Annotated in this window: 22 protein-coding genes (2 of these 22 running past the window's edge); 14 read left to right on the top strand and 8 right to left on the bottom strand. The window is 65.1% G+C overall.

Going from position 1 to position 57,671, the window contains the following annotated elements; genetic code table 11:
• The 5 genes from BH95_RS09265 to BH95_RS09245 form a co-directional block, all read left to right on the top strand.
• On the top strand, positions 1-7,748 hold the 3' portion of the coding sequence (locus BH95_RS09265) for a non-ribosomal peptide synthetase (RefSeq protein WP_099052201.1). The gene continues 22,345 nt to the left of window position 1, outside the view; only the last 7,748 of its 30,093 coding nucleotides appear in the window; its start codon lies off the left edge, out of view; the stop codon is at positions 7,746-7,748.
• A gap of 145 nt (positions 7,749-7,893) precedes the next feature.
• Positions 7,894-21,828: a non-ribosomal peptide synthetase gene (locus BH95_RS09260; protein ID WP_037181639.1), complete on the top strand. Its 13,935-nt coding sequence runs from the start codon at positions 7,894-7,896 to the stop codon at positions 21,826-21,828.
• A 263-nt stretch (positions 21,829-22,091) separates the two neighbouring features.
• Positions 22,092-27,911 (top strand): non-ribosomal peptide synthetase, encoded by a 5,820-nt coding sequence (locus BH95_RS09255; RefSeq protein WP_244164869.1) that lies wholly within the window; start codon positions 22,092-22,094, stop codon positions 27,909-27,911.
• 337 nt (positions 27,912-28,248) lie between these two features.
• A complete protein-coding gene (locus tag BH95_RS09250; RefSeq protein WP_244164868.1) occupies positions 28,249-31,587 on the top strand; it encodes an amino acid adenylation domain-containing protein in 3,339 nt (1,112 codons plus the stop codon).
• Positions 31,588-31,737: 150 nt separating this feature from the next.
• Positions 31,738-45,582, top strand: coding sequence for a non-ribosomal peptide synthetase (locus tag BH95_RS09245; RefSeq protein WP_052059979.1), 13,845 nt, complete (start codon positions 31,738-31,740; stop codon positions 45,580-45,582).
• A gap of 7 nt (positions 45,583-45,589) precedes the next feature.
• On the opposite strand, the gene BH95_RS09240 is transcribed toward BH95_RS09245, so the two are convergent.
• The 8 genes from BH95_RS09240 to BH95_RS09205 form a co-directional block, all read right to left on the bottom strand.
• Positions 45,590-46,510 carry a lipase family alpha/beta hydrolase gene (locus tag BH95_RS09240; protein WP_020111169.1) on the bottom strand — a complete coding sequence of 307 codons (921 nt, stop codon included), beginning with the start codon at positions 46,508-46,510 and terminating at the stop codon, positions 45,590-45,592.
• Positions 46,511-46,764: 254 nt separating this feature from the next.
• Entirely contained in the window at positions 46,765-47,661 is an 897-nt protein-coding gene (locus BH95_RS09235) for a glycosyltransferase (protein ID WP_052059978.1), read from the bottom strand.
• 24 nt (positions 47,662-47,685) lie between these two features.
• The gene (locus tag BH95_RS09230; protein WP_027498700.1) at positions 47,686-48,534 is read right to left on the bottom strand and encodes an ABC transporter permease; all 849 of its coding nucleotides are present in this window, start codon (positions 48,532-48,534) and stop codon (positions 47,686-47,688) included.
• Between the two features lie 2 nt (positions 48,535-48,536).
• Positions 48,537-49,382, bottom strand: a complete 846-nt coding sequence (locus tag BH95_RS09225; RefSeq protein WP_027498699.1) for an ABC transporter permease — start codon at positions 49,380-49,382, stop codon at positions 48,537-48,539.
• Positions 49,379-50,350, bottom strand: coding sequence for a daunorubicin resistance protein DrrA family ABC transporter ATP-binding protein (locus BH95_RS09220; protein WP_020111164.1), 972 nt, complete (start codon positions 50,348-50,350; stop codon positions 49,379-49,381). The genes BH95_RS09225 and BH95_RS09220 overlap by 4 nt, the downstream gene beginning before the upstream one ends.
• 132 nt (positions 50,351-50,482) lie before the next feature.
• A complete protein-coding gene (locus BH95_RS09215) occupies positions 50,483-51,436 on the bottom strand; it encodes an AurF N-oxygenase family protein (RefSeq protein WP_020111163.1) in 954 nt (317 codons plus the stop codon).
• Positions 51,433-52,329 (bottom strand): prephenate dehydrogenase dimerization domain-containing protein, encoded by an 897-nt coding sequence (locus BH95_RS09210; protein WP_020111162.1) that lies wholly within the window; start codon positions 52,327-52,329, stop codon positions 51,433-51,435. The genes BH95_RS09215 and BH95_RS09210 overlap by 4 nt, the downstream gene beginning before the upstream one ends.
• A 10-nt stretch (positions 52,330-52,339) precedes the next feature.
• Positions 52,340-52,825: a hotdog fold domain-containing protein gene (locus tag BH95_RS09205; protein ID WP_037181634.1), complete on the bottom strand. Its 486-nt coding sequence runs from the start codon at positions 52,823-52,825 to the stop codon at positions 52,340-52,342.
• A 472-nt stretch (positions 52,826-53,297) separates the two neighbouring features.
• On the opposite strand from BH95_RS09205, the gene rpsJ reads away from it, so the two are divergent.
• The 9 genes in view from rpsJ to rplP are tightly spaced (at most 38 nt apart) and all read left to right on the top strand, a layout consistent with a single transcriptional unit that may run on beyond the window.
• Positions 53,298-53,603: a 30S ribosomal protein S10 gene (gene rpsJ / locus BH95_RS09200; protein ID WP_003938093.1), complete on the top strand. Its 306-nt coding sequence runs from the start codon at positions 53,298-53,300 to the stop codon at positions 53,601-53,603.
• 14 nt (positions 53,604-53,617) lie between these two features.
• The gene (rplC, locus tag BH95_RS09195) at positions 53,618-54,283 is read left to right on the top strand and encodes a 50S ribosomal protein L3 (protein WP_026347512.1); all 666 of its coding nucleotides are present in this window, start codon (positions 53,618-53,620) and stop codon (positions 54,281-54,283) included.
• Positions 54,280-54,951 carry a 50S ribosomal protein L4 gene (gene rplD / locus BH95_RS09190; RefSeq protein WP_019663545.1) on the top strand — a complete coding sequence of 224 codons (672 nt, stop codon included), beginning with the start codon at positions 54,280-54,282 and terminating at the stop codon, positions 54,949-54,951. The genes rplC and rplD overlap by 4 nt, the downstream gene beginning before the upstream one ends.
• Entirely contained in the window at positions 54,948-55,253 is a 306-nt protein-coding gene (gene rplW, locus BH95_RS09185; protein WP_019663546.1) for a 50S ribosomal protein L23, read from the top strand. Before rplD ends, rplW begins: the two co-directional genes overlap by 4 nt.
• Positions 55,254-55,291: 38 nt before the next feature.
• Positions 55,292-56,128 carry a 50S ribosomal protein L2 gene (rplB, locus tag BH95_RS09180; RefSeq protein WP_019663547.1) on the top strand — a complete coding sequence of 279 codons (837 nt, stop codon included), beginning with the start codon at positions 55,292-55,294 and terminating at the stop codon, positions 56,126-56,128.
• Between the two features lie 13 nt (positions 56,129-56,141).
• Complete coding sequence (rpsS, locus tag BH95_RS09175) at positions 56,142-56,423, top strand: 30S ribosomal protein S19 (protein WP_008718309.1); 282 nt, start codon at positions 56,142-56,144, stop codon at positions 56,421-56,423.
• Complete coding sequence (gene rplV, locus BH95_RS09170; RefSeq protein ID WP_019663548.1) at positions 56,420-56,839, top strand: 50S ribosomal protein L22; 420 nt, start codon at positions 56,420-56,422, stop codon at positions 56,837-56,839. The genes rpsS and rplV overlap by 4 nt, the downstream gene beginning before the upstream one ends.
• Entirely contained in the window at positions 56,839-57,642 is an 804-nt protein-coding gene (gene rpsC / locus BH95_RS09165) for a 30S ribosomal protein S3 (protein WP_019663549.1), read from the top strand. Before rplV ends, rpsC begins: the two co-directional genes overlap by 1 nt.
• 2 nt (positions 57,643-57,644) lie before the next feature.
• Positions 57,645-57,671, top strand: the start of a protein-coding gene (gene rplP, locus BH95_RS09160) for a 50S ribosomal protein L16 (protein WP_019663550.1). The gene runs 390 nt beyond the window's last position; only the first 27 of its 417 coding nucleotides appear in the window; it begins with the start codon at positions 57,645-57,647; its stop codon lies off the right edge, out of view.

The raw sequence follows: 57,671 nt of genomic DNA, 5'->3' as shown, positions 1-57,671 counted from the left end.
AGGTGAGCCCCGAGTCGCACGTTCTGGTGTTCGTCGTGCATCACATTGCTGCAGACGGGTTCTCGATGGGCCCTCTGACGCGCGACGTGATGACGGCCTACGCGGCACGCACTGCCGGCGATCGACCGCAGTGGCAACCGATGGACGTGCAGTACGCGGATTACACGCTGTGGCAACGCAGCGTTCTGGGCAGTGAGGACGACGCGTCGTCGCTCGTGTCGGCGCAGATCGACTACTGGAGGTCTCAGCTGTCCGGGTTGCCGGATCAGATCGACCTACCGTTCGACCACGCTCGACCCGACGTGGCGAGTTACCGCGGGCGAACCACACAGTTCTCCGTCTCACCGTCTCTGCACCGCAGTCTCGAAGAGCTTGCGCGGGAACACGATTCGACCGTGTTCATGGTCGTGCACGCAGCGTTGGCCGTGCTGATGGCGCGGTTGTCCGCGTCGGAGGACGTGGCGATCGGTACGCCCGTCGCAGGACGCGGTGATGCGCGCTTGGACGACTTGATCGGCATGTTCGTGAACACGCTGGTACTGCGCACCGAGGTGTCGCCTGCAGTTGCGTTCGACGCGGTGCTGGCACAGGCACGTGAAGTCGATCTGCAGGCGTTCGGCAACGCCGACGTTCCCTTCGAGCGCTTGGTGGAGATCCTGGACCCGCAGCGGTCGCAGGCTCGTCATCCGCTCGTGCAGGTGGTGCTCGCATTCCAGAACCTCGGTCGCACGGCCCTGGAACTGCCGAACCTGTCCGCGGAGGCGGTGCAGTTCGATGCGGAGATCGCGAAGTTCGACCTGCAGTTCACCTTCGAGGAGCAGACCGGCGGCGGTTACACCTGCTACGTCTCGTACTCGACCGATCTGTTCGACGAGTCGACGGTCGTGTCGATGGGGGAGCAGTTCCTCGCTGTTCTCGGTGGTGTCGTGACCGATTCGTCTCGGGCGGTCGGTGACATCGAGATCGTCGATGCGCTGACGCGTGATCGTGTTCTCACTCAGTGGAGTTCGTCGGGTTCGGACGTGTCGGTGAGCGAGGCGACGCTGATCGATCGGTTCGAGGCAGCTGTGTCCGCGCATCCGGGTGGTGTAGCCGTCCGTTTCGGAGACGAGTCGGTGACGTACGCGGAACTCGACGGCCGGGCCGATCGTGTCGCGCGAGCTCTGATCGAGGTCGGAGCACGTCCGGATGCGCTCGTTGCGGTGGCGCTCCCGCGGTCGGTCGAATTGATCGTGGGCTTGTTGGCGGTGCTGAAGGCCGGCGCAGGCTACCTGCCGATCGACCCGTCGTACCCGTCCGAGCGGATCGCGTTCATGGTCGACGATGCGAGTCCGGTTGCGGTCCTCACCGATTCGGCTGTGCTGGAGGGCGAGTCGATGGCACCGGTGCGCGCCGGTTCCCTCCCGGTCGTGGACTTGTCTCGACTCGAAGGCGAGGGGCGCATCGGTGTCAGCGGAGAGAGTGACGGCCGTGAGGATGCGGACAGGGTGTCCGATGCGGATCGACGCGCTCCGTTGCGTCCCGAGCACTTGGCGTACGTCATCTACACGTCGGGTTCGACGGGTCGTCCCAAGGGTGTGCTGATTCCGCATCGTACGGTCGTCCGACTTCTCGACAACACGGACGCATCGTACGGTTTCGGGCCGGACGACGTGTGGACGATGTTCCACTCCTACGCGTTCGACTTCTCGGTGTGGGAGCTGTGGGGTCCGTTGGCTTTCGGCGGCACGCTGGTGATGGTGGACTACTTCACGTCCCGGTCACCGGAAGCGTTCCGCGAGCTTCTCGCCGCCGAACGTGTCACGGTGTTGAATCAGACGCCGTCGGCGTTCTACCAACTTGCCGAACTCGACCGGGTGCAGGCCGCGGATGCGGGTGAGCTGTCTCTGCGGTACGTGATCTTCGGTGGTGAGGCTCTCGAGCCTCGTCGTCTCGCTGGATGGTTCGACCGCCACGGCGACGGCAGCACGGCGGGGCCGCGACTGGTGAACATGTACGGCATCACCGAGACGACGGTCCACGTGTCCTACCGCCCGTTGACGGCGGAGTCCATCGGCTCGGCGTCGGTGATCGGTGCACCCATCACAGGGTTGGGTGTCTACGTGCTCGACACTCGGTTGAACCCGGTGCCCGTGGGAGTGGCGGGCGAGCTGTACGTCTCCGGTGGGCAGTTGGCTCGTGGCTACCTCGGACGCGCCGACCTGTCGTCGGTGCGGTTCGTGGCCAATCCCTTCGGCGAGGGTCGGCTCTACCGCACAGGCGACGTTGCTCGATGGACGCGGCGTGAGGACGGTAGCGGCGAGCTGGTGTACCTCGGCCGTGCGGACGATCAGGTCAAGGTGCGAGGATTCCGCATCGAGCTCGGCGAGATCGAGGCTGCCGTCTCGGCTCAGAACGGCGTGACAGCGGCGGCGGTCGTGGTGCGTGAGGACTCGCCGGGTGCGGTTCGTCTCGTTGCCTACGTGGTGGGTTCTGCCGACCTGGACGCGGTGCGAGCGGGAACGGCGCAGTCCGTTCCGGAGTACATGGTTCCCTCCGCGTTCGTGCAGATGGACGAGATTCCGTTGACGGTCAACGGCAAGCTCGATCGGCGTGCTCTGCCGGAGCCCGCGGCGGTGGCCACGGCGTTCCGTGCGCCGTCGACACCGATCGAGGAGATCGTCGCGGGAGTGTTCGCAGACGTGCTCGGTGTCGCGCGCGTCGGTGTCGACGACGACTTCTTCTCGCTCGGCGGAAACTCGTTGCTCGCAACGCAGGTGGTGTCTCGGCTCGGTAGTGCCTTGGATGCGTCGGTGCCGGTGCGGCTGTTGTTCGAAGCCTCGTCGGTCGGCGACCTGGCTGCACGCGTCGAGTCCGCCGTCGGAGGTGGGCGCACCGAACTGGTCGCCCGCGAACGGCCGGCGAACGTGCCGTTGTCCTTGGCGCAGCAGCGCATGTGGTTCCTCAACCGCTTCGACAGTGCGTCGACGGCGTACAACATCCCGATGGCACTTCGCCTGTCGGGCCGCCTCGACGAGGACGCGTTCTCCGCGGCCATCGGTGACCTCGTGGCACGCCACGAGACGCTCCGAACGGTCTACCCGGAAACGGACGGTGGTGCCGTACAGCGGGTGCTCTCGTCCGAGCGTGCCGGGATCTCGTTGCACATCGAGGATGCCGATCCGGCGTCGGTGACCGAGAAGGTGATGGCGCTGGCCGCCACCCGATTCGACGTCACGACCGAAGTTCCGGTACGCGTCACCCTGTTCCGGGTCGGTGCCGACGAGTACGTCGTGGCGATGGTGGTTCACCACATCTCCGCCGACGGTTCGTCGATGGTTCCGATGACGACCGACCTGATGACCGCGTACGCGGCGAGGACGACGGGCACCGAACCGCAGTGGACACCACTGCCGGTCCAATACGCCGATTACGCGCTGTGGCAACGCGAGGTTCTCGGCCGAGAAGACGATCCGACGTCGGTCGGCGCGCAACAGTTGGACTACTGGAAGACTGCACTCGCAGACCTGCCGGACCAGCTGACCCTGCCGATCGACAAGCCGCGTCCTGCAGACCAGAGTTTCCGGGGCGGCCGCGTCGAGTTCACGGTTCCGGCCGGTACACACGCCGCACTGCAGGAGCTCGCTCGCGCACACAATGCGACCGTGTTCATGGCCGTGCACGCGGCGTTCTCGGTACTCCTCGCGCGCCTGTCGGGCATGAACGACATCGCCGTCGGTACGCCCATCGCAGGACGCGGAGAAGCGGCGCTGGACAATCTCGTCGGCATGTTCGTCAACACTCTGGTCTTCCGACTCGACGTGGACGGCGGCCGGGACTTCGTGGACCTGCTCGCGCAGGCACGCGAGACGGATCTACGGGCGTTCGCCAACGCTGATGTTCCGTTCGAACGCCTCGTGGAGGTCCTCAACCCCACGCGGTCGACGGCACGGCACCCGCTGTTCCAGGTCGGTTTCTCGTTCCAGAACGTGGCGCAGACGGCCCTCGAGCTCGGTGATCTGACGGTGTCGGCGGTGGACGCGGACTCGGGTAACTCGCAGTTCGATCTGCACCTGATCCTGGCGGACAAGTACGACGACTCGGGTGCGCCTGCGGGCTTCGAGGCGCTGATGACCTACGCGACTGATCTCTTCGAGCCAGAGACGGTCGACGCCGTCGTCGCACGCTTCGTTCGCGTCCTGGAGGAGGTCGTGGCGCGGCCGGACGTTCCGGTCGGAGACATCGACATCACCTCGCCCGGCGAACGCGTCGAGCTGGTGTCGACGTGGAACGACACCGCTCGCGACCTCGGGGCGGACCGAACTCTCGTCGATCTGTACGACGCGCAGGTACGGCGCAGCCCGGACGCGACCGCGGTCGTGTTCGACGGTGTCTCGCTCACCTACGCCGAGTTCGACGCTCGCGTCGAGCGCGTCGCGCGGTCGCTCATCGAGCGCGGCGTCGGACCCGAAAGTCTGGTGGGACTTGCCATTCGACGGTCCACCGACCTCGTGGTCGCGATGTACGCGATCGCCAAGGCCGGGGGTGCGTACGTTCCTCTCGATCCAGATCAGCCGATCGAACGCACCGAGTACATCCTGTCCGTGGCGGCACCGGTCTGCGTGATCACCACGGCTCGCGAGAACGTCGTCATCGACGGCTCCGTCGATCTGGCGGATCTCGAGAAGGACGCGGATGCAGGCCGGACGACGGACGCGCGCGCGCTTCGCAGTGACAACCGCGCGCTTCGCGCCGACAACACGGCGTACGTGATCTTCACCTCCGGGTCGACCGGTAAGCCGAAGGGCGTCGCGGTTTCGCACGGCGCCATCGTCAACCAGTTGGTGTGGAAACACGCGGAATTCGGGATGAACTCGTCGGATTCGGTGCTGCTGAAAACCGTTGCGACGTTCGACCTCTCGGTGTGGGAGTTCTGGTCCGCCCTCACCGTCGGTGCATCCATGGTGATCGCCTCGGCCGACGGTCACCGTGATCCGGACTACCTGCTGGGTCTGCTCCGTGACCACGAGGTGACGACACTGCACGTGGTGCCGTCGATGTTGTCGATGCTGACCACGGTGTCCGACGGTGCACTGCCACCGACGCTGCGGCGAGTCCTGGCGATCGGTGAAGCACTGCCCGCGGCGACCGCGTCGGCGCTGAAGAAGGCGAGTTCCGCGGAGCTGTACAACCTGTACGGGCCCACCGAGGCGGCGGTGTCGATCACCTCGCACCGCGTCGTCGACGGTGACACCACGACGGTTCCGATCGGAAAACCGGAGTGGAACAGTCGGGTTCACGTTCTCGATGCGCGTCTGCAGCCCGTTCCCGTCGGCGTCAGCGGTGAGCTCTACCTGGCGGGATCTCAGCTGGCGCGTGGCTACCACGGTCGGGTCGATCTGACAGCCGATCGATTCGTCGCAAATCCGTATGCGAGCTCGGAACGTATGTACCGAACGGGCGACATCGTGCGGTGGACGCGCTCGGGTGAGCTGGAGTACATCGAGCGTGCGGACTTCCAGGTCAAGGTTCGCGGATACCGCATCGAACTCGGTGAAATCGAATCTGCCTTGCGCGGACTCGATTCCGTTCGCGACACCGCCGTGACCGTCTACAACGACGGACGCACCGGTGACCAGCTGGTGGCGTACGTCGTGCCGAACCTCGCCGGGGGCGAAGACGGCACAGATGCCGAGACGATTCGGATCGAGCTGACCCGAATCCTCCCGTCGTACATGGTTCCGTCGGTGTACGTGATGCTGGATGCGTTGCCGCTGAACGCCAACGGCAAGCTCGATCGCGCAGCACTGCCGGAGCCGGAGACGACCGTCGGGGAGTTCAGGGCCCCGACCAATCCCATCGAGGAAGTCGTCGCACGAACGCTGTCCGACGTGCTCGGTCTCGCTCGTGTCGGGTTGGACGACGACTTCTTCGCACTGGGCGGAAACTCCCTGATCGCGACGCAGGTGGTGTCCAGACTGGGCGCAGCCCTCGATACCCGCATTCCGGTGCGGACGATCTTCGAAGCGTCGTCGGTGGAGGCGCTGGCCGCACGGGTTCAGCCACTCGTCGGTGGCGGGGCGCGGGTTCCGCTCGCTCCGCGCATCCGGCCGGACGCGGTTCCGCTGTCGCTTGCGCAGCAACGGATGTGGACCATCAATCAGGTGGACACCTCGTCGGCTGCGTACAACATCCCGGCAGCCGTGCGGTTCACCGGTGCGCTGAACACGGCAGCGTTCGCAGCCGCCATGGCCGATGTGATCGAACGTCACGAAGTGCTCCGGACGCGGTACCCGGACAGTGAGGACGGACCGATCCAGCTGATCGGCTCGGTGTCGGACGCTCTGCCGGATCTGACGCCGATTCCCGTCACGGAGAGCGACGTCTTCGGCCGCGTCGGCGCGATCCTCGGTGAAGGCTTCGACGTGACGAGCGAGGTGCCGGTTCGTGCGGCTCTCTTCGCCTTGTCCGACACCGATCACGTGTTCGCGCTCGTTGCGCATCACATCACGGCAGACGGGTTCTCGATGCGCCCGCTCATCCGCGACGTGATGCTCGCGTACACCTCTCGTGCCGCGGGGGATGCTCCGCAGTGGGCACCGTTGCCGGTGCAGTACGCGGACTTCAGCCTGTGGCAGCGCGAGGTGCTCGGTAGTGAGGACGACCCGGACAGTGCACTCGGTGGGCAGCTCGCGTTCTGGACTCGTGAGTTGGCCGGGCTTCCGGACTTGTTGCCCTTGCCGACCGATCATCCGCGACCGGCGAGGCAGTCGACGATCGGTGAGGCGTACGAGTTCACGCTCGGTGCCGATATCGCGGGGCGTATCGAGAAGACCGCTCGCGAGCACAACGCGACCGTCTTCATGGTGGTCCACAGTGCGTTGGCGGTGCTGCTGGCCAGGCTCAGCGGCACCGACGACATCGCTGTCGGAACGCCGACGGCGGGCCGAGGCGAGGAAGCCCTCGACGATCTGGTCGGCATGTTCGTCAACACCTTGGTGTTGCGTTCGTCCGTGCAGGGAGGGTCGACGTTCTCCGAGTTGTTGGCGGACACGCGTGACCGCGACCTGGCGGCCTTCGGCAACGCCGACGTGCCGTTCGAGCGGCTCGTCGAGCAGATGGGTAGAACGCGATCCAGTGCGTATTCGCCGCTTTTCCAGGTGATGCTGACGTTCCAGAACGCTGTCAGCGGCACGTTCGAGCTTCCCGGGCTCGAGGTGTCGACCCTGGCGGCAGACGAGGATCAAGCCAAGTTCGACCTGCAGTTGACTGCGATCGAGCAGTTCGACGAGTTCGGTGCGCTCACCGACGTCCGGGCGCTGCTGAACTACGCGACCTCGATCTTCACGAGATCGACCGTCGAGAAGATCGCGGACAGGTTCCGGCGCATCCTCGACACGGTCACCCAGGATCCGTCCGTGACGCTTCGATCGATCGACATCCTGACGGAGTCGGAACGTGCGGCGCTGACACCGAAACGGGCTCCGCGGACAGTGGACGACCTTCCGTCGCTGGTGTCGGAGGCTGCGTCGGTGAGCCCTGCGGCGACGGTTCTGGCGCACGAGGGGCGTGAGATCTCGTTCGAGGAGTTGTCGGACAAGCTCGCGTCGGTGTCCAAGGCGATGGGTGCGACCCTCAAGCCCGAGGCGTTGGTCACCGTTGCTCTGTCGCAGTTGGTGCCTGGAATCCTCCCTGCGCTCGGTGCTCAGGGGTACGCGGAAGCGGTAGCGACGATGATTTCCGCGGCCGAGGACGTAGTCGGCCCCTGACCCACGACGACAGCTGACCCACGACGTCAGCTGACGTCCCCACCGAGTAATTCCTCGGCGGGAGAGGGGGACGTCGGCTGCTGTCGTGGGAGTAGGGATAATCGACCGGGTATTCGACGCGTGTCGTGATCAGGAGGAGAAGTAGATGGTGTCTGGTGGATCCGGTTCGCACTCGACGGCGATCGAAGATCTACCTGGGCTCGTCGACCGTGTCGTCGCGGCCGAGCCCGACAGGACCGTCGACATCGGCGGCAATGTCGTGTCCTACGGTGCCGTCCAACTGGAGCTGACGAATCTGGATGCTGCCATGGGCGGGGTTCTCGGCGCCGACGCCCTCGTTCCGCTTGCGCTGTCGACGCTCGCTCCGGGAGCCGTCGAGTCGGCCGACGGTGGTCTGGAGTCCGTCGTCGCCGCAATCGTGAGCGACGTGCGTTCGGTTCTCGGCTCGGACTCCCTACAGACGGGTGTGGGGGAACACGTCACCTTGGCCACCCGTTTCCGCGATCGCGCGGACCGCACTCCGGACGCCGTTGCCCTCGAATTCGACGGCCGGACCCTGACGTACGGCGAATTCTCCTCTCACGTCGATCGCTTGGCTCGCCGACTCGTCGAACTGGGGGTCGGCCCCGATGTTCGAGTCGGCCTGTCCATCTCCCGCTCCGTGGACCTTGTGGTCGCGATGTACGCGATCGTCGAGGCGGGCGGCGCCTACGTCCCCATCGATCCGGGTCACCCTGCGGAGAGAATCGCCTACGTCGTCGGCATCGCCGAGCCGCTGCTCGTGCTCACCTCGTCGGGGGAGCACGTGGCGCTGCCGGACGGCATCCCGGTTCTGTCGGTGGACACCGAGCCGCTCGACGACTACTCGTCCGACCCGTTGACCGACGCCGAGCGGCCGTTCGGCCCGGCACGTCCGAGCAACACCGCCTACGTCATCTTCACCTCCGGCTCCACGGGACGACCCAAAGGTGTCGCCGTCTCGCACGAAGCAATCGTGGCGAACCTCGATTGGCGACAGGCAGCGTACCCGTTGTCCGACGCCGACGTCGTTCTGCAGAAGACACCGTTCACGTTCGACGTATCGGTGTGGGAGTTCTTCTGGCCGCTGCAGGCAGGGGCACGGTTGGTGATCGCGGCGCCGGACGGTCATCGCGACCCCGCCTACATCGCCGACACGATGCGTGCGCACGGGGTGACCACGACTCACTTCGTGCCCTCGATGTTGACGGTCTTTCTCGGCCAGTTCGACGGTTCGGACGAGCGAGACAGCCTGCCGGCACTGAAGCAGGTGTTCGCGTCCGGCGAGGCACTTCCGGCCAGCTCCGCTCGCCGGTTCCACGAGCTGTTCGACGCGGAACTGCACAACCTCTACGGTCCGACCGAGGCCGCCGTCGACGTGACCTTCCACCGGACCGACAGTGCCGACGCGGTGTCCGTTCCGATCGGATCGGCGGTGCCGCGCACCGAACTGCACGTACTCGACGAAGGCTTGAACCCGACGCCGCCCGGGGTACCGGGTGAGCTCTATCTGTCGGGTGTGCAATTGGCGCGTGGGTACCTGGGCCGCCCGGATCTGACGGCCGACCGCTTCGTCGCGAACGTGAACTCCTCGTCCGGCGAGCGGATGTACCGCACCGGCGACCTCGTGCGGTGGAACAACGACGGGGTGCTGGATTACCTCGGACGCACCGACTTCCAGGTCAAACTTCGCGGTCTGCGTATCGAGCTCGGCGAGATCGAGGCAGCGCTGCTCACGCTGGGCGAGGTTCGCCAGGCCGTGGTGGTCGTCGTCTCCGACGAGTCCGACAACGGAGTCGACGACAGATTGGTGGCGTACGTCGTCACCTCGACGGGCACGGCGGATTCCGAGCAGTTGGCGGCCGGAATTCGCGGCACGTTGCCGGACTACATGGTGCCGGCCGTGTTCGTCGCGCTCGACGAGTTTCCGCTGAACGCCAGCGGAAAGCTCGATCGTAAGGCACTTCCCGTGCCCGGCTCCGCGGACCTGGCGACCGAGTACCGCGCCCCCGAGAACGACGTCGAGCGCGCGATCGTCGCCGTGTTCGAGGACGTTCTCGGTGTCGACCGAGTAGGCGTCGACGACGATTTCTTCGCTCTGGGCGGCAACTCCCTGAGCGCGACGCGCGCGGTCGCTCGCGTCAACGCGGACTCGAAGGTCAAGGTCGACGTCCGCGGTTTCTTCGACACTCCGACGGCTGCGGGACTCGCCGCGTCGGTGGAGAGTGCCCTGGCGTCGGGAACATCGGCCACCTCCGTGCCCCTGACTCGACGTGAACGCCCCGACGTCGTCCCCCTGTCGATGGCACAGCAGCGCATGTGGTTTCTCAATCGACTGGACCCGACGTCGGCCGTCGACAACATCCCCGTCGCGATCCGGTTGTCCGGCGAATTGGACAAGGATGCGCTGACCACGGCAGTCGAGGACGTGGTCCAACGCCACGAGGTGCTTCGAACGCTGTACCCCGACACCGACGGTGTGGGCCGTCAGGTCGTCGCGGACATGGGTGACCGCACTCCGGAACTCGAGACCGTCGTCGTGAGTGAGCAGACCGTTCTGGACCGAGTCGTCGAGCTGGTGTCGGCAGGCTTCGACGTGACGTCCGAGGTTCCCGTCCGGTTGACACTGTTGGAACTGGAGTCGAGCGAACACGTACTCGTCGTGGTCGCGCATCACATTGCAGCAGACGGTTTTTCGATGGTTCCGCTCACCCGGGACATCGTGTCCGCATACGTGGCACGCACAGCAGGGGCGGCGCCGGAATGGGCGCCACTCGAGGTGCAGTACGCCGATTATTCGCTGTGGCAGCGAGAGGTACTCGGATCGGACGACGATCCGAACTCGCTCATCGCCGAACAGGAACGATTCTGGATCGGCGCACTCGCCGATAGTCCGGTCCAACTCGATCTGCCCTCGGACCGACGTCGACCGGCCGTGGCGTCGGGCCGCGGCGCGAACTACTCGGCCTTCGTCGACGCCGAGATGCGGCGCAGGGTCGAGACTTTGGCCTCGGGCCGAGGCGCTACCCCGTTCATGGTGGTGCACGCCGCACTCTCGGTGTTGCTGGCGAAGCTGTCGGGCACGTCGGACATCGTGGTCGGGACCCCGGTGGCGGGACGAGGGGAGCAGGTACTCGACGAGTTGGTCGGCATGTTCGTCAACACGTTGGTGTTGCGAGCCGACGTTCAGGACCGCCGGAGCTTCACCGAGTTGTTGAATTCCGTCCGAGACACCGATCTCGACGCCTTCGCGCACGCGGACGTACCGTTCGAGCGACTCGTCGAGGTTCTGGACCCGGCTCGGTCGCAGGCCCGTCATCCGCTCTTCCAGGTCCTCCTGGTGTTCCAGAACGTCGGTTCGACCGATCTTCGGCTCCCCGGTCTCACGGTGTCAGGCGTGGAGTTCGACACCGCTGTCGCGAAGACGGACCTGCAGGTGACCGTGTCCGATCGTGGGGACGGGTGGTCGCTCGATCTGACCTACGCCACCGATCTCTTCGACGAACCAACGGTCGCGGACATGGCGCGACGGTTCCTCCTCGTGCTGGACTCGGCCGTTTCGACGCCCGATCTGCCGGTGGCGTCCGTGGACATCGTCGACGAGTCCGAGCGGACTCGGGTGCTGCACGAGTGGAATGCGACCGACCACGTCGTCGCCGACGTCACCCTGCTGGACGGGTTCCATCGGGCAGTAGCGGAGTCTCCGCACGGGCAGGCACTGCAGTTCGGTGACGAATCGCTGACGTACGCCGAGTTCGCCTCCCGTGTCGCTCGGCTCGCGCGGTACCTGCTCGGACGGGGCGTCGGTCCGGAAGTATTGGTCGCGGTTGCGATTCCACGCTCGCTCGACATGATGGTCGCGGTGTACGCGGCACTCGAGGCCGGCGGTGGGTACGTACCGATCGACCCGAGCCAGCCGGCCGAACGGAACCGGTACATTCTCGAGACCTCGCGTGCCTCCGTCGTACTGACGACGTCCGACGCCGATGTGGCCGGTGGAGTCGCCGAGACCGTTCGCCTCGACGGACTGAGTCTGTCCGAGTTGTCGGGCGCCCCGCTGTCCGACGTCGATCGCCGAGCGCCCCGAGGCGACAACGTCGCCTACGTCGTGTTCACCTCCGGTTCGACCGGCAGGCCGAAGGGCGTCGCCGTATCGCATTCGGCCGCAGCGAACCAGACAGCGTGGTTCGCGGCCGAATACGGGATCAGCAGTCAGGACTCGGTGCTTCAGAAGACGCCGTTCACCTTCGACGTCTCGGTGTGGGAGTTGTTCGTACCGCTCGCATCCGGGGCGCGACTCGTCGTCGCGATTCCGGACGGTCACCGTGATCCGGCCTATCTGGTGGATGTGGTCGAATCGGAGGGAATCACCGCGCTGTCCTTCGTGCCGTCGATGGTCGGTGCGTTCCTGGGAGAGTCGGTCGGCCGCGACCTCTCGGCTCTCCGCCTGATCCAACTGGCCGGGGAGGCCTTGCCGACCTCGACGGTGACCGCACTGTCGAAAGTGACCGACGCTTCGGTGCACAACCTCTACGGCCCAACGGAATTCACTGTTCACGCGACGGCCCGTTCGGTCTCCGGCGCGGAAGCTCCAGCTGACGCATCCGTACCCATCGGCACCCCGGTGTGGAACACGGCTGCGTACGTACTCGACGGCAGTCTTCATCCGGTACCGGTAGGTGTCGCAGGTGAGCTGTATCTGTCCGGACGGCAGATCGCGCGCGGGTACTACGGTCGACCCGATCTGACCGCCGACCGGTTCCTCGCCGATCCGTTCGGCGGCGGGAGGATGTATCGCACCGGCGACCTCGTGCGCTGGAACCAACGAGGCGACCTCGAGTACATCGGCCGAACCGATTTCCAGGTGAAGCTGCGAGGACTGCGTATCGAACTGGGCGAGATCGACGCTGTCGCCCGTACCGTTCCCGGCGTCGCGGATGCAGTTGCCGTCGTGCGCAACGACCGGATAGCGCTCTACGTCGCGTCGCCGGCGAGCGACCGTGTGGACGCGGCCGAACTGCGAGAGACGCTACGACGTGAACTGCCGTCGTACATGGTGCCGGCCGCGATCGTCGAACTCGACGAGTTCCCGGTCAATTCCGCCGGAAAGCTGGATCGTGGAGCACTACCCGAACCGCAGGTGGAAGCGGCAGAATTCCGCGCGCCGTCGACCCCCGTCGAGGAGATCGTCGCGAGCGTGTTCGGTGAGGTGCTGGGGGCCGAACGGGTAGGAGTCGACGACGATTTCTTCGCGCTCGGCGGAAACTCGTTGATCGCCACACGAGTCGTGTCACGGCTGGGTGCTGCGCTGAACACGACGGTTCCGGTTCGACTGATGTTCGAAACCTCGACCGTCGCAGCCCTGGCGACACGAATCGAGAGCGAGGCAAGCGGTGGGGCACGGGTACCTCTCGTCCCGCGTCCGCGGCCCGATCGTGTGCCACTGTCCCTCGCGCAGCAGCGCATGTGGTTTCTCAACCGACTGGACACGGAGTCGGCGGTCAACAACATCCCGGTCGCGATCCGGTTGTCCGGCCTGCTGGACAGACATGCACTGCACGTCGCGGTCGCCGACGTACTGGCCCGCCACGAATCTCTGCGGACGGTGTACCCAGAGGTGGACGGGGTGGGCAGCCAGGAAGTCGTGCCGACCCGCGCTGTCATCCCCGACCTCGCCCCCATCCCGATAGACGCCGACGAGCTTCCGGCAGCGATCGAGGAGACCGTGCTCGCCGGTTTCGACGTCACCGGGCGAGCGCCGTTCCGCGCGAGCCTGTTCGAGGTGTCGTCGACCGAGCACGTTCTGGTGTTCGTCGTCCATCACATCGCCGCGGACGGGTACTCGCTCGGTCCGCTGACGCGAGACGTCGTCCGGGCCTACACCGCACGCGCGGCAGGGCTGGACACCGATTGGGAACCACTTGCCGTCCAGTACGCCGACTACACGCTCTGGCAGCGGGAAGTGCTCGGCTCCGAGGACGATCCGAATTCGATCATCTCCGCGCAGAAGGATTACTGGCAGAGCGCGCTCGCCGGGCTCCCTGCTCAGTTGGATCTGCCGTTCGACCGTCGCCGTCCGGCCGTGGCGAGCAATCGCGGTCGAACCCACCGATTCGAGGTCTCCGGCGAGCTTCGCGCGTCCGTGGAACGGACCGCGCAGGAGCACCGAGCCACTCCGTTCATGGTGGTGCACGCTGCGTTGTCCGTCCTGCTCGCACGACTGTCGGCAACGTCGGACATCGCCATCGGTGCGCCCATCGCCGGCCGCGGCGACGCAGCGCTGGACGACATGATCGGTATGTTCGTCAACACCCTCGTCCTGAGAACGGACGTGGATACCGCGGCATCCTTCGAGGACCTGCTCGACACGGTGCGCCGCACGGATCTCGCGGCATTCGCCAACGCCGATTTACCGTTCGAACGCCTCGTGGAGATACTCGATCCGGCTCGGTCCGCGGCGCGTCACCCACTCTTCCAGGTAGCGCTCTTCTTCCAGAATCTCGGCCGATCCTCGTTGGAGCTGCCGAATCTGTCCGTGTCGGCAGTCGACTTCGACGCCGGGATCGCCAAGTTCGATCTGCAGGTCGCGGTCAGTGAGCCGGTCGACGGCAATGGATGGTCCGTCGAATTCGCTTACGCAACCGACCTTTTCGATCCGGCGTCCGTCGAGACGCTCGAACGGCGATTCCTCCGCGTTCTCGAGCAGATCACCGACGAGCCGACGGTGATCGTCGGCGATATCGAACTGGTCGCTGCGGACGAGGCGGAGCTGCTCGTTGCCGGATGGAACGAGACCGGACGAACCGTCGACGATGCGATGCTGCTCGACCGGTTCGCCGACGCCGCGCGCGAGACACCGAACGCCGTCGCGGTGGTGTACGAGGACGACTCTCTGACGTACGGCGAATTCGCCGCGAGGGTGGACGAACTCGCGCGCGTGCTGGTGGACGCAGGCGCGGGGCCCGACGCTTTGGTCGCCATCGCGATGCGCCGATCGATCGACCTGGTCGTCGGAATGTATGCGGTGCTGCGTGCGGGCGCAGGCTTCGTCCCCATCGACCCCGATCACCCGGTGGAGCGAATCGACTACATACTCGGTGCCGCACAACCGGTCTGCGTCCTCGTGCGCGGTCGGGACCTGTTCACACCTCCCGGGGCCGTCCGAGTGATCGACGTGGACTCCGCGCCGGCCGAGTTCCGGGGCGGCAAGGACGTGGTCCTGCCGCGTTCTCGTGTGTCTGCCGAGTCCGTCGCATACGTGATCTTCACGTCCGGGTCCACCGGCCGTCCCAAGGGCGTAGCGGTGAGTCACCGCGCGATCGTGAACCAGATGGAATGGATGCAGTCCGAGTACTCGCTCGACGCGTCGGACGTGTATCTGCAGAAGACCGCGACGACGTTCGACGTCTCGCTCTGGGGATTCTTCCTTCCGCTGAGAGTGGGCGCACAACTGGTGCTCGCCACCCCCGATGGTCATCGCGACCCCCGCTACCTCGCCGAGGTGATCTCGCAGCGACACGTGACGGTCACGGACTTCGTTCCCACGATGCTGTCGGTGTTCGCATCGGCGGTAGGACGGGCGGCGCTTCGGTCCGTGCAACAGATCTTCGTCATCGGTGAAGCTCTTCCAGGAGAAGCGGTCCGTGACTTCGCGCGAGTCTCGGACGCGCGGGTGCACAACCTGTACGGCCCCACCGAGGCGGCCGTGTCGATCACGTACGCGGACGTGACCGACACCGCGATCGGCTCGGCTGTCACCATCGGGCGACCCGAGTGGAATTCCGCTGTCTACGTGCTCGATTCACGACTCCGGCCGGTCCCGGTCGGAGTTCCGGGCGAGCTCTACCTTGCCGGCGTCCAGCTTGCGCGTGGCTACCACGGTCGAGTCGACCTGACGGTCGATCGATTCGTGGCCAATCCGTTCGTGTCCCGCTCGTCCTCGGCGAGCAGCCGGATGTATCGGACGGGCGACCTCGTGGTGTGGCAATCCGACGGCACGCTCGAGTACATCGGTCGCACCGATTTCCAGGTCAAGTTCCGTGGGCAACGTATCGAGTTGGGTGAAATCGAGGCCGCGCTCGCTGCCCACCCGCGGGTGGGCTTGTCCGCCGCTGCGGTGGTGCAGACGAACACCGGTGACCAACTCGTCGGATACGTCGTTCCTGCGTCCGCCGAAGACACCGACATCGACATCGACGAACTGCGCGATTCGCTTGCCGAGGCGCTGCCTCGCTACATGATTCCCGGTGCGATCCTCACGCTCGACGAGTTCCCGTTGAACACCTCCGGCAAGCTGGACCGGAAGGCGCTTCCCGCCCCGACGGTCCATGCCACGCAGTTCCGAGCACCTCGCACACCGATCGAGGAGATCGTCGCAGACGTCTTCGCGGACGTACTCGGTCTCGAACGGGTGGGTCTCGACGACGACTTCTTCGAATTGGGCGGCAACTCGCTCGTTGCGACTCAGCTCGTGTCCAGACTCGGAGTCGCCCTCGACAGTCGAGTTCCGGTGCGCATGGTCTTCGATGCGTCTTCGGTCGAATCCCTTGCGGCACGCGTGGAGTCGGGCTCCGGCGCCCGCCCCGCTCTGACCCCTCGCCCGCGACCGGACCGCATTCCGCTGTCGCCTGCGCAACAGCGTATGTGGTTCCTGAACCGTCTGGAGCCCGAGTCGGCGGTGAACAACATCCCGGCGGCGGTGCGATTGAGCGGTGCACTCGACGTCGATGTGTTGCGTGCAGCGATCGACGATGTCGTCGCTCGCCACGAAAGTCTGCGCACGGTGTACCCGGAATCTTCCGGAACCGGAATCCAGGTGGTCCTTCCTGCCACGGCTGTTCGACCGGACTTCCGGGTGGAGCAGGTGTCCGAGGCCGACGTGGTCTCTGCGGTGACCACGATCGTGTCCGAAGGATTCGACGTCACCCGGTCGGTGCCGGTTCGAATTCGTCTGCTGGACCTCGGCGATGACGAGTACGTGCTGGTCGTCGTCGCCTATCACATTGCGGCCGACGGTTTCTCGATGATGCCGTTGATCCGAGACGTGGTGACGGCCTACGTGGCGCGCGGAGCAGGCGACGAGCCGGGATGGTCGCCCCTGCCGGTGCAGTACGCGGACTACACGTTGTGGCAGCGCGAAGTACTGGGGTCCTCGGACGATCCGACGTCACCCATGGCCGCCCAGGAACGATACTGGCTCGAACGGTTGCGTGATGCTCCGGACGAGCCGGCACTACCGGTCGATCGTTCCCGTCCCGCCGTGGCCAGTGGGCGGGGTGCCGCCCACCGCTTCACCATCGACGCGAAGACGGTGGCAGCCATCGATACCGTGGCAACCCGTGCCGGCGTGACTCCGTTCATGGTGGTGCACGGTGCGCTGGCCGTGTTGTTGTCGCGGGTGTCCGGTGAATCCGACGTGGTGGTGGGCACTCCGATCGCCGGTCGCGGTGAAGCCGAGCTCGACGACGTGATCGGAATGTTCGTCAACACATTGGTGCTTCGAACGCCGGTGGCAGGAACCTCGACGTTCGTCGAGCTGTTGAAGGTCGTCCGCGAAACGGACCTGTCCGCCTTTGCGCACGCGGACGTTCCCTTCGAGCGTGTCGTCGAGGTTCTCGATCCACCGCGTGTCGGTGGACGACACCCGTTGACCCAGGTGCTGCTCACGTTCCAGAACTTCGCATCCACCTCGTTCTCGCTACCCGGTCTGAAGGCGTCGTCGATCGACTTCGACGCCGCGGTGGCCAAGATGGACCTTCAGGTAACTGTCGGGGAGCCCACTGCAGGCCTCGACGGCGCACCGGTCCGTGAGGCCGAAATCGTCTACGCCACCGACTTGTTCGACGCGTCGACGATCGAACTACTCACCGCGCAGTTCGTCACGGTGCTCGGTGCGGTCGCGGCTGATCCTTCGGTCGTCGTCGGTGATATCGACCTCGTCGACGACGCGGAGCGAAGCCGATTGCTGGTGGAGCTGAACTCGACCGATCACGATCTGGATCCGTCGGCGACGCTGGTCTCGATGTTCGAGTCACGCGTGTCGATCTCGCCGAATGCAGTGGCGTTGACCTACGAAGGCGAGTCCGTCGCATACGGAGAACTCGACTCGCGTGCCAACCGCCTCGCGCGGTACCTCGTCGAGCGCGGCGTCGGTCCGGGCGGAACGGTGGCAGTAGCGGTCGGCCGGTCGATCGAGCTCATGGTCGGCATCTACGCGGTGCTGAAGGCAGGGGCCGCGTACGTTCCGGTCGATCCGTCGCAGCCGACCGAGCGAATCTCCTACATCCTCGACACTGCGGCCACCGCGCTGACCCTGACGACGACGCGTGATCGCGGAGAACTCGCGGGCGACGACGTGGTCGTGCTGGACGACGTGGACACGACCGTCCACCCCGACCGTCCCCTCACCGACGCCGAGCGCACGGGAGCACTCACGCCTCGGGATCCCGCGTACGTTCTGTTCACCTCCGGTTCCACCGGAAAGCCCAAGGGCGTCGTCGTCGAGCACCGTTCGATCGTCAACCGTCTGGTGTGGATGCAGGACGAGTACGAGCTGACGGTGGACGACACCGTGGTGCAGAAGACGCCGACGACGTTCGACGTGTCCGTGTGGGAACTGTTCTGGCCGTTGCAGATCGGCGCTCGACTGGTGATCGCACGGCCGGACGGGCACCGTGATCCGAAGTACGTCGCAGAGCTGATCGCCGCGGAACGCGTGAGCGTGGCGCACTTCGTTCCGTCGATGCTCGGGGTGTTCGCCGCCGAGCCGTCTGCGGCGTCGGACAGGTCTCTGCGGATCGTGTTCTCGTCAGGTGAAGCCTTGCCGACGTCGACGGCGCGTGCTCTCGCCGAGGTTCTTCCGTCCACCCGATTGGTGAACCTGTACGGACCGACGGAAGCGGCTGTCGACGTCACCTTCCACGAGGTCTCCGAAGCTGATATCGCCGCCGTCCCGATCGGTCGACCGGTCTACAACACGCAGGTGTACGTTCTCGACGCGCGACTGAACGCGGTCGGCGTCGGCGCGGTCGGCGAGTTGTATCTCGGTGGCGTGCAACTGGCGCGCGGATACTCGTCCCGCCCCGATCTCACCGCGGACCGATTCGTCGCGAACCCGTTCGGCGTCGACGGCGCGCGGCTCTACCGCACCGGCGACCTCGTGCGGTGGAACTCCGCCGGCGAGATCGAGTACATCGGACGGTCGGACTTCCAGGTCAAACTGCGCGGATTGCGCATCGAACTCGGAGAGATCGAATCCTCTGTGCTGCAATCGGATTCGGCTGGACAGGCGGTCGTTCTGGTCCGTGGTGACCGGCTGGTCGCCTACGTCGTTCCCGCAGCAGGTCGAGTCGTCGACGTGGACGCGATCCGGCGCACCGTCGCGGAGTCGTTGCCCGAGTACATGGTGCCCGCGGCGTTCGTCGTGCTCGACGAGTTCCCCCTCGGCTCAGCGGGCAAGCTCGACCGCAAGGCGCTGCCGGACCCGGCGCCCCAGCTGTCGGAGTTCCGTGAACCGACGTCCGAGGCTCAGGTCACGGTTGCCAGTGTCTTCACCGAGGTCCTGGGGCTCGAACGGGTCGGTCTCGACGACAACTTCTTCGACCTCGGCGGCAACTCGCTCATCGCTACCCAGGTCGTGTCCCGCGTCGGCGCGGCGCTCGATGCGTCGATTCCGGTCAGAACACTGTTCGATTTCTCGACGGTCGAGTCCTTCGCCGCCGCAGTCGAGAGTCTGGCCGGCACGGGTAGCCGGGCACCTCTGGTCGCGACCGAGCGTCCGGCGAGGCTGCCGCTGTCGCTGGCGCAGCAGCGGATGTGGGTGCTGAGCACCATCGACCCGGAGTCGAGCGCGTACAACATCCCCCTCGCGGTGCGTTTGACCGGCGAGCTGAACCGGGATGCGCTCGCCGCGGCGATCGGCGATGTCGTCGCTCGCCACGAAACGCTGCGTACGACCTACCCGTCGGACACCGACGGTCCGGAGCAGAAGATCCTGTCATCGCAGGAGGTCGTGTTCGACCTGCGTCCCACAGTCGTCGACGGTGAAGAAGAGGCGTTCGAGGCAGTCGCCCAGCTGGTTCTCGGAGGATTCGACGTCGCGGCGACGGTACCGGTTCGTGTGGGGTTGGTTCAGCTGAGCCCGACCGAGCACGTGCTTGCCCTCGTCGTCCATCACATCTCCGCCGACGGCGCCTCGATTGCGCCGCTCGCCCGGGATGTCATGGTGGCCTACTCGGCCCGGACGCAGGGCACCCCACCGATGTGGACTGCGCTCCCCGTGCAGTACGCGGACTTCGCACTGTGGCAACGCCAGGTGCTCGGCGACACGACCGTTGGGGGATCGCCGGCGTCGACACAGCTCGACTACTGGAAGCAGACCCTCTCGGGAATTCCGGAGGCTGTCGATCTACCGACCGACCGTCCGCGTCCGCCGACCCAGTCGATGCGAGGGCACTCGACGCCGTTCCATGTCGACCCCGCGGCGCAAGCAGGATTGATCGACTTCGCGCGCGATCGTGGCACCTCGCTGTTCATGGTCGTGCACGCTGGTCTGGCTGTTCTTCTCGGCCGTCTCAGCGGCAGCAGCGACATCGTCGTCGGAACCCCGGTGGCGGGACGCGGAGCCGCCGAACTCGACGATCTCGTGGGCATGTTCGTCAACACCCTCGCGCTGCGCACCCACGTCGACTTCGGTGGAACGTTCTCCGGTCTGGTCGACGACGTGCGGACGGTCGACCTCGGTGCATTCAGCAACGCCGACCTGCCGTTCGAGGAGATCGTCGACGCCGTCGTCCCCGCACGGTCTCAGGCACGCCACCCGATCTTCCAGGTTGCCTTGTCGTTCCAAAATCTCGAACGGGTGAAGTTGGAACTGCCGGGGCTCTCGGTGGAAGGCCTGGAAGCGGGGGAGCTCGGCGCGAAGTTCGACCTGCAGTTCACCGTCGAGTCCAGGATGGACGACGCCGGCGAACCTGCCGGACTGTTCGGATCGCTGCTGTACGCCACCGACCTGTTCGACGAGCAGACTGCGGCGTCGTTCGCAGACCGGCTGACGCGCATCCTCGAGGCTGTCGCGTCGGATCCGTTCGTGATCGTCGGTGATATCGAGATCATGTCCGACGAGGAAAGAGCTCGAACCGACGCGCAGACGACCTCGGCTGGGGCGAACGACGCCACGGCCGTCGCCGTCGAACGGTCGCTGCCGCAGGTGATCGGATCCGTGGTCGAGCTCGATCCGGAGGCTCCCGCGGTCGTGGACAACGGTGACGAGATGTCCTACATCGACATCGAAGGACGGTCGTCCGCGCTGGCGCGTGTCCTGGTCGACCGCGGTGTCGGGCCCGGTGATCGCGTGGTCGTCGACGTCGCGATGTCGGTGGACTGGGTAGTGACCGTGCTTGCGGTCGTGTTCGCGGGTGCCGCCGTGGTGGTGTCGGAGGCGGACACACCCGCTTCGGTACTCGGCACGAGCGCGGATGCGACGTGGGTGATCGGCACCTCGGCGTCGGACATGGCAGTGTCCCAGAAGAGTGACGGTGCGCAGCTCGTTGCGCTCGACGATCCCGCGGTGTCCGAGGCCGTGCAGTCCGCATCGCGTCGACCGATTGCGTACTCTGCGCGCACTCGACTGCTCGCCGTCGACGACGCGGCTGTCGTCGTGGTCGACGATCGAGCGACCGAGCCGTTCGTGATCGCCCAGAGTGAGTTGGTGGCGTCGTTGCTCGCCGCGGATGCACGACTGTCGATGACGTTCGAGTCACGGGTGCTCGCGGATGTCGCTGCGGGACCGCTCTGGCATCTGTCCACGCTGCTGTCGTCCGCTCTCGTCGGAGCGGCGTGGGTGGTACCTGCGGCCGACGTCTCGCTGAGCGATGCGGTCCTGGACGACTGGGTCACGCATGCGTTCGTCACCGCGGATCGAGTCGAGGAGCTGGCCGAGGAAGAGTCCGAGGACCTCCAGTTCGTCGTTCTCGTCGACGCACCGACAGAGAACGAAACCTCGGCCCGTGCGATCGGAGAGGCTCGGGTGACTGCGGGCGAACAAGCTTTCGGGCGCCACTAGGGAGCGGTCTCGGCCCGGCCGGGCGGACCTTACCGCGCAGTAACGTCGTCCGCTCGGCAATCGATGAACGGTGGGGTACGCAATCTGCGGTGCCGAGTGCATCGAACCACCTGTAGTTCGCATACCGGTGTGGATGTAACCGAGCTTCGGCCCCAGGGCCGAGCGTCGATCGAAGGGGCGAAACGGAACGTGTACGTGCAGTCAGCAAAAATGGACATCGTGTACTGCATGGACTGCACCGGCTACCGCACGGACCGCGACGCATGAGCGACGACCGACCCTCGGATGTCGACCGTGCACGGTCGACGCGCAGACCCAGGCCTCCACGACCCCGCAGGGTACGGAACACGTCTCCGCTGCTGCCTCAGTTGCTCGCGGCGGCCGTCGAACTGGACCCGTCGCACACCGCGTTGGTAGCAGGAGACATCGAGCTGTCCTACGCCGAGCTCGATCGTCGATCGTCCCGGATCGCACGCGTGCTGATCTCGTCCGGAATCGGGCCGGAATCGGTCGTCGCGATCGGGATTACTCGATCGATCGAATCGGTGCTGTCGGTGTGGTCCGTCGCCAAGACCGGAGCCGCGTTCCTACCCGTCGACCCCACGTATCCAGCGGACCGAGTGCAGCACATGATCTCGGACTCCGGCGCGCGAGTCGGCCTGACCACCAGCAAATTTCGGGACTCTCTGCCCGACGAGTGTGTGTGGACGGTCCTCGACGACGCAAGATTCCAGACCGAACTGGACTGCGTCTCCGACGAGCGAATCTCGGTGTCGGATCGGACCGCAGTTCTCCGTAGCGACAATCCGGCGTACCTGATCTACACGTCGGGCTCGACGGGTCTGCCCAAGGGCGTCGTCGTGACCCATCGTGGACTCGCCGACCTCACGGCAGCTCAGAAGGCCGATTACGGGCTCACCAGCCAGGCACGCACACTGCACTTCGCATCACCGAGCTTCGACGCGTCGGTGCTGGAACTGTCGATGGCCGTTGCCGCCGGTTCCACGATGGTCGTGGCACCGACCGACATCTACGGTGGAGCGGAACTGGGTGCCTTCCTACGGCGGAACCGCATCACCCACGCGTTCGTCACACCCGCAGCCCTGGCGTCGGTGGAACCGGTCGACCTGGACGACTTGGTGGCCGTCGTGGTCGGCGGTGAAAGTTGTCCACCCGAACTCGTCGAGGCGTGGGCGCCCGGCCGCTCCTTCTTCAACGCGTACGGGCCGACCGAATCCACCGTCGCCAGCACCATCTCGCCGGCACTGAGGCCCGGAGATCCCGTGGTCATCGGTAAGGCGATCGTCGGTACAACAGCGCACGTTCTGGATCGCCGGCTGCGCCCCGTTCCTACCGGCGTCGCCGGTGAGCTGTATCTGGACGGCGCCGGTCTGGCGCGCGGGTACGAGTCACGTCCGGGCTTGACCTCGTCTCGCTTCGTCGCGAATCCGTCGGCCGATCAGGGAACACGGATGTACCGAACGGGGGACGTCGTTCGTGTCACGGCCTCCGGTGCTCTCGAATATCTCGCGCGGAACGACTTCCAGGTCAAGGTCCGCGGGTTCCGTATCGAACTCGGCGAGATCGACACCGCGTTGTGCTCGCACGACGCCGTGGCGTTCGCGGTGACCGTCGGAGTTCCTGGACCGACCGGAGACACTGCGCTCGTCTCCTACGTCCGTCCGGTCGTAGGCCACGAGATCGATGCCGCCGAGCTCACGGCATTCGCCGGCGGTGTGCTGCCCAAACACATGGTGCCCGCGTCGATCATGCAGATCGACACCGTTCCGCTCACCCCGTCGGGCAAGCTCGACCGTGACGCGCTTCCCGAACCGGTGTTCGCGAGTCGTGAATATCGTTCTCCCGAAACAGCGTCCGAGCGCGCGGTGGCAGCGGTGTTCTCGACGATTCTCGGGATCGAACAGGTCGGGCTCGACGACGACTTCTTCGAACTGGGCGGCAATTCCCTGTCCGCGACCAGACTCGCGGCGAGAATCGGCGCTGCCACGGACGTCAACATCGCTGCAGGTGAGGTGTTCCAGGATTCCACGGTCGCCGGCCTGGCTCGGGCTGTGGACGCAAAGGCAGGAGCTGCTCGCCGCATCGCGTTGGGAGAGCTGCCGCGTCCTGATCGTATTCCGGTTTCGTTGGCGCAGCAGCGCATGTGGTTCTTGAATCGGTTCGACGCGGAATCTGCCGCGTACAACATTCCCGTCGCGATCCGGTTGTCCGGCGCTCTGGACGTCGATGCGTTACGGGCTGCGATCGACGACGTGGTGGGACGGCACGAGCCGTTACGGACGTTGTATCCCGAGGACGAGTCGGGGCCGGTGCAGAAGATTCTGCCCGCCGCCCAGGCAGGTGTCGATCTCGAGGTCGTCGATGTCGATCCTGGTGAGATCGTGTCTGTAGTGCGAGCATTGGCGGCCACATCCTTCGATGTCACCGCCCAGGTGCCGGTTCGGGTGCGGTTGTACCGGTTGTCGGAGACCGAGTACGTGTTGGCGTTGGTGGTTCAGCACATCTCCGCCGACGGTGGATCGATGGGTCCGTTGACCCGCGATGTGATGGTTGCGTACGGTGCCCAGTCTGCCGGTGGGGTTCCGGGGTGGGCGCCGCTGGAGGTTCAATACGCAGATTTCGCGATCTGGCAGCGTGAAGTTCTCGGTTCCGAAGACGATCCGAGATCGATTGCGTTCGAACAGTTGTCGTTCTGGAAGCAGGAGCTCGCCGGGCTTCCGGATCAGCTGGAGTTGCCGACGGATCGGCCGCGACCTGCTGTGCAGTCCTTTGCCGGCGGGAAGATCGATTTCTCGATGAACGCCTCGGTCCAGGAGTCGTTGTCGGCGGCGGCACGGTCGAGCAACGCGACGTTGTTCATGGCGGTGCACGCAGCGTGGGCGAGTGTGTTGGCGCGGCTGTCCGGTTCGGTGGACATCGCAGTCGGGTCGCCGATCGCAGGTCGCGGTGAAGCTGCCTTGGACGATCTGATCGGAATGTTCGCGAACACGTTGGTCTTTCGGACCGAGGTGGATCCGTCGGCGAGCTTCGAGCGGACGTTGGCTGCTGTGCGCGAGGTGGACGTGCGTTCACTGGCGCACGCGGACGTTCCGTTCGAGCGGCTCGTCGAGGTGCTCAACCCCGCGCGGTCCACTGCACGTCATCCTCTGTTCCAGGTCGGTCTGTCGTTTCAGAACATCGAGAAGGCTGTGCTCGAACTGCCAGGGCTGTCGGTGTCCGCGGTCGATGCGGACGCCGAGGTCGCGCAGTTCGATCTGCATCTGATCGTCTCCGACCAGTACGACGAGGACGGTAATGCGACAGGGATGGGCGCCACCCTGAAGTACGCGACGGCGTTGTTCGACGAGGACACCGCCCGGTCGATCGTGGATCGGTTCGTCGCGTTCGTGACTGCGGTGGCGTCGGACCCCTCCGTCGTCGTGGGTGATGTGGACATCATGGGCGCGAGTGAGCGCGAGCTCACGGTGGTGACGTGGAACGAGACGGCGCACGAGATCGATTCGGGGGCGACTCTGGTGGCCGCTGTCGACTCGGCAGTGTCCGGTCGTCGGGATGCGATCGCGTTGACGTTCGGGGATCGATCGTGGTCCTACCGGGAGTTCGACGAACGCGTGAACCGTCTTGCTCGATATTTGATTTCGTGTGGTGTCGGGCCCGAATCCACGGTCGCGGTCGCGATCCGGCGGTCGGAGGTGATGGTGTGGGCGATGTTCGCGGTGGTCAAGGCGGGCGGTGCGTACGTGCCCGTCGATCCGGATCAACCCGCGGACCGTGTCGGATACATCGTCGGGTCCGCCGCGCCCGTGGTGGTGTTGATCGCCGGTGGAGACGGTGCCGAGTTCGCCGGCGCGTCGATTCCGGCCGGGCAGCGGGTCGTCGACATCGAGGATCTGGACCTCGGCGGCGTCGACGCTACGGCGGTGACGGATGAAGATCGGGCGGTGCCGTTGCGCCCGGACAACACCGCGTACGTGATCTTCACGTCCGGCTCGACCGGTCGCCCCAAGGGGGTCGCGGTGTCGCATCGTTCGGTGATCAATCAGCTCGAATGGATGCGCGCCGAGTACGAATTGGACGAGTCCGACGTCTTCCTGCTCAAGACTGCTGCGACGTTCGACCTGTCGGTGTGGGAGTTGTGGTCGTGGGTGGTCGTAGGTGGTCGCCTGGTGATCGCCACTGCGGACGGGCACCGCGATCCGGTGTATCTGTCGACGCTCGTGCAGCACGAAGCAGTGACGACATTGCACGTCGTGCCATCGGTGCTCGCGGCGATGGTGGAGGCATCGGGTGGGGCGTTGCCGTCTTCGATTCGTCGGGTACTGGCCATCGGTGAGGCGTTGCCTGCGTCGACTGCGCGGACGGTGCTCGGCGGCGGAAACCTCCGCCTCGACAATGTGTACGGTCCTACCGAGGCCGCGGTGTCGGTCACGTCGATCCAGCTCGAGCTTCCGATCGACTCCGTCGTACCGATCGGCCGGCCGGAGTGGAATTGTCGTGTGGCCGTCTTGGATTCGCGTCTGCATCCGGTTCCTGTCGGCGTCGTGGGCGAGCTGTACCTGTCCGGAGTGCAATTGGCTCGGGGATATCAGGGTCGGTTCGACCTGACCGCGGATCGGTTCGTCGCCGACCCTGCCGGGAGTGGTGAGAGGATGTACCGCACCGGTGATCTGGTCCGGTGGCGAGCCGACGGAGTACTCGACTACATCGGACGCAGTGACTTCCAGGTCAAGATCCGTGGATTTCGAATCGAACTGGGCGAGATCGAGTCCGTGGTCGCCGGTGCGCCCGGAGTTCGTGACGTCGCCGTTCTGGCGCGGTCGGACGAGCGGCTGGGGGACCGCCTGGTCGCGTACGTCGTGGGATCGTCGGGTGACGTCGATCCAGGTGCGGTGAAAGCGGCGGTGGCCGAACGGCTTCCGTCGTACATGATCCCGGCCGCGTTCGTCGTGCTGGACGAGTTGCCTCGGAACGTCAACGGAAAGCTCGACCGTGCTGCGTTGCCCGAGCCCGAGATGGAGGTGCGGGAGTTCCGTGCACCGACATCGCCGACAGCGCAGACGGTGGCCGACGTGTTCGCGGACGTGCTCGGAGTCGAGCAGGTCGGCCTCGACGACGACTTCTTCGAACTGGGTGGCAATTCGTTGGTGGCCACCCAGATCGTGGCTAGGTTGAGCACGGCGGTCGGCTTCCAGGTCCCGTTGCTGTGGATGTTCTCGGGATCGACCGTCGACGCGTTGGCGCGCAGAATCGACGAAGGACCTGCGGTCACGGACGCCCGGACAGCATTGGACGTCGTGTTGCCGATACGACCCTCGTCGTCCGGTCGTCGACTGTGGTGTTTCCATCCGATAGTGGGCGTGTCGTGGTCGTTCGGAGGGTTGGCGCAGACGCTGGCGTCCGACATCGGCATCACCGCACTGCAGTCACCGGCACTGACGGAGCCCGAGTGGGCTCCGAGATCCATAGCGGACTGGGCCGACAGGTACGTCGACGAAATTCGACGCGTTCAACCGGAGGGTCCGTACGAGCTCCTGGGATGGTCGCTCGGGGGTGTCCTGGCTCATGCCGTCGCAGTGCGGTTGCAGAAACAGGGGAGCACCGTTCGACTTCTGGCGATGATGGACAGCGCGCTGGGCGGATCGGAGGAAGCAGCCGACGTCGCCGCGCGTGCCACCCCCGTGACGATGTCGCACCTGTTCGGCGCACTCTTACCGGATGCCACGTTCGACGGTTCGGACGTCACCGCGGAGTCCATAGCTGCCGCCGTTGCCACTCTCCCCGCTCCGTTCTCCGAGATCTCGGCGGAGCGAATAGCCGACGTGGTCTCCGGCGCAGAGGAGGCACGCTCCCTGCTGGCCGGACACGTGCCCGAGGTCTTCGACGGTGACGTGGTGTACTTCACCGCCGGAGTAGACGATCCGACGGGCAGAGTCGGCGCAGATGGATGGCAACCCTTCCTCACCGGCCGGGTGGACAATCAGGTGGTCGAAGAAACTCACTGGAGAATGGCATCTGCTCGCGCATTGGCCATTGTCTCGAAAGTGGTGAACTCGTCGAAATAGTGCATAACAATCGAAAGTATTGTTATGCACTTTTCGATTCGACTTCGATCCTGTTATTTCGGACATTCGACCGTATGCGGCTTGTTCGGGCGACTGTCTCAGAATCCAAAACCTCAGTGTGACTTGGCTGATGCGCTGTTCGCCGCGCGGTCGGCGGGTGTTCGCCGAACCTTTTCGTAATCGTGTTGTAATAGTTCGTCGAGTCCGGGTGAGCATGTTTCCAACGAAGCCTGCCCACGACGAACGGCGGGCGACCTGGCCACGAGGCGGCGTCCAACGAGCACGGTCGAGGGGTTGTTCACGTATGAGTTCGCGGTCCACGTCGTCGAGTGACCGAGTGAAGGGTGAACGAAAGGATCGCGGGCAACGGGGACGTAGACCGGCCCGTAGTCGGGTCACGCTGCTACCGGCGTTGCTGAGTACCGCGGTCGAACGAGATCCGAGCGCCGTCGCGATCGTCGACGGCGAGCGGACGGTCACGTACGCCGAACTCGACGCCCGGTCGTCCAGGCTGGCTCGGTACCTCATCTCCGGCGGAGTCGGCCCCGAAGTCGTGGTCGCACTCGCTCTGACTCGATCGATCGAGTCGATCGTCGCGGTGTGGGCCGTCGTCAAATCGGGAGGCGCCTTCCTTCCGGTCGACCCGTCCTACCCGGCCGAACGCATCCGCCACATGGTGACCGACTCGGGCGCGAGCCGAGGGCTCACCCTCACCGAGCATCTGTCGTCGTCCACCATGCACCCGGCCGGGCTACCGAATGCGTGCGCATGGACCGCGCTCGACGACACCGAGACGGGGGCGCGCCTGGGCGAACTGTCCGACGAGCCGGTGTCCACGAGCGAACGAACCGGTACCCTGCGTGCCGAGAACCCCGCTTATCTCATCTACACCTCCGGCTCGACGGGCACGCCGAAAGGGGTGGTGGTGACGCATGCGGGGCTGGCAGCCCTGTGCGCTCAGGCAGTGCGGACGCTCGACCTGACCCATCGTTCCCGGACACTGCATTTCACCTCACCCAGCTTCGACGTGTCGGTGTTCGACTATCTGATCGCGATCGGCTCGTCCGCAACGATGGTGATCGCGCCTCCGGACAACTACGGCGGCGAAGAACTCGTCGAGCTGCTTCGCCGAGAACGCGTCACGCATGGCTTCTCGACCCCTGCGGCCCTGACATCGGTGGACGGTAACGGACTCGACGACCTGGAGGTTCTGGTCGTGGGAGGCGAGGACTTCGGGGCCGATCTGGTCGCACGGTGGGCACCCGGCAGGTCGCTGATCAACGGGTACGGACCCACCGAGGCCACGATCTTCGCGACGATGTCCGATCCGATCCGGGACGGTTCCCCCGTGACGATGGGCCGCCCTGTCGACGGAATGCGCGCTCACGTTCTCGACGCGCGTCTCGCGCCTGTTCCACCGGGGGTCGCTGGGGAGTTGTACCTTGCCGGACCCGGTGTGGCCAGGGGATATCACGGTCGCTCGTCGTTGACCGCGGCGCGATTCGTGGCCGACCCCCGCGATTCCGCCGGTGGACGTATGTACCGGACGGGCGACCTTGTTCGCAGTACGTCGTCCGGCGGTCTGGAGTACCTCGGCCGCAACGACTTCCAGGTGAAGATTCGCGGATTCAGAATAGAGCTCGGTGAAATAGACGCTGTCCTTCGATCTCACCCGGACGTCGATTTCTCCCTCACGACAGGCGTCGACGCCGGTGCCGGAACCACTGCGCTGGCGTCCTACGTTCTGCCCTCGAAATCCGCAGCACCCGACGCCGCTGAATTGAAGGAGTGGGCGGGCCGGTCTCTGCCGTCGCACATGGTTCCGTCGGCTGTCGTGCTGATCGATCACGTGCCGCTCACCGGTGCAGGCAAAGTGGATCGTTCTGCATTGCCGCAGCCGGAGTTCACCGCGCGTGAGTTCCGTGAACCGTCGACGTTCGCCGAGAAAGCAGTTGCCGCCGTGTATGCGGAACTGCTCGGCCGCGACCGGGTGGGCGCGGACGACAACTTCTTCGAACTCGGTGGGAACTCGCTGATCGGAACCCAGGTTGCAGCACGTGTCGGATCACGGCTCGACTGCTGCGTGCCCGCCCGGTTGTTGTTCGACGCGCCGACGGTCGCAGGTTTGGCTCGCGAAATCGCAGCGATGATCGAGAGATACGGGGAGGGCACTCGCCTGTCGGGCCACCTGGATGCGGACGCTGTCGATCTGGCTGTCTTCGACCTGGTTGCCCGCGAAAAGTCTCGTCGGACATATCACCTGGCGGACGATCCGAGACCGGATCCGGTGACCTTCGATGCTGCCGGTGCGCCGTCCACGACGACACTGCGGGCCACCCTGGTCCCGTTGTCCCCCAATCAGGAGCGGCTGTGGGAGGACAACCGTCTTTCGCAGACCCACGCGCGCAACATTCCTGTGGCCGTACGGATGCAGGGAGAACTGGACGTCTCCGCGTTGCGTGCGGCGGCACTCGATGTCGTCGACAGGCACGAGGTACTTCGAACCGTCTATCCGGATGTCGACGGTGTCGGACACCAGAAGGCAGTCGCAGCCCACGACGTTCGGCTCGACCTCGAACCGATCGACGTCGACGAGAACGACATCGCCTCCGCGGTGGAGAAGGTAGCGGCGACCCGCTTCGACGTGACCGCCGAGGTCCCTGTGCGAACCGCGGTGTTGAGGGTATCGCCGGTCGACCACGTTCTCGTTTTCGTCTTGCACCACATCGCCGGTGACGGATTCTCGATGCGTCCACTCACCACGGACGTGCTGACCGCGTACGTCTCGCGAACAGACGGCCGTACGCCCGAGTGGGAGCCGCTGCCGATCCAGTACGCCGACCATGCCCTGTGGCTTCGAAGCGTCCTGGGTGACCCCGATGATCCAGAGTCGCTGGCACACCGACAGGTCGAGTACTGGCGGTCGCGATTGGACGGCCTCGCGTCGGCCGGACGTGTCCCGACCGATCACGCACGTCCGGCGACGGTGACGACGTCGGGTGCGAATGTCGGCTTCCTGATTTCCGCGGACGTTCGTCGAACCGTGGAAACGTTGGCCGTGGAGAACAACGCATCGCTGTTCATGGCCGTACACGCTGCAGTGGCAGCAGTGCTCGGTCACGAATCGGGATCCGACGACATCGCCGTTCGAATTCCCACGGCCGGTCGAGGGCTCGCAGAACTCGACGGGCTCATCGGGAAGTTCAACAACTCGGTGGTGCTGCGAACGCGTGTCGACCCGGATACCGCGTTCACGGACCTGCTCGCGCACAGTCGCGCCGTCGACCTGAGTGCTCTGGAGCATGCAGACGTGCCCATCGACGACGTGCTGAGCCGAGTCGACACCGGTGAACTGCCCGTTCAGACGACGGTCAGTTTCCAGAACCTCGGGTGGCCCGGCTTGGAACTGCCTGGCTTGCGGATCACACCGGTCGATTTCGATTACGGGGTCAGCAAATACGAGCTTCAGCTGGTGTTTCAGGACGTGACGGGTGACGCGGGCGACGTCGCGCTGGCAGGAACCGTGCTCTATGCGACCGACCTGTTTCGCGAAGAAACGGCGGAACGACTGGCAGCCGGCGTCTCACGTCTTCTCGACGCCGTGTCGATCGACCCGTCCGTGACCATCGGCGAGGCCCTCGCACCGTCGGTTCCCGGTGCGACCAGAGGAGACTGACGGTCAGGGAAGTTTCACAAAACGCCCAGCCCCGACCGGAGACGACGCGTTCGTCACAGTATCGTGGGCAAGGTAGACCGCTCTTGATTGTTCGGCACGCGAACACCGCGGTACCGAACATTCGATCGAGGGTGGGGAGGATTGCACCACATGGTTGTCGATCCCGACCACAGCCTGCCCCTCTCGGTCACCGACGTTCGCAGGCTCGTCACGTCCGTCGCGCACGCGGAGGCCGATCGTCCCGCCCTCGTGTTCGACGGTGTGACCGTCCGATTCGGTCAGCTGGCCGAGGCACTGGACCGGCTGGACTCCAGCATGGGTGGAGTCCTCGGACCGGACGCGCTGTTCGCTCTGGTCCTGGGAGACCTGCTTCCCGCGACCTTCCAGTCCGACGAGGGTGCGTTCGACCGCGTTCTCACCGAGCTCGCCGCCTCGCTGTCCCGTCTCGTCGCCGCCCCCGAGTTCGACGGCGACGATGTCCGGCCTTCCGGCACGTTGCTCGACGAATTCGACGCTGTCGTGGAGAGCACACCGGACAGCCCTGCGGTGCGGTTTCGAGACCAGGTGTTGAGCTACGGAGAGCTGGATCGGAGAGCCGAGCAGGTGGCACGTCACCTCGTGTCGCTGGGTGCCGGGCCCGACCGAACCGTCGGCGTGGCCATGCATCGGTCGGTCGAGTTGATCGTGGCAATGTACGGAATCGTCAAGTCCGGCGCCGCCTATCTACCGTTGGACCCCGATCATCCGCGCGAGCGGCTCGACTACATCGTCGACGTCGCCGAGCCGGTACTGATCGTCACCGAGGACACCATCGCCCACCGGCTGCCGTCCGAAGTGCCCGTCGTCGATGTTCGAACCCTCCTGACCCACGGTTCCGACGCCCGTGACGGGGATCTGTCGGGACCGGCGCCGGACGACCTGGCCTATGTGATCTTCACGTCCGGATCGACCGGTCGGCCGAAAGGCGTCGGGGTCTCGCACCGCGCAATCGCCGCGAACCTGCACTGGCGACAGCGCCTGTACCGGCTGAACGCGCGGGACGTCGTCCTGCAGAAGACACCGTTCACCTTCGACGTGTCGGTATGGGAGTTCTTCTGGCCGCTGCGAGTGGGTGCGACGCTCGTCGTCGCGGAGCCGGGTGGGCACACCGACCCCGAATACCTTGCGAAGACCATCCGGTCCACCGACGTGACCGTCGCGCATTTCGTCCCGTCGATGCTGGCGGTGTTCGTCGATGTCGTCGGCGCAGAGGATATTTCGAGTCTCAGATACCTCTTCGCGTCGGGCGAAGAGCTCGGTGCCGCCACCGCAGCACGGTTCGCATCGCTGTCGGCTGCCGAGCTGCACAACCTGTACGGGCCGACCGAGGCCGCCGTCGACGTGACCGCGCACCACGTGACGGGGGCAGGCGACGGACCTGTACCCATCGGCGTTGCTGCCGACGACACCGAGCTGTATGTACTCGACGGTGCACTCGGCCCCGTGCCCGATGGGACGGTCGGAGAGTTGTACCTCGCCGGTATTCAACTGGCACGCGGATACGTCGGAAAATCGCAGCTCACTGCGGATCGGTTCGTGGCCGACCCATTCGGTTCAGGTCGACGCATGTATCGCACCGGGGACCTGGTCAAGTGGACCGACGGCGGGGTTCTGGTCTACCTCGGCCGCAGTGACTCCCAGGTCAAACTCCGCGGACTGCGGATCGAGCTCGGTGAAGTGGAAACCGTTCTGCAGCAGGATCCCTCCGTGCTTCAATGCGCGGTGATCGTGCGCGGCGACCGCCTGGTCGGATACGTGGTGCCGACGAGATCGTCCGAATTCGACGAGGAGGCGGCGACGGCCAGGCTGAAGGCGGTGCTTCCGGCGTACATGGTGCCGAGTGCCCTGGTGGAACTGGACGCGATGCCACTCGGACACTCCGGCAAACTCGATCGGCGAAGCCTTCCTGACCCCCCGGCCGAACGAACCGCCTTCCGCGCACCGGAATCCGACACGGAAATCGGTGTCGCGGAGGAGTTCGAGGTGCTCCTCGGTGTATCCGGCGTCGGGCTGGACGACGACTTCTTCGCCCTCGGTGGGAACTCTTTGGCGGCGACGCGTGCGGTGTCCCGTGTGAATTCTCGATTCGGCGTACGCACCGCCGTCCGTGACTTCTTCGACAACGCGACCGTGGAACAGTGGGCGACGGTCGTCGAGTTCGCCGCCGGTTCCGGGCCCGACGGCACCGCCGTGCTCGGGCGTCTGCCGGTGACCTACCCCGTCCCACTCTCGGCTGCCCAACAACGAATGTGGTTCTCGGCCAGGCTCGACAGCGAGTCCGCCGCCGACAACATCGTGCTGGCGCTCGAACTGCGCGGGCCGCTGGACCGGATTGCTCTGACGGCAGCTGTCGGTGACGTGGTCGCTCGCCAGGCGGTACTGCGGACCACCTACCCGGAGGTCGACGGGACAGGCACCCAATCGGTGGCCGATCCAGGGCATGCCCCGATCGATCTGAGCGTCGTCGACGCGGATCCGTCGTCGGTGATGCGTCACCTGGAGCGGGCCGCCACGACGCCGTTCGACGTCACTGCCGCGCCGCCGTTCCGAGTCAGGTTACTGCGCACGGCATCCGAGCATCACGTCTTGATCTTCGTGGTCCATCACATCGCAGCCGACGGCTTCTCCATGCGCCCTCTTGCGTCGGATGTCACGGAAGCGTACGTCTCGCGCCTCGCTGGGCACGCGCCCGAGTGGATACCGCTACCGGTGCAGTACACGGACTACACGGTGTGGCAGCGAGCGCTGCTCGGGGCATCCGACGATCCGACGTCACTGGCTGCGGCTCAGGAAAGGTTCTGGTCGACGACACTCGCCGGTGCGCCGGAGGAGACGATCGTCCCGACGGACAGGCCGCGAGGGCCAGTTCGGTCGGGATCGGGTGGACGTAGTTCCCGACGTCTCGATGCAGCCGTCCATCGTCGAATCGTCGAACTCGCCGGACGCCGGGGCGTCACTCCGTTCATGGTGGTGCACGCCTGCATCGCAGTGTTGTTGGCGCGGATGTCCGGTGAATCGGATGTCGTCGTGGGTACACCGGTTGCCGGCCGCGGTGAGACCGATCTCGACGCAGTCGTCGGCATGTTCGTGAACACGCTGGTGCTGCGGACGCCGGTGGACTCGTCGGCGACCTTCGACGACGTGTTGGCCCGAGTACGCGAGGTGGACCTGTCCGCGTTCGCTCACGCGGACCTTCCGTTCGACCGTGTGGTGGAGATACTGGACCCACCTCGTTTCTCTGGACGTCACCCGTTGTTCCAGGTGTTGTTGACCTTCCAGGACGGAGGCCGCGCGACCGTACAGGCGTCCGGACTTGCGTTGTCGCCCGTGGAGGTCGCCGTCCATGCCGCCAGATTCGACCTCGAACTGGTCTTCTCCGAAAGCTACTCCAGCTCCGGTGACCCGAACGGCATCGAATTCTCCATCACGTACGCGCGCGACATCTTCGATACGTCGACCGTCGACGCGCTGGCCGCTCGCGTTCGTCTTCTCCTCGACGTGGTGTCCGAGGATTCGACGGCGGTCGTCGGCGACATCGCTCTGATCGATGCCGCCGAGCGCCGCTGGTTGATCGACGAGATCAATTCGACCCATCACGAGTTCGACGAGACGTCGACGTTGGTGTCGATGTACGCTGCGCGCGCGGCAGCGTCGCCCGATGCCGACGCTCTGACGTGCGACGACGTCACCCTGACCTATCGGGAGTTCGACGCACGCGTGAACACGCTTGCGCGGTACCTGATCTCGCGAGGCGTCGGTCCGGAAACGAGAGTCGCGGTCTCGATGCATCGCTCCTTCGACCTCTTCGTGGCCATTTACGCCGTGCAGGCAGCTGGTGCTGCATACGTCCCGATGGATCCGGATCAGCCTGGAGAGCGGCAGCGGCACATCGTCACGGCGTCGAACGCTGTGCTGGTGCTGTCGAGGAACGAGGACCTTGTCGGCGCGTCGATCTCGAGCCAGGCGCTCGAAGCATCGAGTGTCCCGGTGGTGTCCGTGGACGAGATCGACCTGCGCGCCTTCTCGCCCGGACCGCTGACCGACGCCGATCGTCTCGGTACGCTCACCGCGGCGAACACTGCCTACGTTCTCTTCACGTCGGGATCGACGGGTGCCCCCAAGGGGGTGTCGGTCGACCACCGCGCCATCGTGAATCGGCTCGTCTGGATGCAGGAACAATACGGGATGACCCGAGAGGACGTCGTCCTGCACAAGACTCCGGTGACGTTCGACGTGTCGGTGTGGGAGTTGTTCTGGCCGTTGCACATCGGTGCTCGAACGGTGATCGCGCGTCCGCACGGCCACCGTGATCCGAACTACCTGGCCTCGCTCCTGTCGTCCCAGCAGGTAACGGTCCTGCACTTCGTACCGTCGATGGCCGCCGTGTACGCCTCCGATAGGGCACCGGCGAACGTCGCGCCGCGATGGGTGTTCTGCTCGGGAGAAGCCCTGCCGTCCGCAACGGCATCGTCGCTGCAGACGGCACTGCCGGGTGCACGCGTGGTCAACCTGTACGGCCCCACGGAGGCTGCCGTCGACGTGACCCACCACGAGTTCTCCGACACCGACACCGACGGCGTACCGATCGGACGTCCCGTGTTCAACACTCGTGTGCACGTGCTCGATTCGAGGTTGCACCCGGTCCCCGTGGGTGGGCAAGGGGAGTTGTACCTCGGCGGCGTGCAACTCGCGCGCGGATACTCGAATCAGCCGGACCTGACGGCTGACCGGTTCGTCGCCGACCCGTTCTCGATCGACGGGGCGAGGCTCTATCGCACGGGTGACGTCGTACGGATGCGCACCGACGGCGAGCTGGAATACCTCGGCCGCTCGGACTTTCAAGTCAAGCTGCGAGGGTTGCGCATCGAACTCGGGGAGATCGAGAACGTTCTTCTCCGCGACGGCTCGGTCCACCACGCCGTGGTGGATGTGCGAGGTGACAGGCTCGTTGCCTACATCGTCCCCTCGCACGGGTCGTCCGTGGACACCGAACGGCTGCGGGATGTGGCCGGGCGGGTACTGCCCGAATACATGGTTCCGTCGGCGTTCCTCGTGATCGGCGAGCTCCCGCTCGGACCGTCGGGCAAACTGAACAGGCGAGCGCTGCCGGAGCCGATGTTCGAGCGCACAGAGTTCACCGAGCCGCGTACTCGCGCCGAGCACGTAGTCGCCGAGGTCTACAGCAGCCTCCTGCGTGTCGATCGAGTCGGGCGCGACGACGAATTCTTCTCTCTCGGTGGCAACTCGCTTCTCGCCACTCAGGTGACCGCCCGGGTCGGCGCAGAACTCGACGTCGACCTCGATGTCCGCGCCGTGTTCGACGCACCGTCGGTGGCTGCCCTGGCAGCAGTGATCGATCGCAGCGTCGGGAAGAAGCGGCGCGCACCCCTGACGGCGCGCACACGTCCGGAACGAATACCGCTGTCCCTTGCGCAGCAACGAATGTGGTTCCTGGATCAGTTCGAACCGGACTCCGCCGCCTACAACATTCCCATCGTCGTCCGTCTCACCGGTGAGCTGAACGAGACAGCCCTCCGAACGGCCATCGACGACATCCGTGAACGCCACGAAACGCTACGCACCGTGTATCCGGATGTGGACGGTGTCGGCCACCAACGAATTCTGCGTATCGACGAGAGCCCGTTCGAGCTCGGTGTGGACACCTGCACCGAGAACGACGCGCTCGGACGCATCCGCGTGCTGGTGAACACGAGTTTCGCGCTGTCCGAAGCTCCGCCGTTCCGTGCCCATCTGTTCCGAGTCGGCGATACCGAAGGAATCCTCGCGGTCGTCGTCCACCACATCGCCGCCGACGGTTTCTCCATCGGTCCCCTCATGCGAGACATCGTGTACGCATACGCGGCACGAGTCGGAGGTCGGACACCGATGTGGGAGCCGATGAAGGTGCAGTACGCCGACTTCTCGGTGTGGCAGCGCGAGGTCCTCGGGGAGGAGAACGATCCGGAATCTCTGGTTCGCACGCAGATCGACTACTGGAAGCGGCGTCTCGCAGGGAGCCCCGAGCAGCTGGACCTACCGACCGACCGTCCTCGCCCGGTCGTGCAGTCCGAGCGCGGTGCCGTTCACCGCTTCGCGATCGGCGGTGCATTGCATCGCGCCGTCGTCGCGCTGGGCCTCGACGTGGGATGCACGCCGTTCATGGTCGTGCACGCAGCGTTCGCGATTCTGTTGGCACGTGCGGCGGCAACGGAAGACGTCACGATCGGAACGCCGATCGCAGGCCGTGGTGAGCGTGCGCTGGACGATGTGATCGGCATGTTCGTCAACACGCTCGTGCTCAGATCCGAGATCCGTCCCTCTGACACCGTGAGGCACGTGCTCGCGTCGACGCGCGAATCCGACCTCGACGCGTTCGCGAACTCGGACCTTCCGTTCGAGCGGCTGGTGGAGATACTCGATCCGACGAGGTCGACGGCGAGACAACCTCTGTTCCAGGTGATGCTCGCGTTCCAGAATCTCGAACGCACAAGCGTCGAGCTCCCGGAGATCCGCGCCGCGGGCGTCGAACTGGAAACCGGGCTGTCGAAGTTCGATCTGTACCTGACCATGTCGGAGGATTTCGACCGTTCCGGCGAACCCGCAGGAATGTCGGCTCAGTTCCTCTACCTGACCGAGCTGTTCGACGAAGACACCATCGCCGCAGCCGGACGGCGATTCGTCCGAATACTCGAGGCCATGGTCACCGATCGGTTCGCGGTCGTCGGTGACATCGACCTTCTCGACGACCACGAGACGACATCGGTTCTCACCGAATGGAACCGAACCGCGGTCGCTGCCCGCGAGGACATGCTCCTCGATCGATTCCGCCGGGTTGCCCAGAGGTCTCCCGATTCGATTGCGATTCGCCACGGTGACCACGAGATCTCCTACGCACAGTTCTCCGATCAGGTGAAGGCGCTGTCTCGGACGCTGCAACACGCAGGTGTCGGACCGGAGACCACCGTCGGTGTGGCAGTGTCACGGTCTTTCGAGTCGGTCCTCGCGGTGTACGCCGTGCTCGATGCCGGCGGTGCCTACGTACCGATCGATCCGCAGCAACCGATCGAGCGCCTGCACTACGTTCTGGAGGCGTCCGAAGCCTCAGTCGTTCTCGTCGACGGTGCTGCGTCGAGCGTGGAGTTGTCGAAGGCGACAACCGGGGTCGTCACCATCGACGTGCACCACACGGTCGAGAGCGAACCGAACGCGACTGTGTCGGTCCATCGACACCATCCGGACGTCGCGGCGTACGTGATCTTCACGTCCGGGTCGACCGGCAGGCCGAAGGGTGTGGTGGTCAGCCACCGCGCCGTCGTCAATCGGCTGGACTGGATGCAGCAGTGCTATCCACTGGGCACCGACGATGTCGTGGTCCACAAGACTCCGCTGACGTTCGACGTGTCTGTGTGGGAGCTGTTCTGGCCGCTCGGGATCGGGGCGACGCTGGTGATCGCGGATGCGGACGGTCACCGCGACCCCACCTATCTTGCACGGCTGATCGAGACGCACTCCGTCACCGTCGCGCACTTCGTACCGTCGATGCTCGCGGTGTTCACCGCTCATCCGGACGCGCGGTCGGCGCGAAGGCTGCGGCGGATCTTCGCATCCGGAGAAGCGCTCCCCGCTGCCACAGTGCGTGCGACATCGGAAATTCTGGCTGGAACCGACCTCGTCAACCTGTACGGACCCACCGAGGCCGCCGTCGATGTCACCCGGTACGACATCGTCGACTCCGCTGCGCCGACCGTACCCATCGGCCGGCCGGTCTCGAACACCCGTGTGTACGTGCTCGATTCGCGCTTGAACCCGGTATGGCCCGGTGTCGTGGGGGAGCTGTATCTGGCAGGGGTACAACTCGCCAGAGGCTATGCGACGAGACCGACACTGACTTCCGAGAGGTTCGTCGCCGACCCGTTCGATTCGACGGGCGGACGACTCTATCGGACTGGAGATCTGGTGCGGTGGAACCCCGTCGGTGAACTCGACTACGTGGGCCGCAGCGATTTCCAGGTGAAACTTCGAGGCCAGCGCATCGAATGCGGTGAGGTCGAGGCTGCAGTGCTCACTCATCCCAACGCTCGCCAGGCCGTCGTGGTACTGCACACCGACGCAATCGTCGGTGACTCCTTGGTGGCGTACGTCGTACCCGAGGACGGGGCGAGCATCGACGCAGCGGACATCCGTGCGGCTACTGCGCGCTTCGTCCCCGACTACATGGTTCCGACGTCGATCGTCGTCGTCGACCGGCTGCCGGTCGGTCCGAACGGCAAGCTCGACCGTCGGGCGCTGCCCGCGCCCGCGGTCCAGGTGCGGACGCACAGGGCGCCGTCGACTCCCGTCGAGGAGATCGTCGCCTCGACCTACTCGGACATGCTCGGCGCACCCCGAGTGGGTCTGGACGACGATTTCTTCGCCCTGGGCGGGAACTCGCTGATCGCAACCCAGGTGGTGGCGCGGTTGGGAGCAGAGCTGTCCACCGACGTTCCCCTTCGGATGTTGTTCGACGCTCCGGGAGTCGAGGTCCTCGCAGGACGAATCGAGCGGGAGACCACGCGGTCGGTCCGAGGCGTTCTGGCGCGACGACCGGACCACGACACCCCGGCTCCGCTGTCCCTACCGCAGCAACGCATGTGGTTCCTCAACCGACTCGATCCTCGTTCGGCAGCGAACAACGTGCCCGCGCTGATCCGGATAACAGGAAACCTCGACGTCGGAGCCCTGGTCGAGGCCTTTCACGACGTCACGACCCGACACGAGATCCTACGGACGCGCTACCCCGACGTCGACGGGGTCGGCTTCCAGTTCGTCGAACCCCACCGTTCGGTTGCACTACGTGTGGAGCACAGTGACTCCGCGTCGACTACCGCGCGAGTCCTCGAGATGGTGTCTCGTGGATTCGACGTGACCGAGACGGTTCCCGTACGCGCGGTTCTGCTGCGGGAGTCCGCAGACGAGCACGTCCTCGTCGTCGTCGCCCACCACATCTCCGTGGACGGATTCTCGGTAGGTCCGCTCACCCGGGACCTGGCGCGCGCGTACGCAGCTCGGGCGACCGGCAACGAACCCGCATGGGATCCTCAGCCCCTGCAGTATGCGGACTTCGCAGTCTGGCAGCGCAATTTCGTCGGCTCCGAAAACGATCCCGCATCGCCCGCGTCGCGTCAGATCGACTACTGGGTCCGGCAGCTGTCGGACGTGCCTGCCGAAATCGAGTTGCCGCGCAGCAGTTCTCGCGCGACGACGACGGCCGCTGCCGAGGAACGGGCAGGCGCCGTCGTCGTGTCCATCGATCGGTCGACGCGAGATGCGGTGGCAACGTACGCCAGAGGCGTCGGGGCAACTCCGTTCATGGTCATGCACGCCGCCCTCGCCGTGGTGTTGTCGCGAATGTCCGCCAACGAGGACATCACCGTCGGAACCGTTGTCGCGGGTCGTGGGGACAGTCGCCTCGACGAGATGATCGGTATGTTCGTCAACACTCTCGTTCTGCGCACCCGGGTCGATCCGGCCGCGAACTTCGACCGGTTCGTGGCCGACGTACGTGAAACCGATCTGTCCGCGTTCGCCAACGCCGACGTGCCGTTCGAGCGAATCGTCGATGTGACGGATCCGCACCGAATCCGCGGCAGACACCCGCTCTTCCAGGTGATGTTCGTGTTCCAGAACCTCGCTCGGATCGACTTGGAGTTGCCCGACCTGACCATCAGCGGGGTGGAATTCGATTCCGTCGAGGCGAAATTCGATCTGCAGGTGACGGTGGCCGACGCCTACGACGCCGGTGACGTGGCCGGGTGGGACGTCGAATTCGTGTACGCCGCGGATGCACTGGATCGAGCCACGGTGCAGCGCATCGCCGACGCCTACGCACGTGCTGCGTCCGCGCTCGTGGAGCAGGCGCACGAGCCGCTGGGGGACGTGACGCTGCTTCCGGCTGCGGAGCTGGAGCTCGCACTCGTCACCGAGACAACCGACGACCCGATGCCGTCCGCATTCTCCACGTTGGTCGACCGGTTCCATGCCATGGCCGGAGAGGTACCCGATCGCGTTGCACTGCGTGACGGGGGCAGATCCTGGACTTACCGAGATGTCGCGGCGAAAGCGAACGTGATCGCTCGCGAACTGATCGCGCTGGGTGCACGCCCGGAAGCTACGGTCGCTGTGTCGCTGCCCCGATCGGCGGACCTCGTGGTCGCGCTGCTCGCCGTGGTCACCTCGGGCGCCGCGTACCTCCCCATCGATCCGGACCACCCGGACGATCGGGTTCGTTTCGTCCTCGACGATTGCGCCCCGGTCGCGGCCGTGTACCAGGGCGTCGACTCACGCTTCGGTGGACTGCCTGCCGTCGACATGGCGGCTGTCGCTCCTACCGCGGCCGAGGTGGATCGGCGCTCCGAGGCGACAGTGACCGATGCAGAACGGCATTCGTCGTTGCGTCGTGGGTCGCTCGCGTACGTCATCTACACGTCGGGATCGACGGGGCAGCCGAAAGGCGTCGGAGTCACCCATGACAACGTGCTGACCCTCTTCGAGAAGACGAACGACGTCTTCGAGTTCGGAGCGACCGACGTCTGGACGATGTTCCACTCGTTCGCATTCGATTTCTCCGTGTGGGAGATGTGGGGAGCCCTCCTTCACGGCGGCACGCTCGTCGTGGTCGATCACTACACCGCTCGTTCTCCCGAGGTGTTTCGGGAACTACTCGCCTCCGAGCGTGTCACAGTTCTCAATCAGACGCCGTCGGCGTTTCAACGGTTGGTCGACGTGGACACCGAGTCGTCGACGGAACTTGTTCTCCGGCACGTGTTGTTCGGGGGAGAAGCGCTCGAACCGAGGCGTCTGCGCACGTGGTTCGGCAGGCACGGCGACGGCGAAGCCCGTGGTCCTGCACTGTTCAACCTGTACGGAATCACGGAGACGACGGTGCATGTCACTGTCCGGCGAATCGCTGCATCCGACGTCGAGTCCGGCTCGATAATCGGGATGCCGATTGCGGGCCTGTCCGTACACGTACTCGATCGTCGCCTGCATCCCGTGCCGGTAGGCGTCGAAGGCGAACTCTACGTGGGTGGCTCTCAAGTGACCCGCGGCTATCTGGAACGACCGGGCTTGACAGCGACGCGTTTCGTAGCAAACCCCTTCGGGGACAACGGCGAACCTCTCTATCGCACCGGTGACCGGGTCCGATGGGTGGTCTCCGGGAAGACCGGCGAGCTCGAATTCTCGGGTCGAGCCGATCAACAGGTCAAGGTCCGTGGTTACCGTATCGAACTCGGTGAGGTGGAAGCAGCGACTGCGGCCCATCCCTCGGTAGCCACAGCGGTTGCCGTCGTGCGGGAGGACCCACCGCTCGGGCCTCGGGTCGTCGCGTACTTCGTACGTGCGGCCGGTGCGTCTCGCGACCTCGACTCGATCCGTCGAACCGTAGGAGAACGACTGCCCGACTACATGATTCCGTCCGGTTTCGTCGAACTCGAAGATCTGCCCCTCACCGTCAACGGCAAGCTCGACCGGCGCGCACTGCCTGCACCGACCGTCGTCGACACGGCGTACCGCGCCCCGTCCACCGCCGTGGAAGAAGCGGTGGCGGAGGCATTCTCGGCCGTCCTCGGTAACGACCGGGTCGGCTCGGACGACGACTTCTTCGCGCTGGGCGGCAACTCGTTGGTCGCGACCCAGGTCACCGCCCGACTGGGCGCGGCTCTGGACACCGAGGTCGACCTACGAGCGCTGTTCGAAGCGCCCACGGTGTCGGCTCTCGCGGCGAGGATCGCGTCCCAGGTCGGGACGGGCAGGCGTCGAACACTGGTGTCTCTCGGTAGACCCGACACGCTTCCGCTCTCCCCGGCGCAGCAACGCATGTGGCTGCTCGCTCGACTCGACCCGACGTCCACGGACTACAACATCGCGTTCGCGCTGCGAGCGAGCGGCACCCTCGACGTCCACGTCCTGCGTCGGGCCGCAGACGACGTCGTCGGTCGCCACGAAACCCTGCGAACGTACTATCCCGACATCGACGGCGTCGGCACGCAGGTCGTTCTTCCACGCGCGGATGCAGCAATCGACTTCGTGTTCGAAGAGATCTCGGGTGACGACGTCGTCGATCGTGTACGCGAGATACTCGCGACCCCGTTCGACGTCACCGCGTCGGTCCCGGTGCTCCTGCGTGTTCTCGAGGTGACGCCCACCGAGCACGTCATGGTGTTCGTCACCCACCACGTCGCAGCTGATGGTTTCTCGATGGCACCGCTGACGCGCGATCTGCTGATCGCGTACAACGCACGCATTCGCGGCACGGAGCCGTCGTGGACACCGCTCGACGTTCAGTATGCGGACTACGCGCTGTGGCAGCTCGAGGCGCTGGGGTCGACCGACGACCCGGACTCGCTGGTGTCACGGCAGGAGTCGTACTGGAGGACTGCACTGGACGGACTTCTCGAGCAGCGGGGTGTGCCCGTCGACCGAGCACGGGGCGTGGGCGTCGGTCGAGTCGGTGCCGAGTACCGCTTCGTCGTCGACGCGGACTTGCGGTCGGCCCTCGACACGCTGGCTCGTCGTCATGGCGTGACGCTGTTCATGACACTGCACGCTGCCCTCGCCGTTGTTGTGGCCAGACTGTCCGGCGATGCCGACATCGCCGTGGGGACACCGGTTGCGGGACGCGGGGACTCGGCCCTCGACGACATGGTGGGGATGTTCGTCAACACCGTGGTCCTGCGAACACCGCTCGACGGATCCGAGACCGTCGGCGACGTGCTTGCCCTGGTGCGCGAGACCGACCTGAACGCGTTCTCGCACGCCGATGTGCCGTTCGATCGCATCGTCGACATGCTCGACCCACCGCGATCGAGGTCTCGATCGCCGTTCTTCCAGGTGCTGCTCGCACTACAGAATCACGCGACCACCGTTCTCGAACTTCCGGATCTGGCCGTGTCCGCACTCGAGGCGGAAGAACACGTCGCGAGATACGACCTTCAGTTCGTGTTCTCGGATGCGGTTGCATCCGATGGGCGAGCCGAATCCGCGTGCTCGTTGATCTATGCGACCGACTTGTACGACGAGTCCACGGTGGTCCACGTCGCCGAGGTGTTGTTGTCGGTTCTGCGTTCGTTCGGGATCGCCGACGACGCCGTCGTCGGCGACATCGAGATCGCCCAGCCCGCCCCGCCTCCACCCGAGCCCCGCGATGCCGACTCGAGCCTGGCCGCCCAGCGCACGATGGCGGCGATGTTCGACGCAGCGGTCGAAGCGGAACCGGGTGCGCCGATGATCGTCGACAGAGACGGCGAGCAGTCCTACGTCCGGACTTCGGACCACGTCGCGCAGTTGGCCCGCTTGCTGATGTCCGAGGGCGTCGGCCGGGGGACACCCGTGACGATCCATCTCCCGTTCTCCGAGCAGGGCGTCTGCGCAATCCTTGCTGTCTGGTCAGCCGGAGGCGCGGTGTCCCTCGACGCCGGCGAGGTCGCGGTCGGTGTAGGTTTCTCGGATCCGTCCGGCTCGGCGCTTCCCTGGATCTCCGTCGACGACGCGAGCCTGTCCGGCCGATCGACGCGGCCGGTCGACCGGGGTGTACGAGGCTTCGGTATCGACCCCGACGACACTGCCGTCATCTCCGGCGGGGAAGTGGTCACGCACGGTCGGCTGGCGCAGTCGGCGTCGACGTCAGGGCGAACCTTCGCCGTCGACCACGAGGCACGCTTGCTGACCGTCGACCGTGACGCACGTTCGCTGGCTCGGCCCGATCGACGACACTTTCTCGGGGATCGCGACGTCCTGACGGTGGCCGTCGCGGCCGCGACGGGGGCTGCGCTCGTGGTGGACGACCGGAGTGCCCAGGTGCCCGACCTCGTCGACGACACTTGGGCTACGCACGTTGTTCACGGCAGTGGTGCCGACGTGAACCTCGGTGGGACGGATGTCGTGGACGTGGTCATCGACCACCCGTGGGCGCAGTAGCGGCAGGTCAGGACTGTGGAGCGCACTCCAAGGGGTGCGAGTCCGGGTACGTGGGATCCAACGCGCGACTGATCATGTAGAACACATCCGGATCACGCGTCAGACCCATGTGCGACGCCGTGTTGCCGGGGCAGATGTCCTGGACCCACTCGTTCTTCACCTGGCCGGTACCGCCGTCGTTCAGGAAGGTTCGCTCCGGAGGCGTCACGACCTCGTCCTTGCGGGTTGCGATCACGGTGTACTCGACACCGGGCATGACTTCGCTACCGGCGTTGAGCTTCTTCAACAAGGGCGAACCGATGAGCTGTTGTGTGCCCGCGATTCCGAACACCAGTTGCGACGTCAGATCGCGGGGAAGCCCGAACGATGCCGCGAGGAGGTACAGCTGCTGCAGCCCGTTGAAGCTGGTTCCGTGGTTGGTGGCGCCGAGAGTGATGACCTGGTTCACCTTGCTGCGCGACGCGTCGGATGCATCGGCACCACCGTTGAACTTGAGGTACTGCCGCGAGACCGTGCCTCCCTGCGAATGTCCGACGAGATCGACCTGGGAAGCGCCGGTGCTCGACAGGACCAAGTCGACGAATTGGCCGAGCTCGCTCGCTGACTGCTCGATGTCGTCGATTCCCCAGACGAGGCGACTGTGGTCCCACATCACCGGCATCGCGCCGTAGTTGAGAGCGAACACGCAGTAGCCCTGACCAGCGAGCTCGGGCGAAAGTTTCGGCCAGCTCTCCTGCATGTCGGTGTCGGTTCCGTGGACCAGGATGACCGGGCGAGGATGCGCTTCGGAGGGCTTGCACGAGAAGTCGTTCGCGCCTTCGGGAGGCGTACCCATGCGCTCCAGGGACAACGGCTCCGGTTCGACTCCCGGCTGCGCGGACGCAGTCGGTGCGCCGATCACAGCAGCGAGTCCGACCAGGGCACACATTGAAACGAGTGCACGTAGTGACCGCGTCGTGAAGAAAGCTCGGCCGCGTCGTACGCATGCGTTCAACTGCTTGCTCCTTGTTGGTTGGTCCACTGCGGTTCGTCCATCCCCTGCAGTTTGCTTCAGGTCGCTTCGACCAGTTCTGTGTCCAGCAGAAGCGCGTCCGATGCCGTCATCGGAGAGAGCGACAAGTGTCGCCCGTCGGATCGGCACATCTACCCAGCATTACGAGACATGCGGGTAAATGCAAATGGCTACCAGCCGAAAGTGTGATATTTCAAGCCTCCACGCACCTCACCGGCATGCGCGGCAACCGCTCGTGCCCATTGGCCGCGTGAAACTTTGGTGACGAATGAGGGAACCAGAGGATTTCCCAGTATCAGTAGCGTCCACCAGTAAGCGACCCGCCGAACGCTGACCGGAGGGCAGCCTCGGGCGCGGTATTCGCCCTGCAGCCTCGCGAATCCGTACCCCAGCTTGTAGGACTGCCGAAGCAATGGCCGCAACTCTTCGCGCAGCCTGTAGGCGACCTCGGCCACCGGTAGGAATCCGAAGGTGTACCCGGCCAATTGTGCTCGCCAGCAGAACTCGACGTCCTCGCTGGCGTGATAGGAGGTGTCCATCCCTCCCAGGTCACGCCACACGCCCGTCCAGGCCCCCATGCTGGCGCCGATGGCGTGAGGCAGAAACGTGGTCCGTCCCTGCCGCTCGGCGGGCATGGACGGCGTCCAGGACATTGCCTTCGCGGTGTTGATTCCCGCGGTCTCCACAGCCGTTCCGACGACGTCGAAATCCTGCGCGAGGCCGACAAGTGAACTGATCCAGTTCTCGTGGACTATGTCGTCCGCATCACAGAAGGCGAGAAATTCGCCCGACGCGTGCCGTGCGCCGCAGTTTCGGGCGAACGACACACCTGCCTGCTCGGAAGCGTCGATGTACTGAATTTTCATACGAGTATTGAGCGAATGGTCGGATATGTGGCGCCTCAGTAAATCGCCGACTCCGTTGTCGGCTACTACGACTTCGAATTCCCCCGAATAATTTTGCTGTGCCAATCCGTCGAGTTGTTCGTCGAGTTGGCTGATAATTCCATTCATCGGAATTACGACGGAAACAGTCGGGCGAACAGTTCGGTGCGCGTCGATTGTCATATCGACAGCATAAAAGAAAACTGCTCAGGCGGAACTGGACGCCTGACGGTAACCGCGGATGGCCGGGTAGAGGAACACGATCACCAGACCGAAGGACCACGCGAGAGTCTGCAGGACGGGCGTCAGTGTCGGTCCGCCCAGAGCGAAGGCACGCATCGCATCCACCGCACACGACATGGGCTGCGCTGCAACCACAGGCTGCAGCCAAGTCGGGTACGCCGCCACCGGCACGAACCCGGAGTTGAAGAAGAGCAGCAGAGTGCACAGAATCGAGACCAACTCGACCAGCGGCGCGTCTCGTGACACGGTGGCCAGAAACGTCACCAGGACCGCGAACCCGATCCCGAACGCGATGGGTAGAAGCACGAGGCCCAGTCCGGCCAGCAAGCCCTGGTTGAGCCGGAATCCGAGCGCGAACCCCATGGCGATGATCACCAGCGTGGTCACGAACACACGCACGGCCTCGGCCATCATCCGACCCACCAATCCGGCTGCACGGTGGGTGGGCAGAGTCCAGAAACGCGGCAGCAACCCGTTCATGCGTTCTTGCTTGAGGCCCACTGCACTGACGATGGAGCCGAACATTGCGCCGATGAGCACGATGAGAGGCACCTGGCCGTACACGGCGGGCTGCCCGGTGGCCATCGAAATCGAGTCCCCGAGTACCACTCGGAACATCAGAAGCATCAATGCCGGGTAGAGCATGGCCTGAATCATGGTCGTAGGGTCTCTCGACCAACGCTTGAGCAAGCGAGTGCACTGGATGGTGCTGTGGACGAACAGAGCACGTGCCGACGACTCCGGCAGCATCGTCGTGGGCTCCGGAAACCCGAACGTCTCACGGGTAGCGGCGCGCGGCTGAATGTCGGTCATGATCAGTCTCTCCGTCGCAGGCTCGCCCACAGGGCAAGTGGAACGAGCACAAGGGTAAGGCCGACGATCCAGAGAACGGCGGGGAGCACGACCGACAGCTGGACCGTCCCGTCGGCCATGTCCCTCATCGCTGCCGCGAACTGTGAAATCGGCTGATTACGCACGAACGGGCGAATCCACTCGGGAAAGCCGGACTCCGGAACGAACCCTGTCGACGCCATACCCAGGATCAACTGCGGCAACGTCAGCGCCTGACTGGTGGCTTCCGGGCTCTTCGAGAGAGTTCCGATCGCATCGGCGCCGAAGGACAGCACGGTACTGATTGCCAGCGCCATGGCGCCGAACATGACGGCCTGGTCGAACCCCGCGCTGAATCGAAACCCGATGACGTGCCCGTAGATCAGAGCGGCAGTCAGAGTCACCGTCGACCGGAGGAACGCACTCGTCATTCGTGCCATGAGAGGAGCGCCGATGACGACCGGCATGGTCTTCAGGCGGGTGGACAGACCCGTCAGGGTCTCCGTCGAGGCTCGCTGCGCCGAGGAAATCGCAGTGAACGCCATTGCCTGCAGAACGATGATCGGCATGAGGAACTGCGCGTAGTCGATCCCCTGGAACTGCATGACGAACTTCAGCGGCAGGAAGAAGCCCAGCGTGAAGATCAGGGGTGCGAGGACTGCGATGAACAGCTCACCTTTGCGGACCATGGTTCGGACTGTCCGCGCGGTGAGGACTTTCCACTGTACGAACCCCGAGGGCTCGAAACGAGCCTTGGCACGGGTGCGGCCGGTCGGCGTTGCCGAGGTCGAGGCAGCAGCCACCGTCGAGTCTCGAGAAGTCGTGGTCACTGCGTGGCGGCGGTGTTGGAGTGGCCGGTCAGGGAGAGAAAGACGTCGTCCAGAGACGGCCGGCGCAGTGCGATGTCCGCCAAGGGAATGCCTGCATGGTCGATTCGACGAAGAACCTCGGACAAAGTGGCAGCACCGTCCGGAGCAGGGATGGAGACGCGGTCTGCGCCGGGCGCGAGTTCCCGTGCCACGACGCCGGGCACCAATTCGCCCAGAATCCTCACAACCTCCGGCAGGCGATTCGGATCGACCGGGACAACTTCACAGAAGTTGCCTCCCGTCATCGCCTTGAGCTGATCCGACGTTCCCTCCGCGATCACCGTTCCCTTGTCGATGACGATGATGTTGTCGCTCAGAACGTCGGCTTCCTCCAGGTACTGCGTGGTGAGCAGCACGGTGATGCCCTGCGCTTTGAGTGCCTCGACCAGTGACCAGACGCCCTGACGGCTGCGCGGATCCAGCCCCGTCGTCGGTTCGTCGAGAAACACGACCTCCGGACGAACGACCAGACCACATGCGATGTCGATGCGGCGGCGCATTCCACCGGAGTATCCGCGCACCGGTCGTTTGCCGGTGTCCGCCAGGTCGAATTCCTCGAGCAACGCGTGGGCGCGGGCCTTCGACGCCTTCTTGTCCAGGCCCATCAGTCGACCGAACAGCTCGATGTTCTCCCGTCCGGACAGAGTGTCGTCGAGGGCGGCGTACTGGCCCGTCATCATGATGGACCTGCGGACCGCAGGTGCATCGGTCACGACGTCGTGGCCCGCGACGAGTGCCCTGCCGGTGTCCGGTTTGATCAGTGTCGCCAGAACTTTGACCGTGGTCGTCTTACCAGCGCCGTTGGGGCCGAGTATTCCGAGAACGGTCCCCTTGGGAGCCGAGAAGCTGATGCCTCGGAGGGCGTGCACGTCGTCGAAAGATTTGTGGACGTCTTCGACCAGTACAGCTACGTCCTCGGGAAAGGGCATCGATACTCCGTGCGGTCGGTGGTGCAGTCGGATTCTTCGGAAGGCGAGATTCGGTGAGCGCGTACCCGTCAGTTCAATCCAGGCACCGGACCGAAATGTTACCTGCCGGGAAAGATGGCGATTTCACATCGCTCACGACCACTCGATTCCTATTTCGTCCTCGACGTCCAGTTCGCGGCACAGTGATCGAATGCCGCTGTAGTCCTGGACGAGGTGATCCCGGCTCCCGTCGTCGACGATGTCTCGAAGCATTGTCTCGAAGCCGTCGACCTTCTCGGCTCGAAGAATAGCTTCCCACGTCGAGAAGTCCGTGCCCGAGAACGCTCTCATGCCCTGGGCGAGGCCGTCGAGGAACACTCTCCGATCGCCGTCGTCCAGTGTGCCGAAGACGATCTTGGCCATCTCGTCGGCGATCGAGGCATGGCAGTACTCGTCGCGATTGTGGAGCTTCACCGTTGCGCGATTCACCGGTTGGATGATGTCGTCGTCCTCGATCAAGTCCAGGTAGGAGGTTATCGAGATCTCCGCGACAGTCGTGTACGCGAGGGCGCTCAATGCAGCAGCTCCGGAGTTCGCCGCACCGAGCTGCGCGGCGCGTTGAGCACGGACTGTCGCGCTGAACGGGAGTTGTCGCTCGGGCATCGCCCATCCGCGCTGACGACGGGTGAGCGCGCTCGCGTTCAGATGCATGAGGGTGTGGTACTGCTCGTCGACCATCGCCTGCGTGACAGCGATCGCGAGGACGTCACCCATTCCGGTGTCGAACACGTCCTGGGCAAGGAGTGAGAAGCCCGGATTGACCACGTGCTGTTCCACGTCCATGACGTTCTTGTTGAACGCGATCCAGCCCCAGGCCCGGATCCGTTTCCGCTTCTCGTCCGGCAGCGAGAGGTACACGTCGTGTTCCGCAAACGGGATCAGAGCTTCCGGGAAGTCGTGCTTGGCATGATCGAACAGGTCGTCCAGATCGGGTTCGGGCTTCTTGACCGTGGCCCGATTGGCCCAGTTGCCGGCCAGCCTCGACACGATCGCGCTCTCCACTGGATCATCCGGGTCGAACTCGGGCAGTGATGGATTGTCGATCATGACCGGTTCTCCTCACGTCCTTGTTCTCGCACGATACCGAAGAGTGCAGCGCAGAGAGCCGCGTATCCGGCGGGATCGGGTAGGCCCGACTCGGCGCGATCGAGGAACTTCTCGAAGTCAGGCACTACGCCGTCCTCGACGACCGAATTCAACTCGGACATCGCCGACGCCAGCGCGGACCGCGCGGTCACCGCATGGGGGTTTCCGGATTGCACATCCCAGTAGACCTCCGGTTCACCGCCCGTCACCCGAGCCAGTAATGCCAGGGCGGTACGAGCAGGGGGAGGGGCGAGAGCGTGCACGAGCGCCGGGTCGACGTCGAGCGAGGCGAGAGCAGATCCGAACGCCAGCACAGCAGCGTGGGTCAGAGCCTGCGTTGCGGCAGCCACCCGGTCGTGCTCGTCGGCGTTCACTCGCACGATCAGCCCGCCCCACGTTTCGAGACGAGCAAGAAATTCGCCGACGCGGGGGCCGTCCCGGTGGACGACCGCCGCGACAGGGCGTCCGTCCATCCCGAGGGACGGAGCGAACATCGGATTGATACCGAGCACGGAGGCCTGCGTCCACCGAGCCTCGACCGAGGAGGCGAATCGGGACTTCACCGACAGTGTTTCGACCAGCAGTATGTCCCGGCCGGAATCCGGTACCTGCGCGGCAAGAGCTACCGATTCCGGGACCGCCAGGACGACGACGGTCGTCGACGCCAACAACTCGCGGAGAGTGTCGTCCGGATCGACGATGTTGCCCTGCACATGGTCACAGCCGTGCTGCGGATCGCCGGTTGCGTCGACATCCACGGTGACGACGGACAGCCCGTCGGAGACGAGGAGCCCGGCCAGAAGGGTGCCGACGGCTCCACGGCCACCGACCACGACAGCGTCATACGACTTCATTCGTCGAGTATCACCGCTGTCGGCTCGCGGCGGAGATCCAGATGGTGATGTCCGCGTGGACGACCTCGACTCCGGCGCTGTCGCGAATCGACACCGGCACGACGACGTCCGAACCCTCCGTGACGGTTGCCCAATCGGGTGAATCGAGCAGGGCTACCGCGGTCAGTGATGTGGTGGCCTTGGTCAGATAGCGCACCGTCATCTCCTTCGGGATCCAGCGATGCGTCGGTGGCACCGTCGCTTCGGCGAGCATGCCCATGGCCACCTCGGCGAGATTGCACGCGGCGATCGCGTGAAATGTGCCCAAGTGGTTCCTGATTCCCCACCACTTCGGGGCAGTCACCTCGCAACGACCTGGCTCGAGGGACTTCACGCGGGGGAGGACGGATCCGAAGTACGGGACCCTGAGACACATGCCGATGGAGAAGATCGTCTGCCCGACGACGTTGTCGGGGAGCTTCTTCCACAGGCCGTAGGTAGTACCGGTGGCGGTCATACTCGCATCTTACTGCCGAGTAAGGTGCGAGCGGCGAATGCGCATCGAGAGGGATTTGTGCTCCGGCGCGGTCTACGGCATACTGGTCGGGTTGCCTGGACACGGGACGCGCTTTCGTGCGGCCTGCGCCAGGTAAGAGCAGAACAGGACCAGCACTCCGCGTGAGTGCGTTCGGTTTGCCGGCTCGGAGATGAAGGAACGCCTCGCGCACCCGGTCATCGAAGAAGAGCAAGCGGAAAGAAGTGTCAGTAGAAATACGACACGCCCGACCGCGTGGACCGGAGAACCATGACAGATGAACAGCGGCAACGGATCGGGTCTTTCCTGATCGCCAACGTTCGGTTCGTCGTGTGAGCACGAGGGCAGTTCGAGTCTCTTCGGTTTTCGCCGAGCGGCTCGGGGACTGTGCAGACGAGGTGGAGCAGGCCACGAGGCCGGCTTCACGACAAGCGGCAAGAAAAGGACACTAAGCGTGGCGGGACAAAAGATCCGCATCAGGCTCAAGGCCTACGACCACGAGGCGATCGACGCGTCAGCGCGCAAGATCGTCGAGACGGTCACCCGTACGGGTGCCCGCGTCGTCGGACCGGTGCCGTTGCCGACCGAAAAGAACGTGTACTGCGTCATCCGTTCGCCCCATAAGTACAAGGATTCGCGCGAACACTTCGAGATGCGTACTCACAAGCGGCTCATTGACATCCTCGACCCGACGCCGAAGACGGTCGACGCGCTCATGCGCATCGATCTGCCTGCCAGTGTCGACGTCAACATCCAGTGAGCGCGGAGACAACGATGACTGATAACAAGAATCGGCCTGCCACAGGCATTCTGGGCACCAAGCTCGGAATGACTCAGGTCTTCGACGAGAACAACCGCGTCGTTCCCGTGACCGTGATCAAGGCCGGACCCAACGTGGTCACCCAGATCCGCACGCAGGAGCGCGACGGCTACAGCGCCGTCCAGGTCGCCTTCGGCGCGATCGATCCCCGCAAGGTGAACAAGCCGACCACCGGCCAGTTCGAGAAGGCAGGCGTCACGCCTCGCCGCCATGTCGTGGAGATCCGCGTCGCCGACGCCTCGCAGTTCGAGGTCGGCCAGGAGCTCACCGCTGCAGTGTTCGAGGACGGCGCTTTCGTCGACGTCACCGGCACCAGCAAGGGCAAGGGCTTCGCAGGCACCATGAAGCGCCACGGATTCAAGGGCCAGGGCGCAAGCCACGGCGCCCAGGCCGTGCACCGTCGTCCGGGATCCATCGGCGGTTGCGCCACTCCCGGTCGCGTCTTCAAGGGAATGCGTATGTCCGGCCGCATGGGTGGCGACCGCGTTACCACGCAGAACCTCTCGGTCCACAAGGTGGACAGCGAGAACGGTCTGCTCTTGATCAAGGGAGCAATCCCGGGCCGTCGCGGCAATGTCGTGATCGTCAAGTCTGCATTGAAGGGTGGTGCTCGGGCATGACCAGCCTCGAGAAGAAGACCAACCTGACGCTCGACGTCAAGGAAGCCGGCGGCAAGACCAACGGCACCGTCGATCTCCCCGCCGAGATCTTCGATGCGCCTGCCAACATCGCGCTTCTGCACCAGGTCGTCGTGGCTCAGCTCGCTGCTGCTCGTCAGGGAACTCACTCCACGAAGACTCGTGGCGAGGTTCGCGGTGGCGGCAAGAAGCCGTACCGGCAGAAGGGCACCGGCCGGGCTCGTCAGGGCTCGACTCGCGCTCCCCAGTTCGTCGGCGGAGGCACGGTCCACGGACCGCAGCCGCGCGACTACAGCCAGCGCACCCCGAAGAAGATGAAGGCAGCTGCACTGCGCGGCGCCCTCTCCGATCGGGTTCGCAGCGAGCGTCTGCACGTGATCACCGAACTGGTTGCCGGACAGACTCCGTCGACCAAGGTCGCGAAGTCCTTCCTCGGTGAGATCTCCGATCGCAAGAAGCTTCTTCTTGTTGTCGGCCGCGAGGACGTTGCAGCGTGGAAGAGCGTTCAGAACCTGGACGGCGTGCACCCCATCGCACCCGATCAGCTCAACACGTACGACGTGCTCGAAGCCGATGACGTCGTCTTCAGCGTGGAAGCGCTGAACACGTTCATCGCAGGGCCTGCGAAGAACGAGGAGGGAAGCAAGTGACCACCATCGCCGATCCCCGCGACATCCTGCTTGCACCGGTCATCTCCGAGAAGTCCTACGGACTGATCGAAGAAGGCACCTACACCTTCCTGGTGCACCCGGATTCGAACAAGACGCAGATCAAGATTGCCGTCGAGAAGATCTTCGACGTCACCGTGACCAGCGTCAACACGCAGAACCGTCAGGGCAAGCGCAAGCGGACCCGCACCGGTTACGGCAAGCGCAAGGACACCAAGCGCGCGCTCGTGACGCTCTCCGCCGACAGCAAGCCCATCGAGATCTTCGGAGGTCCGGTCGCGTAAGCGACTGGGACTCTTCGGATATAAGGACGAGAAGACTCATGGCAATCCGTAAGTACAAGCCGACCACTCCGGGCCGCCGCGGCGCCAGTGTCTCCGATTTCGCGGAGATCACTCGCAGCACGCCCGAGAAGTCGCTGATTCGCCCCCTGCACGGTCGCGGTGGACGTAACGCACACGGTCGTATCACCACCCGGCACAAGGGTGGCGGTCACAAGCGTGCATACCGTCTGATCGATTTCCGTCGCAACGACAAGGACGGCGTGCCGGCCAAGGTCGCTCACATCGAGTACGACCCCAACCGCACCGCCAACATCGCACTGCTGCACTACGCAGACGGCGAGAAGCGCTACATCGTCGCCCCCAAGGGCATCGCTCAGGGTTCGCCCATCGAGCAGGGTGCAGGCGCCGACATCAAGCCGGGCAACAACCTGCCGCTGCGCAACATCCCGACGGGTACGACCGTGCACGCGGTCGAGCTTCGTCCGGGCGGCGGCGCGAAGATGGCACGTTCGGCCGGCGCGAGCATCCAGCTCCTCGGTAAGGAAGGCCCCTACGCGACGCTGCGTATGCCGTCCGGCGAGATCCGTCGCGTCGATGTGCGCTGCCGCGCAACCGTCGGCGAGGTCGGCAACGCCGAGCAGTCGAACATCAACTGGGGTAAAGCCGGCCGTATGCGTTGGAAGGGCAAGCGCCCGACCGTTCGTGGTGTCGTGATGAACCCGGTCGACCACCCGCACGGTGGTGGCGAGGGCAAGACCTCCGGTGGACGCCACCCGGTCAGCCCCTGGGGACAGCCTGAAGGCCGTACCCGCAAGAACAAGGCGAGCGACAAGCTGATCGTCCGTCGTCGTCGTACCGGCAAGAACAAGCGCTAGGAGGGAGTTCAGAATGCCACGCAGCCTGAAGAAAGGCCCGTTCGTAGACGATCACCTCCTCGCGAAGGTTGACGTCCAGAACGACAAGGGAACCAAGCAGGTCATCAAGACCTGGTCCCGTCGATCGACAATTCTCCCCGACTTCATCGGTCACACCTTCGCCGTCCACGACGGTCGCAAGCACGTGCCGGTGTTCGTGTCCGACTCGATGGTCGGCCACAAGCTCGGAGAGTTCGCACCGACCCGCACGTTCAAGGGTCACATCAAGGACGACCGGAAGGCGAAGAGGCGATGAGCAACACCGAAACCGCCAACCCGACTGCCAAGGCCGTCGCGAAGCACGTCAGCGTCACGCCCATGAAGGCTCGTCGCGTCGTGGATCTGGTTCGCGGGCGCTCCGTCGAGGACGCGCTCAACATCCTGAAGTTCGCGCCGCAGGCAGCCAGCGAGCCGGTCGCCAAGGTGATCGCCTCCGCAGCGGCCAACGCAGAGAACAACCTGGATCTCGACCCCAGCACGCTGATCGTCGCGACCGCGTTCGTCGACGAGGGCAAGACGGGCAAGCGTTTCCAGCCGCGCGCTCAGGGTCGTGCTTTCCGGATCCGCAAGCGCACCAGCCACATCACGGTGATCGTCGAGAGCCTGCCCAAGACCGGCGGAACAAGTCGTAACCGTCGTAAGGGCCAGGCGTCCAAGGAAGGGGCTCAGTAGTGGGTCAGAAAATCAACCCGCACGGCTTCCGCTTGGGTATCACCACTGACTGGAAGTCGCGCTGGTACGCAGACAAGCAGTACTCGGAGTACGTCAAGGAAGACGTCGCCATCCGCAAGCTCCTCGCCACCGGCATGGAGCGCGCAGGTATCGCGAAGGTCGAGATCGAGCGCACCCGTGACCGTGTTCGCGTGGACATCCACACGGCACGTCCGGGCATCGTCATCGGTCGTCGTGGCGCCGAGGCCGACCGCATCCGCGGAGCTCTCGAGAAGCTGACCGGCAAGCAGGTCCAGCTGAACATCCTCGAGGTCAAGAACGCCGAGTCCGAGGCTCAGCTCGTGGCCCAGGGTGTAGCAGAGCAGCTCAGCAACCGCGTCGCTTTCCGTCGTGCAATGCGTAAGGCCATCCAGTCGGCCATGCGTCAGCCGAACGTCAAGGGCATCCGTGTCCAGTGCTCCGGCCGTCTCGGCGGCGCCGAGATGTCTCGCTCGGAGTTCTACCGCGAAGGCCGTGTGCCCCTGCACACCCTCCGTGCGGACATCGACTACGGCTTGTACGAGGCAAAGACCACCTTCGGCCGTATCGGCGTGAAGGTCTGGATCTACAAGGGCGACATCGTCGGTGGCCGTCGTGAACTGGCCGCTGCTGCACCTGCTGCAGGCAACGATCGCCCGCGCCGTGAGCGTCCCTCGCGTCCGCGTCGTTCCGGTGCTTCGGGCACCACCGCGACGAGCACCGAGGCAGGCCGTGCGGCATCCGCAGAGGCTCCGGCCTCGACCGAGCCGAATCAGGAGGGCTGACGATGTTGATCCCACGCCGGGTCAAGCAC

The sequence above is a fragment of the Rhodococcoides fascians A44A genome (assembly GCF_000760735.1).
Taxonomy (GTDB): domain Bacteria; phylum Actinomycetota; class Actinomycetes; order Mycobacteriales; family Mycobacteriaceae; genus Rhodococcoides; species Rhodococcoides fascians_E.
The sequence above is the reverse complement of the archived record's forward strand: the minus strand, read 5'-3'. Positions and strand labels throughout refer to the sequence as shown.

Excerpts from the sequence above, each read along its gene's own strand:
- BH95_RS09215 (WP_020111163.1), bottom strand. The coding sequence starts at position 51,436 with ATGATCGACAATCCATCACTGCCCGAGTTCGACCCGGATGATCCAGTG.
- rpsS (WP_008718309.1), top strand. The coding sequence starts at position 56,142 with ATGCCACGCAGCCTGAAGAAAGGCCCGTTCGTAGACGATCACCTCCTC.
- BH95_RS09220 (WP_020111164.1), bottom strand. The coding sequence starts at position 50,350 with ATGCCCTTTCCCGAGGACGTAGCTGTACTGGTCGAAGACGTCCACAAA.
- BH95_RS09240 (WP_020111169.1), bottom strand. The coding sequence starts at position 46,510 with ATGTGTGCCCTGGTCGGACTCGCTGCTGTGATCGGCGCACCGACTGCG.
- rplB (WP_019663547.1), top strand. The coding sequence starts at position 55,292 with ATGGCAATCCGTAAGTACAAGCCGACCACTCCGGGCCGCCGCGGCGCC.
- BH95_RS09260 (WP_037181639.1), top strand. The coding sequence starts at position 7,894 with ATGGTGTCTGGTGGATCCGGTTCGCACTCGACGGCGATCGAAGATCTA.
- rplD (WP_019663545.1), top strand. The coding sequence starts at position 54,280 with ATGACCAGCCTCGAGAAGAAGACCAACCTGACGCTCGACGTCAAGGAA.
- BH95_RS09235 (WP_052059978.1), bottom strand. The coding sequence starts at position 47,661 with ATGACAATCGACGCGCACCGAACTGTTCGCCCGACTGTTTCCGTCGTA.
- rplC (WP_026347512.1), top strand. The coding sequence starts at position 53,618 with ATGACTGATAACAAGAATCGGCCTGCCACAGGCATTCTGGGCACCAAG.
- BH95_RS09245 (WP_052059979.1), top strand. The coding sequence starts at position 31,738 with ATGGTTGTCGATCCCGACCACAGCCTGCCCCTCTCGGTCACCGACGTT.
- BH95_RS09210 (WP_020111162.1), bottom strand. The coding sequence starts at position 52,329 with ATGAAGTCGTATGACGCTGTCGTGGTCGGTGGCCGTGGAGCCGTCGGC.
- BH95_RS09205 (WP_037181634.1), bottom strand. The coding sequence starts at position 52,825 with ATGACCGCCACCGGTACTACCTACGGCCTGTGGAAGAAGCTCCCCGAC.
- BH95_RS09230 (WP_027498700.1), bottom strand. The coding sequence starts at position 48,534 with ATGACCGACATTCAGCCGCGCGCCGCTACCCGTGAGACGTTCGGGTTT.
- BH95_RS09255 (WP_244164869.1), top strand. The coding sequence starts at position 22,092 with ATGAGCGACGACCGACCCTCGGATGTCGACCGTGCACGGTCGACGCGC.
- rplV (WP_019663548.1), top strand. The coding sequence starts at position 56,420 with ATGAGCAACACCGAAACCGCCAACCCGACTGCCAAGGCCGTCGCGAAG.